The organism is Neobacillus bataviensis (assembly GCF_019969725.1).
On the sequence record NZ_JAHXYW010000009.1, the window covers coordinates 1 to 57671 of the forward strand.

Annotated in this window: 64 protein-coding genes and 2 pseudogenes (1 of these 66 running past the window's edge); 53 read left to right on the forward strand and 13 right to left on the reverse strand. The window is 38.9% G+C overall.

The window, feature by feature from the left end; translation table 11 throughout:
- Positions 1–247 precede the first annotated feature (247 nt).
- The 18 genes and pseudogenes from LC455_RS20505 to eat all read left to right on the forward strand — a co-directional run bounded on the left by LC455_RS20505 (position 248) and on the right by eat (position 15349).
- A complete protein-coding gene (locus LC455_RS20505) occupies positions 248–733 on the forward strand; it encodes a DinB family protein (RefSeq protein ID WP_223593535.1) in 486 nt (161 codons plus the stop codon).
- A 267-nt stretch (positions 734–1000) separates the two neighbouring features.
- Positions 1001–1255: an SMI1/KNR4 family protein gene (locus LC455_RS20510; RefSeq protein WP_223593537.1), complete on the forward strand. Its 255-nt coding sequence runs from the start codon at positions 1001–1003 to the stop codon at positions 1253–1255.
- Positions 1218–1520 (forward strand): annotated as a pseudogene (locus LC455_RS20515) (SDR family NAD(P)-dependent oxidoreductase); the annotation flags it as partial. The gene LC455_RS20510 and the pseudogene LC455_RS20515, both read left to right, overlap by 38 nt.
- A gap of 243 nt (positions 1521–1763) precedes the next feature.
- Positions 1764–3197 carry a sensor histidine kinase gene (locus LC455_RS20520; protein WP_223593539.1) on the forward strand — a complete coding sequence of 478 codons (1434 nt, stop codon included), beginning with the start codon at positions 1764–1766 and terminating at the stop codon, positions 3195–3197.
- A gap of 3 nt (positions 3198–3200) precedes the next feature.
- On the forward strand, positions 3201–3773 hold the full coding sequence (locus tag LC455_RS20525; RefSeq protein WP_223593541.1) for an ANTAR domain-containing response regulator: 573 nt from the start codon (positions 3201–3203) through the stop codon (positions 3771–3773).
- 103 nt (positions 3774–3876) lie between these two features.
- Positions 3877–4218 (forward strand): ethanolamine utilization microcompartment protein EutS, encoded by a 342-nt coding sequence (gene eutS, locus LC455_RS20530; protein WP_223593543.1) that lies wholly within the window; start codon positions 3877–3879, stop codon positions 4216–4218.
- A gap of 39 nt (positions 4219–4257) precedes the next feature.
- Positions 4258–4758, forward strand: a complete 501-nt coding sequence (locus LC455_RS20535; RefSeq protein WP_223593545.1) for a EutP/PduV family microcompartment system protein — start codon at positions 4258–4260, stop codon at positions 4756–4758.
- Positions 4759–4894: 136 nt separating this feature from the next.
- On the forward strand, positions 4895–6340 hold the full coding sequence (locus LC455_RS20540) for an ethanolamine ammonia-lyase reactivating factor EutA (RefSeq protein ID WP_223593546.1): 1446 nt from the start codon (positions 4895–4897) through the stop codon (positions 6338–6340).
- A gap of 17 nt (positions 6341–6357) precedes the next feature.
- Positions 6358–7722 (forward strand): ethanolamine ammonia-lyase subunit EutB, encoded by a 1365-nt coding sequence (locus LC455_RS20545; protein WP_223593548.1) that lies wholly within the window; start codon positions 6358–6360, stop codon positions 7720–7722.
- Positions 7723–7734: 12 nt separating this feature from the next.
- Positions 7735–8706 carry an ethanolamine ammonia-lyase subunit EutC gene (gene eutC, locus LC455_RS20550; RefSeq protein ID WP_223593549.1) on the forward strand — a complete coding sequence of 324 codons (972 nt, stop codon included), beginning with the start codon at positions 7735–7737 and terminating at the stop codon, positions 8704–8706.
- Positions 8707–8721: 15 nt separating this feature from the next.
- Entirely contained in the window at positions 8722–9375 is a 654-nt protein-coding gene (eutL, locus tag LC455_RS20555) for an ethanolamine utilization microcompartment protein EutL (protein ID WP_223593551.1), read from the forward strand.
- 105 nt (positions 9376–9480) lie between these two features.
- On the forward strand, positions 9481–11004 hold the full coding sequence (locus LC455_RS20560; protein WP_223593552.1) for an aldehyde dehydrogenase family protein: 1524 nt from the start codon (positions 9481–9483) through the stop codon (positions 11002–11004).
- Positions 11005–11019: 15 nt separating this feature from the next.
- A complete protein-coding gene (locus LC455_RS20565) occupies positions 11020–11313 on the forward strand; it encodes a BMC domain-containing protein (protein WP_223593553.1) in 294 nt (97 codons plus the stop codon).
- Positions 11314–11332: 19 nt separating this feature from the next.
- Complete coding sequence (locus LC455_RS20570; protein WP_223593554.1) at positions 11333–12187, forward strand: phosphate propanoyltransferase; 855 nt, start codon at positions 11333–11335, stop codon at positions 12185–12187.
- A gap of 17 nt (positions 12188–12204) precedes the next feature.
- Positions 12205–12480, forward strand: a complete 276-nt coding sequence (locus LC455_RS20575; protein WP_223593556.1) for a EutN/CcmL family microcompartment protein — start codon at positions 12205–12207, stop codon at positions 12478–12480.
- 3 nt (positions 12481–12483) lie between these two features.
- Positions 12484–12837, forward strand: coding sequence for a BMC domain-containing protein (locus tag LC455_RS20580; protein WP_223593558.1), 354 nt, complete (start codon positions 12484–12486; stop codon positions 12835–12837).
- A 25-nt stretch (positions 12838–12862) separates the two neighbouring features.
- A complete protein-coding gene (gene mdh / locus LC455_RS20585) occupies positions 12863–13807 on the forward strand; it encodes a malate dehydrogenase (RefSeq protein ID WP_223593560.1) in 945 nt (314 codons plus the stop codon).
- Positions 13808–13945: 138 nt separating this feature from the next.
- A complete protein-coding gene (eat, locus tag LC455_RS20590; protein WP_223593562.1) occupies positions 13946–15349 on the forward strand; it encodes an ethanolamine permease in 1404 nt (467 codons plus the stop codon).
- Positions 15350–15512: 163 nt separating this feature from the next.
- Here the strand turns inward: eat and LC455_RS20595 are convergent, their stop codons facing one another.
- From LC455_RS20595 to LC455_RS20610, 4 genes are all read right to left on the reverse strand, one after another.
- On the reverse strand, positions 15513–16691 hold the full coding sequence (locus LC455_RS20595; RefSeq protein ID WP_223593564.1) for an agmatinase family protein: 1179 nt from the start codon (positions 16689–16691) through the stop codon (positions 15513–15515).
- A 42-nt stretch (positions 16692–16733) separates the two neighbouring features.
- Entirely contained in the window at positions 16734–17477 is a 744-nt protein-coding gene (locus LC455_RS20600; RefSeq protein ID WP_223593566.1) for a hypothetical protein, read from the reverse strand.
- Between the two features lies 1 nt (position 17478).
- Complete coding sequence (locus LC455_RS20605; RefSeq protein ID WP_223593567.1) at positions 17479–18318, reverse strand: ATP-binding cassette domain-containing protein; 840 nt, start codon at positions 18316–18318, stop codon at positions 17479–17481.
- An 82-nt stretch (positions 18319–18400) separates the two neighbouring features.
- Positions 18401–19789, reverse strand: a complete 1389-nt coding sequence (locus tag LC455_RS20610; protein ID WP_223593568.1) for an APC family permease — start codon at positions 19787–19789, stop codon at positions 18401–18403.
- Between the two features lie 284 nt (positions 19790–20073).
- On the opposite strand from LC455_RS20610, the gene LC455_RS20615 reads away from it, so the two are divergent.
- The 11 genes and pseudogenes from LC455_RS20615 (at position 20074) to LC455_RS20665 (ending at position 29919) form a co-directional block, all read left to right on the forward strand.
- Positions 20074–20904, forward strand: a complete 831-nt coding sequence (locus tag LC455_RS20615; protein ID WP_223593569.1) for a MerR family transcriptional regulator — start codon at positions 20074–20076, stop codon at positions 20902–20904.
- Between the two features lie 187 nt (positions 20905–21091).
- Complete coding sequence (locus LC455_RS20620; RefSeq protein ID WP_223593570.1) at positions 21092–22459, forward strand: dipeptidase; 1368 nt, start codon at positions 21092–21094, stop codon at positions 22457–22459.
- 340 nt (positions 22460–22799) lie between these two features.
- A complete protein-coding gene (locus LC455_RS20625) occupies positions 22800–24293 on the forward strand; it encodes a spore germination protein (RefSeq protein WP_223593571.1) in 1494 nt (497 codons plus the stop codon).
- Positions 24280–25380 (forward strand): Ger(x)C family spore germination protein, encoded by a 1101-nt coding sequence (locus LC455_RS20630; RefSeq protein ID WP_223593572.1) that lies wholly within the window; start codon positions 24280–24282, stop codon positions 25378–25380. The genes LC455_RS20625 and LC455_RS20630 overlap by 14 nt, the downstream gene beginning before the upstream one ends.
- An 11-nt stretch (positions 25381–25391) precedes the next feature.
- Positions 25392–26501 (forward strand): GerAB/ArcD/ProY family transporter, encoded by a 1110-nt coding sequence (locus LC455_RS20635; protein ID WP_223593573.1) that lies wholly within the window; start codon positions 25392–25394, stop codon positions 26499–26501.
- Between the two features lie 82 nt (positions 26502–26583).
- A complete protein-coding gene (locus tag LC455_RS20640) occupies positions 26584–27144 on the forward strand; it encodes a TetR/AcrR family transcriptional regulator (protein WP_223593575.1) in 561 nt (186 codons plus the stop codon).
- 101 nt (positions 27145–27245) lie between these two features.
- Positions 27246–27986, forward strand: a complete 741-nt coding sequence (locus tag LC455_RS20645) for a 3-oxoacyl-ACP reductase family protein (protein WP_223593576.1) — start codon at positions 27246–27248, stop codon at positions 27984–27986.
- Positions 27987–28057: 71 nt separating this feature from the next.
- Positions 28058–28294, forward strand: coding sequence for a hypothetical protein (locus LC455_RS20650; RefSeq protein ID WP_223593578.1), 237 nt, complete (start codon positions 28058–28060; stop codon positions 28292–28294).
- A pseudogene (locus LC455_RS20655) lies at positions 28294–28482 on the forward strand (uracil-DNA glycosylase family protein); the annotation flags it as partial. The gene LC455_RS20650 and the pseudogene LC455_RS20655, both read left to right, overlap by 1 nt.
- Positions 28479–28640, forward strand: a complete 162-nt coding sequence (locus LC455_RS20660) for a hypothetical protein (RefSeq protein WP_223593580.1) — start codon at positions 28479–28481, stop codon at positions 28638–28640. The pseudogene LC455_RS20655 and the gene LC455_RS20660, both read left to right, overlap by 4 nt.
- A gap of 229 nt (positions 28641–28869) precedes the next feature.
- On the forward strand, positions 28870–29919 hold the full coding sequence (locus tag LC455_RS20665; RefSeq protein ID WP_223593581.1) for a phosphotransferase family protein: 1050 nt from the start codon (positions 28870–28872) through the stop codon (positions 29917–29919).
- 97 nt (positions 29920–30016) lie between these two features.
- On the opposite strand, the gene LC455_RS20670 is transcribed toward LC455_RS20665, so the two are convergent.
- Complete coding sequence (locus tag LC455_RS20670) at positions 30017–30778, reverse strand: SDR family NAD(P)-dependent oxidoreductase (protein WP_223593582.1); 762 nt, start codon at positions 30776–30778, stop codon at positions 30017–30019.
- 137 nt (positions 30779–30915) lie between these two features.
- Between LC455_RS20670 and LC455_RS20675 the strand changes: the two genes are divergently transcribed.
- Both LC455_RS20675 and LC455_RS31500 read left to right on the forward strand, forming a co-directional pair.
- Complete coding sequence (locus LC455_RS20675; RefSeq protein ID WP_223593583.1) at positions 30916–31500, forward strand: uracil-DNA glycosylase; 585 nt, start codon at positions 30916–30918, stop codon at positions 31498–31500.
- Positions 31501–31593: 93 nt separating this feature from the next.
- A complete protein-coding gene (locus LC455_RS31500; protein WP_263297860.1) occupies positions 31594–31728 on the forward strand; it encodes a hypothetical protein in 135 nt (44 codons plus the stop codon).
- 212 nt (positions 31729–31940) lie between these two features.
- Here the strand turns inward: LC455_RS31500 and LC455_RS20680 are convergent, their stop codons facing one another.
- Positions 31941–32318 (reverse strand): hypothetical protein, encoded by a 378-nt coding sequence (locus LC455_RS20680; protein ID WP_223593584.1) that lies wholly within the window; start codon positions 32316–32318, stop codon positions 31941–31943.
- A gap of 27 nt (positions 32319–32345) precedes the next feature.
- Positions 32346–32549, reverse strand: coding sequence for a hypothetical protein (locus tag LC455_RS20685; RefSeq protein WP_223593585.1), 204 nt, complete (start codon positions 32547–32549; stop codon positions 32346–32348).
- Positions 32550–32716: 167 nt separating this feature from the next.
- On the opposite strand from LC455_RS20685, the gene LC455_RS20690 reads away from it, so the two are divergent.
- Positions 32717–32995, forward strand: coding sequence for a hypothetical protein (locus LC455_RS20690; RefSeq protein WP_223593587.1), 279 nt, complete (start codon positions 32717–32719; stop codon positions 32993–32995).
- Between the two features lie 192 nt (positions 32996–33187).
- On the opposite strand, the gene LC455_RS20695 is transcribed toward LC455_RS20690, so the two are convergent.
- From LC455_RS20695 to purF, 4 genes are all read right to left on the reverse strand, one after another.
- Positions 33188–33670, reverse strand: a complete 483-nt coding sequence (locus tag LC455_RS20695; RefSeq protein ID WP_223593589.1) for a CBO0543 family protein — start codon at positions 33668–33670, stop codon at positions 33188–33190.
- Positions 33671–34037: 367 nt separating this feature from the next.
- Positions 34038–34166 (reverse strand): YjcZ family sporulation protein, encoded by a 129-nt coding sequence (locus LC455_RS20700; protein ID WP_317851464.1) that lies wholly within the window; start codon positions 34164–34166, stop codon positions 34038–34040.
- Between the two features lie 725 nt (positions 34167–34891).
- On the reverse strand, positions 34892–35041 hold the full coding sequence (locus tag LC455_RS20705; RefSeq protein ID WP_223593592.1) for a hypothetical protein: 150 nt from the start codon (positions 35039–35041) through the stop codon (positions 34892–34894).
- A gap of 138 nt (positions 35042–35179) precedes the next feature.
- A complete protein-coding gene (gene purF, locus LC455_RS20710; RefSeq protein ID WP_223593594.1) occupies positions 35180–36559 on the reverse strand; it encodes an amidophosphoribosyltransferase in 1380 nt (459 codons plus the stop codon).
- Positions 36560–36739: 180 nt separating this feature from the next.
- Here purF and purK point away from each other — a divergent pair, with 180 nt between their 5' ends.
- The 15 genes from purK to LC455_RS20785 all read left to right on the forward strand — a co-directional run bounded on the left by purK (position 36740) and on the right by LC455_RS20785 (position 50974).
- The gene (purK, locus tag LC455_RS20715; protein ID WP_223593595.1) at positions 36740–37867 is read left to right on the forward strand and encodes a 5-(carboxyamino)imidazole ribonucleotide synthase; all 1128 of its coding nucleotides are present in this window, start codon (positions 36740–36742) and stop codon (positions 37865–37867) included.
- Between the two features lie 72 nt (positions 37868–37939).
- Complete coding sequence (gene purC, locus LC455_RS20720) at positions 37940–38659, forward strand: phosphoribosylaminoimidazolesuccinocarboxamide synthase (RefSeq protein WP_223593596.1); 720 nt, start codon at positions 37940–37942, stop codon at positions 38657–38659.
- The gene (purS, locus tag LC455_RS20725; RefSeq protein WP_223593597.1) at positions 38652–38906 is read left to right on the forward strand and encodes a phosphoribosylformylglycinamidine synthase subunit PurS; all 255 of its coding nucleotides are present in this window, start codon (positions 38652–38654) and stop codon (positions 38904–38906) included. Before purC ends, purS begins: the two co-directional genes overlap by 8 nt.
- A 12-nt stretch (positions 38907–38918) precedes the next feature.
- On the forward strand, positions 38919–39602 hold the full coding sequence (purQ, locus tag LC455_RS20730) for a phosphoribosylformylglycinamidine synthase subunit PurQ (RefSeq protein ID WP_223593598.1): 684 nt from the start codon (positions 38919–38921) through the stop codon (positions 39600–39602).
- A complete protein-coding gene (purL, locus tag LC455_RS20735) occupies positions 39589–41877 on the forward strand; it encodes a phosphoribosylformylglycinamidine synthase subunit PurL (protein WP_223593599.1) in 2289 nt (762 codons plus the stop codon). The genes purQ and purL overlap by 14 nt, the downstream gene beginning before the upstream one ends.
- A 13-nt stretch (positions 41878–41890) precedes the next feature.
- Positions 41891–42925 (forward strand): phosphoribosylformylglycinamidine cyclo-ligase, encoded by a 1035-nt coding sequence (purM, locus tag LC455_RS20740; RefSeq protein WP_223593600.1) that lies wholly within the window; start codon positions 41891–41893, stop codon positions 42923–42925.
- Between the two features lie 2 nt (positions 42926–42927).
- On the forward strand, positions 42928–43518 hold the full coding sequence (gene purN / locus LC455_RS20745) for a phosphoribosylglycinamide formyltransferase (RefSeq protein ID WP_223593601.1): 591 nt from the start codon (positions 42928–42930) through the stop codon (positions 43516–43518).
- Between the two features lie 63 nt (positions 43519–43581).
- Positions 43582–44841 carry a phosphoribosylamine--glycine ligase gene (gene purD / locus LC455_RS20750; protein WP_223593602.1) on the forward strand — a complete coding sequence of 420 codons (1260 nt, stop codon included), beginning with the start codon at positions 43582–43584 and terminating at the stop codon, positions 44839–44841.
- Between the two features lie 401 nt (positions 44842–45242).
- Positions 45243–45674: a hypothetical protein gene (locus LC455_RS20755; protein ID WP_223593604.1), complete on the forward strand. Its 432-nt coding sequence runs from the start codon at positions 45243–45245 to the stop codon at positions 45672–45674.
- 219 nt (positions 45675–45893) lie between these two features.
- A complete protein-coding gene (locus tag LC455_RS20760) occupies positions 45894–46607 on the forward strand; it encodes a conserved phage C-terminal domain-containing protein (RefSeq protein WP_223593606.1) in 714 nt (237 codons plus the stop codon).
- Positions 46600–46938: a replicative helicase loader/inhibitor gene (locus tag LC455_RS20765; protein WP_223593608.1), complete on the forward strand. Its 339-nt coding sequence runs from the start codon at positions 46600–46602 to the stop codon at positions 46936–46938. Before LC455_RS20760 ends, LC455_RS20765 begins: the two co-directional genes overlap by 8 nt.
- Complete coding sequence (dnaB, locus tag LC455_RS20770) at positions 46938–48254, forward strand: replicative DNA helicase (protein WP_223593609.1); 1317 nt, start codon at positions 46938–46940, stop codon at positions 48252–48254. Before LC455_RS20765 ends, dnaB begins: the two co-directional genes overlap by 1 nt.
- Entirely contained in the window at positions 48251–48841 is a 591-nt protein-coding gene (locus LC455_RS20775; protein WP_223593611.1) for a thermonuclease family protein, read from the forward strand. Before dnaB ends, LC455_RS20775 begins: the two co-directional genes overlap by 4 nt.
- An 845-nt stretch (positions 48842–49686) precedes the next feature.
- Positions 49687–49884, forward strand: a complete 198-nt coding sequence (locus LC455_RS20780; RefSeq protein ID WP_223593613.1) for a hypothetical protein — start codon at positions 49687–49689, stop codon at positions 49882–49884.
- Between the two features lie 520 nt (positions 49885–50404).
- Entirely contained in the window at positions 50405–50974 is a 570-nt protein-coding gene (locus LC455_RS20785; protein WP_223593614.1) for a competence protein ComK, read from the forward strand.
- 317 nt (positions 50975–51291) lie between these two features.
- On the opposite strand, the gene LC455_RS20790 is transcribed toward LC455_RS20785, so the two are convergent.
- Positions 51292–51843, reverse strand: a complete 552-nt coding sequence (locus LC455_RS20790; RefSeq protein ID WP_223593616.1) for a site-specific integrase — start codon at positions 51841–51843, stop codon at positions 51292–51294.
- Between the two features lie 340 nt (positions 51844–52183).
- Between LC455_RS20790 and LC455_RS20795 the strand changes: the two genes are divergently transcribed.
- Together LC455_RS20795 and LC455_RS20800 are read left to right on the forward strand one after the other, a co-directional pair.
- The gene (locus LC455_RS20795; protein ID WP_223593618.1) at positions 52184–53302 is read left to right on the forward strand and encodes a DNA cytosine methyltransferase; all 1119 of its coding nucleotides are present in this window, start codon (positions 52184–52186) and stop codon (positions 53300–53302) included.
- Entirely contained in the window at positions 53289–54398 is a 1110-nt protein-coding gene (locus LC455_RS20800; RefSeq protein WP_223593620.1) for a DNA cytosine methyltransferase, read from the forward strand. The genes LC455_RS20795 and LC455_RS20800 overlap by 14 nt, the downstream gene beginning before the upstream one ends.
- A gap of 455 nt (positions 54399–54853) precedes the next feature.
- On the opposite strand, the gene LC455_RS20805 is transcribed toward LC455_RS20800, so the two are convergent.
- On the reverse strand, positions 54854–55249 hold the full coding sequence (locus LC455_RS20805) for a hypothetical protein (protein ID WP_223593621.1): 396 nt from the start codon (positions 55247–55249) through the stop codon (positions 54854–54856).
- A 327-nt stretch (positions 55250–55576) separates the two neighbouring features.
- Between LC455_RS20805 and LC455_RS20810 the strand changes: the two genes are divergently transcribed.
- From LC455_RS20810 to LC455_RS20825, 4 genes are all read left to right on the forward strand, one after another.
- Entirely contained in the window at positions 55577–56230 is a 654-nt protein-coding gene (locus tag LC455_RS20810; RefSeq protein WP_223593623.1) for a hypothetical protein, read from the forward strand.
- A gap of 30 nt (positions 56231–56260) precedes the next feature.
- Positions 56261–56836 (forward strand): competence protein CoiA family protein, encoded by a 576-nt coding sequence (locus tag LC455_RS20815; RefSeq protein WP_223593625.1) that lies wholly within the window; start codon positions 56261–56263, stop codon positions 56834–56836.
- Positions 56837–57141: 305 nt separating this feature from the next.
- Positions 57142–57375: a hypothetical protein gene (locus LC455_RS20820; protein WP_223593626.1), complete on the forward strand. Its 234-nt coding sequence runs from the start codon at positions 57142–57144 to the stop codon at positions 57373–57375.
- Positions 57376–57418: 43 nt separating this feature from the next.
- Positions 57419–57671, forward strand: the 5' portion of a protein-coding gene (locus LC455_RS20825; RefSeq protein ID WP_223593627.1) for a hypothetical protein. 95 nt of this gene lie beyond the right edge of the window; 253 of the gene's 348 nt are visible here — the first part of the coding sequence; it begins with the start codon at positions 57419–57421; the stop codon falls past the right edge of the window.

Below are 57671 nucleotides of genomic sequence, written 5' to 3' on the forward strand. Positions count from 1 at the left end.
ATGCATAACACTTTTAGCATTAATAAAACTGCTGAATATACATTGATTGTTATTCAACTATCGGGTGCTAGAGTTTAAGAACGGGGATGGCTGCGGCGATCCCTTTTTTATTGCACTAACGGGGCAGTTTAGTTGAACAAAGAATTTATACTATGTTTGTTGAAATAGTCATATTAAATAAGGTTTTTTAACATTCCTAAAGTATATTTTATCGGTTAATTTATTTTCTTATTGCGGAGGGGTTTTATTGCAAACACTTTTTAGATATAACTGGATGGTAAGAGAAGACTGGTATCGTTGGTGTGAAGAGTTAAGTGAAGAAGAGCTTTTGCAAAACCGAACGGGTGGAATGGGAAGTATATTACATACACTTTTCCATATTGTTGATGTTGAGTGGAGCTGGATACGTCTCTTACAGGGTAAGACTGACTTTCAGGAGAGTTTCAATAATTATAAAAGCTTGAACAAGGTTCGAAAATTGGACGCAGAATTTCATTTAGAAGTGGAGAACTTTGTGAACAACTGGGATGCTAGTATGGAAAATCAATTATTTTACGATACCCTTCCAGATGGAAGAATTGTAACAGATACTTGGGGTGAAATTATGAGACATGCCATTGCTCACGAAATTCACCATATTGGACAATTATCAATTTGGGAAAGAGAATTGGGAAGAAAACCTGTTTCTGCAAACCTTATCGGACGGGGTCTTTCTTCGCATTCGGAAAAATAATTCAAATAGATATTAATTTATTCAGTTACTGTTCATTAACGGTGCGATGCTCTAAAGTGGCATCGCCTTTTCCATTGTCTACTGACGGGACTGTTTTGTGGAGCAAAAAGTGTTTGTGAAGCATTGTACTTAAACAAACGGGTGCAAGAGTTTAACAAAGGGGCTGCGGCGGCAGGCTCTTTTCTTGTTCCACTAACGGGGCAGGTTACTTGAAGAAGGAATAGTGATAAAATAAATCTAAAAATGGAGTAGTATGGAGGAGAATAAATGTCGATAAATAAAGCATTAGAAATTATAGAAGCTAATTTAGAAGAAGCTGACTTTATTGGTGAAATCGATGAACAAACAATTATTGATGCAGAAAATAAATTAAAGGTGAAATTCCCTAAAAGTTATAGGGAGTTTTTAAAGCAGTATGGTTTGGGAGATATTTTTGGACAAGAAATATATGGTCTAGGAACAGAGGAAACAGGAATCCCGAATATGGTTTGTAAGTGCCTTTACCGAAGGGCTTGCACATGAATTAAAAGAGAAAGGTGCAAGCATGCAAGCAAAAGTATTAGCTCCTGCTGCAACTGAAACTGAATTTGCAAAAGTATCGAATGATTTAGAAGAAAATGTTAAGTTTGAAGGACTTCTTCCTAAATACCATACAGCCAAAGAAATGGCTGGATTTATGCTTGATCTTTACGATAGCGAAAAAGTAGTTGGAATTGTAGATGGTCTTACTTATGAATTTCAATTAAAAGATCCAATTTATCCTTATGCAGTAAGAATGAGAAGCTAATAAGGTTGATTTATTAGCTTTTTTCAAAAATTTTTTTAATATTATCTTCATAATTATAGTATATAAAAACGTTTTTTACTAATTGTAATATCCTATCAAAAAGAGGTTCTTCCATTAGGGGAACCTTTCTTTTATTTGTTCAACAAACGGGTAAAAGAGTTGAAAAAAACAGAAGATTGACACTAATATAAATGATATATAAAATATTTTTATATATCGGAATATTAAGATTGGGGCTAAGACATGTTTAAAACTAAGATGAACACCGTTGAAACTCTATGTCAGCTTCACACAGACCTTTCGGAACAAGACATTCAAAAGATCCAAGAAGTGGTTCAAAACCTGCAATTAATTGCCGATTTAAATCAAGCAAATGTATTTGTCGATTGTCAAACAAGAGAAAAAAAGCATGCTATTGTGGTGGCAGAGGCAGCACCTGCAACGGCCAATTCTGTCTATAAAAATTCGGTAGTCGGAAAGTTTGCCTACGAAACGTTTGAGCCTGCTGTATTTTATGCGTATCGGACGGGTAAGCCACTTTTTCTCAATCATGCCTTAACCCAGGAAGGGAAAAAAGTCGAACAAAGCGTTGTGCCGATTGTTGGAATCCATAACAGTGTGATTGGCGCGTTGATCATGGAGAAAGACAACAGTGATAAGCTCCAAAATCAAAACAAACTGAAAGCGTTAACAGAAGCGAATGAGACGCTTAGCGAACTCTTATTGGGAATGGCTGAAAATCGTCCTTTTATCCCGGAAGTGATTGAGGAAGCTCTATTCATCATTGACGAGGATTTACGGATTCAATATTCAAATCCGGCTGCGATGAATCTTGTTTTAGAAATGTGTTCGGAGGAATGTAAAAGCGGCAATCTTTTTACTTCCTATTTTCCTAACCTTGCAGAAATATGCAGGCAGCCGGATGAACTTGTGGTCCAAGAAATCATCATTCAAAATAAAGTCTTTCAAATGAAAAAAATTGCTCTTGTTCAGCATGAGAAAAATAGCGGATCATTTATCATTTTTCGTGACTTAACAGAGTTGCGCGAAAAAGAGAGGGAGCTTACCGTAAAGACCGTTGCTATCCGGGAAATCCATCATCGCGTAAAAAATAACTTGCAAACGGTAGCGAGTCTTCTTCGGCTGCAGATGCGAAGAGGGGTCCCCGAAGAAAGCAAGTTTCATTTTATCAAGAGCCTTAACCGAATTTTAAGTATTGCCTCTGTCTATGAAATCATCTTATCTAATTCTGAAAATCAGGATGATGTAGAACTTGTTAGTTTAATAGAAAAAATCGGGAATATGCTGGTCTTTAGTGAAGATCATGAAGGAAAATTGATTTCGATCAACTATTCCGGCCCAAAGATGCTTATTAAATCGAATCTAGCTGTTTCCGTTGCTCTGGTTATCAATGAATTAATCCAAAATTGTGTGAAGCATGCATTTGCGAAGATGACTGAGGGCCAAATTGATGTAGTCATCCAGGAGGAGGCTTCTGCAGTAAGAGTCCTCGTAATAGATAATGGAATAGGCTATACTCCTTCCATGAAGCCGTCATTAGGACTTGATATCGTTAAAATGATGGTTGAACACGATTTATCGGGCCATTTTTTCATTGAAGGAACAAGGGAAGGAACGGAAGCAATCGTAGAATTTCCCTTTGTGAGGGAGGTTTAAAGAATGAAAAAGCGAATTATTGTAGTGGAAGATGAGTCCCTCGTCCGATTGGATGTTTCCCTCATGTTAAAGGATGCGGGCTACGATGTTGTGGCGGAAGCAGCTGATGGCGAGAAAGCAATTGAATTGGCCTACAGCCTTAAGCCTGACTTAATGATCATGGATATTAAAATGCCGAAGCTGAACGGTTTAAAGGCCAGTGAGATTATTACCAACAAATTCAATATCCCGATTTTGCTGTTAACGGCCTATAGTCAAAAGGAATATATAGAAAAAGCGAAGCAGGCAAATATTTTAGGGTATCTTGTAAAGCCAATTTCGGAGGCTAACTTGATTCCGGCGGTTGAAATTGCTTTGAAGCAGGCTGAAAATGCGATCCTTTACAAAGAAAAAGTAGAAGAAATGAATCGGGAACTGAAAAACCGAAAGCTCGTAGAAAAAGCAAAAGGAATATTAATGAAACAATTGAATTTACCTGAAGAAATAGCTTACAATAAGATGAGAGACCTCAGCATGAAAAAACAAATGCCATTGGAAAAAGTGGCAAAGTACATTATTTTGAAGTACTCAAGTTAGTTTACAAGTGAATAGCTGAAGCAATGATGCTTAGTAGATTTTATTTTTTCTGAAAATAAAATCTATTAGGCATTTTTTTATTAATTTGAGAGGCGGGTTTGTCGTGAACGAAGAGAAAAAGCGGTTTATACAGGAGTTTGTCCCAGGGAAACAGGTCACTTTAAGCCATATTATCGCAAATCCGGATCAGGATATGTTTGAAAAACTGGGGATCCAGGAGGCTGGGGCATTAGGGATTTTGACGCTGACCCCAAGTGAGACGGTGATTATTGCCGGAGATTTAGCCACCAAATCGGCTAATGTCAAGTTAGGATTTTTGGATCGCTTTACTGGAAGTCTTGTGATTGTGGGCAATGTTTCTGAGGTAGAAATGGCAATGCAAGAAATCAACCGTTTTTTGCAGGGTACGCTGAAATATACCCCGGCCGAGATCACGAAGTCATAGAATAGAAAAAAGAATTTTTCGGGGAAAGGAGGAAAACTGATGATGAAAAAGAACCGAGCCATGCTGATCGGTTCCATTGGGGCGGGAAAATCGACGTTAACGAATGCATTGCTTAGCCGGGAAGTGCCTGCTGTAAAAACGCAGTCCCTGATTTATTATGATTGGATTGTAGATACACCAGGAGAATATTGTGAAAACCCATTCTACTATAAAAATATCATGGCAACGGCATTAGAGGTGACCCATGTCCTGTATTTACAGGATGCGACAAAGAAGAAAATGATTTTCCCGCCTGGATTCAGCAGCGGAATCAATAAAATCCCCATTGGGGTCGTGACAAAAAGTGATTCAGACCAGGCTGACGTTGAACTAGCCATTTCTTTTTTAAAAAAGGTAATCGTAACCAAAGGTCCGATTGTCATTACCTCATCTCTAGAAAATGAAGGAATAGAAGAGATTCGGAATCTAGTAAACTTCCGTTCAACACAGGAAATAAAGCACTATCTTGAAGGAAATCCATCCCCATTTGTTATTTTTTAAATGAAAACCTTTACAATATCCAGAAAATAATTTATATTATGAATACAAATGAATTTAATGGCAATGGCGCCTCTTTTAAACTATCTAATTTTGGATAGTTTACTAGGGGCGCTTTTTGTTTTTTGGGGGAGTTGAGATGAAGTTCAAAGGCCCGCAAAAAGAAGAAATGATCAGTGCGGGAATCGATATAGGTACAAGTACTACAAAGCTGGTAATCAGCCGGTTCACATTAATGAATATGGCTGGCGGGGCACATGTGCCGCGAATTGAAATTATTGACAAACAGGTCATCCATCGCAGCCCGATTTACCGGACACCACTGCTTTCACCAACCACGATTGATATTGAAAAAATTGAAGACCTTGTCAGAAAGGAATATCAGGAAGCAGGTATTGAGCCGAAGGATATTCAAACGGGGGCAGTGATTATTACGGGTGAAACAGCCACAAAGTCAAATGCAGAAGTCATGCTGCATCAGCTGTCTGACCAGGCTGGGGAGTTTCTAGTTGCAACAGCTGGTCCTGACTTAGAAGGAATGATTGCCGCTAAGGGATCGGGCGCCTATGAATATTCGAAAGATACGGGGAAGGTTATTGCCAATATCGATATCGGCGGGGGTACCGCCAATGTGGCCGTCTATAAATCTGGCAGACTTTGTGGAACATGTACGCTTCATGTAGGCGGCAGATTAATGGAGTTTAATGATAACAAAATCCAGAATATTTCTCCGCCTGTTAAGAATTTACTGCGACAATGGGATTCATGGATGGTGGAGGGGCAAACCATAAATCCATCAGCGATAAAACAAGTAACCGATTTTATGGCAGATGTCATTGCACGGATGTTAAATAAGGCACTCACAAACGAGGATCTAACGTTGCTGCTAGGTCATGAACCAAACTGGGTGGAAGATATTGAAGCAATTATGTTCTCTGGCGGGATAAGTGAATGCATTTATCGGCATGAGACCGGAACCATACTGACAGACGGGTACGATGATATCGGGTTGATGTTAGCCGCCTCCTTAACGGAAAGCTCAAGTCTTGCTGGGTGGACTTGGGTAAAGCCGCAGGAAACGGTTCGGGCCACAGTGCTGGGTGCCGGAATGCAAACGACTGAAATCAGCGGCGCAACGATTGAAGCTGATCATCGTAAATTGCCGATGAAAAACTTGCCGGTTTATCAGATTCAATTCGAGGGTGATTTTGAAACAGAAATAAACCAATTATCTAAGCGGATTGAGGAAGCACTCGATCTCTATGACCCGCAGCGTGAGGGACAGAATTTTGCGGTTTATTTTTCAGAACTGCCTTACTTAAGATTCCGTGAAATCGAGGAATTTGCTGAATCCATCCTCAATGCAATGAAACAAAAACCGAATCAAGCGCAAGCCTTGGTCCTTGTGCTTGACCGGGATTATGCAAAAGTTCTCGGGCAAACACTCAAGCGAAAGGCTCCGGTGCAATCCATCATTTGTATTGATCAAATTAAAGTAGAAAATGGGGACTATTTGGATATAGGCCAAGTGCTCGAATCCGATGTTGTTCCTGTCATCATAAAAACATTAACATTCCAGAAATGACGAAAGGGGGCATTCTTATGAGATTAAAGTCCACCTATTTAGGTGCCGTCTATCAATTTTCCTCACTAAAGGATTTATTGGCGAAAGCTAATGAAGAAAAATCCGGCGACCGCTTAGCAGGGATTGCTGCTGAGACCGTTCAGGAACGAATTGCAGCAAAACAAGTGTTAAGCTATTTAACACTAAAAGATATTAGGGAAAATCCTTTGCTATCTCCTGAAGAGGATGAGGTTACAAGGATTATCGAGAGTCAGATCAACGAACCCGTCTATCAATCGATTAAAAATTGGTCTGTTTCGGAGCTTCGCGAGTATATCCTGAACGATACAACAACCGGTGAAGACTTGAAACGCCTCAGCCGAGGTCTGAATAGTGAAATGATTGCAGCGGTGGCAAAGATCATGTCCAACCTCGATTTAGTCCATGCCGCCGATAAGATTGAAGTTTTAACCAAATGCAATATTACGATTGGTCAAAAAGGAGTCTTAGCCTCTAGATTGCAGCCAAACCATCCGACGGATAATGTCGAGGGAATGATGGCCTCAATGAAAGAGGGGCTTGCCTATGGGATTGGAGATGCCGTAATTGGAATAAACCCGGTAGATGACTCCGTTGAAAGTGTCAAACGGTTATTGCATGCGACACATGACTTTATTCAAAAATGGGAAATTCCAACGCAAAACTGTGTGCTTGCCCATGTGACGGCTCAAATGAAAGCAGTCCAGCAGGGGGCTCCGGCAGATATGATTTTCCAGAGTATTGCCGGAACCGAAGCGGCGAATCGTTCTTTCGGGATTACAGCTTCCTTATTGGAGGAAGCCAATGAAATGGCGAAAATATACGGTACAGGAACGGGTCCACAACGCTTGTATTTTGAGACAGGTCAAGGATCGGAATTATCCGCCGAAGCTCATTATGGTATCGACCAAATGACATTGGAATCCCGGAATTATGGCTTTGCCCGCTACTATGACCCGTATATTGTCAATACTGTTGTCGGCTTTATCGGCCCAGAGTATTTATACAACAACAAACAAGTGATTCGAGCCGGTCTTGAAGATCATTTTATGGGAAAAATGCATGGCATTCCAATGGGCGTTGATATTTGCTATACGAACCATATTAAAGCAGACCAGAATGACATTGAAGATCTTGGCGTGCTGCTTTCCGCGGCAGGGGTGAATTTTATTATCGCTGCGCCAATGGGTGATGATTGTATGCTCAATTACCAGAGCTTAAGTTATCACGATGTTGCGACATTAAGACAGACGCTGAATAAACGGCCGGCACCATCATTTGAAGCATGGCTGGAGAAAATGGGGATTTTTGAAAACGGGAAATTAAGTAAATATGCAGGCGACCCGACGATTTTTTCGCGATAGGAGGTGTAAGGAGTGAATCCTGAGTTAGTGGAACAAATCACCAAAATGGTGGTTGAAAAATTGCAGACGAAGACCTCTGCTGGCGATGCGGTGGTGGAAGAAGGTAAGAAAATAACGAATGATGATCCACCGGCAAAAGTGGAAGTGAAATTTTGGAACCACCGGACGAATCATGTTGAAACTGAATGCAATCAAAGACCGGGCTGCGTGGTGTCAGTCCATGAACAAGAAATACTTCTTGAACCAAAGCCGCCTGTTGGACTTGAAAATCCGTTTAATAAGGAAGAGCTGGATCTTTTAATTAGCAAAACACCGGCAAGAATTGGCGTCGGCCGTGCGGGATTAAGGCCTAAAACGGACACTTGGCTGAAGTTTCGCTTTGACCATGCGGCGGCAGTCGATGCCGTTTATGGTGATGTCGATCCGAAAATACTTGAAAGCTTATCCTTATTAAAAGTGAACACGAAGGTTTCCGATAAAGAGGTCTATGTCCGACGTCCTGACTTCGGCCGAAAGCTCTCTGATGAGGCAAAACAATTAATTGATCAAAAATGTAAAAAGTCTCCGACTGTTCAAATTATTGTTTCTGACGGCTTAAGTTCGAAAGCGGTCGAGGAAAATTTAGAGGATGTCTATTTATCTCTTAATCAATCGCTTCAAAGCTTAGGGCTCGATGTCGGAACACCATTTTTTATCGAAAAAGGCCGGGTCGCGGCAATGGATGATGTTGGGGAGATCCTAACACCGAAAGTGATTGTTTACTTGATTGGTGAACGTCCAGGTCTCGTGAGTGCGGAATCGTTAAGTGCGTATCTCTGTTACGAACCACGCCAAGGCACCATTGAGGCCGACCGGATGGTAATCTCCAATATTCATAAGGGTGGCATTCCACCGGTGGAGGCCGGCGCCTATATCGGAACGGTCGTGCAAAAAATATTAAAATATGAAGCTAGCGGTGTTTCGCTGGTACAAAAAGAACAATAAGGGGAGGGTTAATAAATGGCATTAGAACGAATTCATGCAGAAATCTTGGCTGTTCGGATTATTCCAAATGTTGACCCTGCTTTATCCGCACAGTTTCAGTTAAAGCCCCATCAAAGGAGTTTAGCGATTTTTACCTCCACGATTGACGATGTCGGCTATACAGCTCTTGATGAAGCAACGAAACGCGCTGATGTTGATGTTGTCTATGCAAAGTCCTTCTACGCAGGTTCCGCGCATGCCTCAGGGCCATTATCTGGGGAAATGATTGGCGTGTTGGCAGGTCCAAGTCCAGATGAAGTGAAAAGTGGGATGGATGCGGTGATTCAAACCGCAGAAAATGAAGCGTATTTTGAAGCCATAAATGACGAAAAAAGCCATGCATTGTATGCCCATGTGGTGGCAAGAACCGGTTCTTATCTATCAGCTGAGGCAGGGATTAATCAAGGAGAAGCACTAGCCTATTTGATTGCTCCGCCGCTTGAGGCAGTGTATGGAATTGATGCGGCGTTAAAGGCTGCGGATGTAGAGCTGGTGAAGTTTTTTGGACCGCCTTCGGAAACAAACTTTGGAGGAGGGCTATTGACCGGGTCGCAATCGGCATGCCAAGCGGCAGCAGATGCTTTTCGTGATGTCATTATCGAGATTGCGAGAAATCCACGGCAGTATTAATTATTGGAGATTAGTGTAGTTTCCAAATAATATCCAGCGAATGTCGTAAGTCTCGAAAAATTGTTAGTAAGTGGTAAAAAAACAAGAGAGAAAGGAGTGTCCCTGTTGCCATTTGATTTAGATCTACAATCCATTCAGGAAATGCGGGATGCACTTCAGAAAGCAAAAGAAGCACAGCAAAAGTACTTGGCGTTTTCTCAAGAAAAAGTCGACGAAATTGTAAAACGGGCTGCCGAAGCGGCTGCTGCCAAATCACTTGAATTAGCCCAGATGGCGGTCGAAGAAACCGGGATGGGTGTGGTCGAACATAAAAAAATGAAAAATGACGTCGGTTCACTTGCTGTCTATGAATCTATAAAAAACGAAAAGACAGTTGGAATCATTAACGAGGACCGTAAAAAGAGAATCGTGGAAGTCGCCTCACCTTTTGGGGTGATTGCAGGGATCATTCCAACGACAAATCCAACTTCAAGTGCGATTTTTAAAGCATTAATCGCCTTAAAAACAAGAAACGGAATCGTATTTAGTCCGCATCCGCGGGCAGTGAAATGCTCAGTCGCCGCTTTAAAGATTTGTTTGGAGGCAGCCGTTGAAGCGGGAGCGCCGGATGGAATTATCGGCTGGATCTCGAAACCAACTATGGCAGCAACCACTGAATTAATGCGTCATCGTGATATTGATTTGATTTTAGCAACTGGCGGAAAAGATTTAGTCCGTGCTGCCTACAGTTCAGGTAAGCCTGCATATGGGGTCGGCCCTGGAAACGTTCCCGTCTATATCGAAAAAACCGCAAATATCCAAAAAGCGGTCAAAATGATTGTCCAAAGCAAAACGTTTGATAACGGAACGATTTGTGCAACGGAACAGGCCATTGTGGTTGACAAGAATGTGAAAGAAATGGCCGTAAGGGAGTTTAAAAAGAATGGTGCCTATTTCTTAAATAAGCAGGAGAAATCACTTTTAGAAAAGGTGATCTCACCATTGCCAGGTCATCTGAATCCGGCAATTGTAGGTCAAAGTGCTGTCAAGATTGGGGAATTAGCAGGTATTTCCGTTCCAGTCGACACAACGATATTAATTGCAGAAGAAACGCGGATAGGGAAGGACGTTCCTTTCTCCATTGAAAAACTGTCGCCGATCTTTCCAATTTATACAGCAGAAAGCTATGAAAGTGCAAAAGAGCTTTGTGTGAAAATCTTAAATTTAGGCGGGATGGGACATAGCTTATCGCTTCACACCGATGATGACAAGGTTGCCCGTGAATTTGCGTTAGAAATGCCAGTATCACGACTGATGGTGAATACACTTTCTTCCATTGGTGCAGTTGGTGCCACAACGGAATTGATGCCATCGCTGACTCTTGGCTGTGGATCATTTGGCGGTAATATTACATCAGACAATCTAACGGCCCGCCATTTAATAAATATCAAAAGAATGGCCTATGGAACAAAAGAGGTAGACGTTCCAAAACCATCCAGCAAAAGCCCTGCTCCACAATGGATTGCAAGCAACCAAGTAGACGAGATTGTAAATCAGGTTTTAAACAATGTGAATGGAGCGGGCCAGCTTGATTCACAGGTAATTTCTGAATTGGTAAATCAAGTATTAAAAAAATATCAAATGAATTAATAGGAGGAATTTACAATGGCTAGAGAATTAACAGCATTAGGAATGGTGGAAACAAAAGGTTTGGTAGCATCCGTGGAAGCGGCAGATGCAATGGTAAAGGCAGCAAACGTACATTTAATCGGTAAAGTACATGTTGGCGGCGGGCTTGTAACGGTTCTTGTCCGCGGAGATGTAGGTGCGGTTAAAGCGGCAACTGAGGCAGGTGCGGCGGCAGCAGAACGTGTTGGTGAACTATTATCAGTTCATGTCATCCCACGTCCGCACAACGAATTGGAGAGCATTTTACCAAAATTAGAAGCGGAAGTGTAAGAAGTAAGGAGCCAATTCGATGAATGAACAAGCCATTCGAACGGTAGTTGAAGAAGTGATTCAGCAATTGTTAAAAAAGGACTCCCGAAAAAATACAATCCCGATGGCTGTCTCTGCACGCCATTGCCACTTAAGCCAAGCTGATTTAGAAACGCTATTTGGCAAAGGGTATGAGTTAACGAAAAAAGCGGACTTGTCTCAGCCCGGTCAATTTGCGGCCAATGAAACGGTGGTCATTGTCGGACCAAGAGGAAGCATTGAAAAAGTGCGAATCCTCGGTCCGGCCCGCTCTTTAACACAGGTGGAAGTCAGCAGAACGGACGCAGTAAAGCTTGGGGTGAATCCGCCCGTAAGGGAATCGGGCAATATTGCTGGTTCTGCACCGATTACTCTCGTAGGGCCCAAAGGAAGTATTTTCAAAAATGAAGGACTGATCATTGCCCAGGCTCATATTCATATGCACCCAGAGGATGCCGCTTATTTTGCCGTAGAAAATGGTGAGTATGTACGAATCCGAACAGAAGGGGAACGACCGGTTTCGTTTGAAAAAGTTCTTATAAGGGTTTCACCGAGATATCGGCTTGAGATGCATATCGATACCGATGAAGCCAATGCCGGATTCATTACAAGCGGTCAGGCGGGTTTCCTTGTCAAGGATGGGGAGCCTTTCGTAAAACCCCAGCCTGTGACCAATCAGGTATTACCTGAACTAAAAGAACCAAAAGCAGTAAATTTTCAAAAAAATCTCTTAACCAAAAGAGATGTGCAGGCATGGCAGTACGAGAAGATTACGGTTCACAAAGGCACCATTGTGACGCCATTGGCACGGGATGCTGCAAGAGAATTGAAAAAAACCATCCAGGTTATGGATTAGTTTAAGGGGATGATTTTTTGTTAGTTGGAACGGTGATTGGAAAGGTGTGGGCGACAAGGAAGGAAGAAAATCTAACAGGATTAAAATATTTATTTGTCCAGCCAGAGCTTCCATCCGGTTCTCCTATCCTTTCACCGTTTATTGCGGTGGACCGGATTGGTGCAGGAGTGGGAGATAAAGTGATGGTCACAAGGGGAAGTGCGGCGGCAAATATTATCGGTGACCAGAGACTGCCGATTGATGCTGTCATTATCGGAATTATCGATTCGATTGATGTAGAAGGAGGTGCGTAAACGATGTCAAAAGCCTTAGGAATGATTGAAACAAGAGGGCTGATTGCTTCGATCGTTGCCGCAGATGCAATGGTCAAAGCAGCAGATGTACGTTTAGTTAAAAAAGAAAACGTGGATGCCGGACTCATTTCGATTTTAGTAGAAGGAGATGTCGGGGCTGTTCAGGCAGCGGTCGATGCCGGCAAGTATGCAGCTCAGAGTGTCGGGGTGCTGGTAACTGCGCATGTTATCCCGCGTCCGGATGAGGGAGTAGGGCAAATGTTGGCGCAGACGCTGAAAAAGAGTGAAGAGAAACCAAAGCCTGTAAAAAGAGGTCAAAGAGCAAAACAAGAAGAGCCACCAGCACAAACGGAATAATTTTTAAAAGATTGGAGGAGGAAACATGGCTTTCAAACGTAAAAAAATTGCCGTGGTCGGTGCAGGGTTTACTGGTGCAACAGCAGCGCTGATGATTGCCCAAAAAGAATTAGGAGATGTCGTTCTTGTTGATATCCCGTCTCAAAACGATCCGACCAAAGGGAAGGCACTGGATATGCTAGAAGCCAGTCCTGTCCAAGGCTTTGATGCAAATATAACCGGTACCTCAGATTATGCGGATATACAGGATGCTGATTTGGTGTTAATCACGGCAGGGCTGCCGCGGAAACCTGGGATGAGCCGGGATGATTTGGTTTCTACCAATGCTAAGATTATTGAGCAAGTCTCGGAAAATATTAAAAAATATGCCCCGAATAGCTATATTATCGTTTTAAGTAATCCCGTAGATGCGATGACCTATGTTTGTTATAAAACAACAGGGTTTCCTAAAAATAGGGTTATCGGTCAGTCCGGTGTCTTGGATACAGCGCGTTTCAATACGTTTGTTGCCCAGGAATTGAATGTGTCAGTGGAAGATATTTCGGGTTTTGTCCTTGGCGGGCATGGGGATGATATGGTCCCATTGGTTCGATTCTCTTATGCCGGCGGAATCCCGCTTGATAAAATTCTCCCGCCTCACCGAATTGAAGCGATTGTGGAAAGAACGCGTAAAGGCGGCGGCGAGATTGTCAGTTTGCTAGGTCAAGGCAGTGCCTACTACGCCCCGGCAGCTTCGATGGTCCAAATGGCTGAAGCCATATTAAAGGACAAAAAACGAATCTTGCCATGTATTGCCTATCTGGAAGGGGAATATGGCTATCAGGATTTATATCTAGGGGTTCCAACAATCCTCGGCGGCGATGGGATTGAAACGGTCATTGAAATTGCGTTAACCCCTGAAGAAAAAACAGCCCTGGATCAATCAGCCCAATCTGTTCGCAATGTCATGTCGATTTTGAAGACACTGTAATATTTGGTTAATATAACCTGTGAATCCCTCTACAATTCTATATTAAACTAGTAACACCGAGTTTGGGAAATAGTCTTGTAGGGGATATGGTTATCGTTTAATATTTCCAGGAGATTTACTTTGAAAGGGGAAGGGTTTATGGAGCAGGGAAACAACCATTTACAGAAAGCGCTTAAACCAATTCATCTCTGGGGTATTGCCGTAGGGATGGTTATTTCCGGCCAATATTTTGGCTGGAACTACGGTTTTGAATCAGGCGGCACCATTGGCCTCGGCATTGCCGCACTGATTATTATTGTCTTTTATACAACCTTTATCTTTAGTTATTCAGAGCTTTCAACTTCCATCCCTCATGCAGGCGGGCCGTCTGCCTATGCCCGAAAGGCAATGGGGCCGTTTATGGGTTTTATAACCGGTTTAGCCTGTTTATTTGAATTCGTATTTGCCCCTCCAGCGATTGCGGTTTCGGTTGGCGCGTATATCAATTTTTTAATCCCAAGCATTAATGCCGTTTATGCAACGGTCGGAATGTTTATTTTATTTATTTTGGTCAACCTCATCGGTGTAAAAGGTGCCGCTATCATTGAGTTAGTGGCAACAGTATTGGCACTAATCGGTCTCGCAATTTATTATGTGGCCGGTTTACCTCATGTTCAATCATCCAATATCTTTAATGATATGGCTTTTAGTCATGGCTGGTCCGGTGTTTTGGCAGCGATTCCATTTGCCATTTGGTTCTTCCTTGCGATTGAGGGAGGAGCGATGGCAGCAGAAGAGGTGCGCGACCCGAAGAAGGATATTCCAAAAGGCTTTATTTCCGGTATTTTAACGCTTGGTGTGGCAACGATTTTAACCTTAGTCGTAACGGCAGGACTTGGCGGCGGTACAGGTAAACCAGCGGATTATCCACTTCCTCAGGCATTGGCAAGTATTTATGGAGAAGGCAGCTTTATCCCAAAATCCGTTGCCATTATCGGTTTATTTGGTCTAATTGCCAGCTTGCATGGTATTATTATAGGCTATTCTCGTCAAACGTTTGCCCTAGCTCGTGCAGGGTACCTGCCTAAGTTTTTGTCAAATCTTTCGAAACGCGGGGTGCCGCATTGGGGCTTGATTGTTCCTGGAGCGATTGGCGTGATCGCAGCAGGCTCAGCAAACTTTGCAAATGCGTTGATTATCCTATCCGTTTTTGGTGCGATTACGATGTACTGCTTAAGTATGGTTTCGTTGTTTGTGCTGCGGAAAAAGGAGCCGAATTTGGAAAGACCATTTAAGGTGAGCTATCCTGTGGTACCGGCGATTGCATTAGTATTGGGTGTTTTCTCTTTCTTCTGCGTGGTAAAATACAGCGTGTTAACGACAACTCTACCATTGTTTGGATTACAGCTGCCTTTGGCGGGTGTGATTCTGACGATTTTTGGTGTGTCGATTGTCTACTATTTCTTAGTAGGCTCCAAGAAACTTCGTCCAATGTCGGAGGAGTTTGTTTCAATTGAGGATGTTACTTCTGCAGAAACAGGTACAGAGGAGAAAATAGGATAACGTTCATTAGAAAAAGATGTCCATTGGGGTGGGGCATCTTTTTTGTATTCCACAGGGACGGTTCTCATGGCAACGATGTTAGAGTAGTTTAGACCATAAGAACCGTCCCCTTGGCTTACTTTAGCTTTTATAAAAAATAGGGTTTAGCGATATTTTTATTCAATCATCGCAGGATGGTTTTTTCAGAATATAAATTTCTTTTCCCTATTTTCCCATTTGCCACCATTGTACCCAAGACATCCAAAACAGCTCGAGCTGCCAACAGTGAGGTTTTGTCACTAATATCATATGGAGGTGATACTTCCACAACTTCCATCGCGCACACGCCTTCTTTAGCGACAAGCTGTAAAAATTTCAATGCTTCGCGTGGCAGGAAACCGCCTGGTTCAGGTGTACCCGTTCCAGGAGCAAAACCAGGATCGAGACTATCGATATCAAAACTTAAATATACGGCTTTGGCATTCTTCCAGGCCGTTTCCAAAGCAATTTCAGCTGCTTTCTCAATACCCATCGTTTCCACATCTGTCATGGTTAAAATAGTAGTATTTCTTTTTCCAGCATTGGAATAGCCTTCACGTGGGCTAATCCATCCACCCTGACCCACTTGTACGAGATTTGAAGCAGGTGCATTCGGAATATTCGTGGCATGGAACCAAGGTGTACCATGCATTCTTTCATCCATATCCTTTTCACCCATGTCGACATGTCGATCTAAATGGATGATTCCAACGTTCCCGTCCACATTTTCGGCAATGGCACGCAAACACGGATAACCGATAGCGTGATCTCCACCAAAAATGATGGGCATGGTTCCGGAAGAAAATACGTGTGATACGGCTTTAGTGATTTGATCAAAGCTTTTTTCAATATTGGCGATGGTAAATACATCACCGATATCCACCATATCTAGTGACTCTTTTAAATCAACACCTAATTCAAAAGAGAAGGAAGTAAATAAACTAGAAATGCGACGAATCGCCTGCGGGCCAAATCTGGTTCCAGAGCGGTAAGTGGTTCCAATATCAAAAGGAACTCCCATAAAGGCCACGTCATATTTTCCAACTTCACGAACGTCTTCTAAATAAGGGACTTTGAGAAAAGTATTAATGCCGGAATAGGGTGGTAATGATCCTCTAGAAAAACAGGATATCGTTCTATCTCCAATGGATTCAGCAGCTTCCAATCCAAATTCTAGTCCTCGTTTGATTTCTTCCTCTGCTTTCACTCTTGGAACTTCCTTTTCTTTTTGGGCGGCAATGACACCTAAAAGATCGTTTTTTGTTTCAGAGTCCAATCCTGTGCTCGGTTTGTATTTAAGTCCATGATTATCAAAAAATCCCATTTTATTTTCCTCCTAGTAAAGTATTAAATGATTTACATCCGGTTAAAAAATAGCCGGAAGAAATGAAGATTCACCAAAGACATAGAGGATTCCCATGCCTAAACTGTATATCGCTGTAGCAAATGCGAAGCTTCGAAAGGCCATTTTATTCTTGAGAATGCGTGTAAACCCGAAAAAACAAGCCAGGGCCAACAGGGTATGAGAAATCAACAAGCCGACGACAAACGCTAGGACCACGATGATCCCATGATCCAAATGACCGACGCTCGAAGCAGCGGTAAACAGCATCAATTGGGTAGGAGTTTCAGCGCCAATACCGTGAGCGATTCCGATGGCGAAAGAACCGGTACGGGAAACATTGATATTGATGCTGGAATCAAAACCTCGGTATTTCCCGAAATAACGACCGGTAAGTAGCGCAAACAAATTATAAAAACCTGTAAATAGGATTCTCCATCTACTAACCATGATCATTTCTTGGCTGTTTTTATAAAGAGAAAGCAATAAAAAGGAGGCCAAAATAATAAGTGTTACTCCAACAACCGGTTCCATCACGTTATCAACCCAAGAGGGTAGTGTGCTCCCGAACAGTACCGCCATTCCTCCAAGCACAATAATGACGACTTCATGACCCATTGCGTACCAAAAAGCCAAAATAAATCCCTTTTTCTGGTTTTTCTCACCACCTACCAAATCTGTGATGGCTGCGATGTGGTCCCAATCAATTCCATGCCGTAATCCCAAGAATACGGAAAGTAATATAAGGCCAAAGATTGCATGATCCACTTTAAAACCTCCCTGTGAAATGTTCATTTTGGACAAATTCTCTAAGTATTGTTGTAGCTTCATCGACTGTTCGAGGTATAGTACGAAATTTGTGTCTAGGAAGGTTCATAAAGGGAAGTGACAGCATTGGCAATCGCAAACGCGCTTTTTCCATTAGTTTTTCATCCAGAACCAAAGAAGGTGACCCTTCTGCCAACAGACAGCCTTCGCTTAGAAGAAACAGATGATCCGCCCAGTTAGCTGCAAAATCGACATCGTGAGTCAGAACGATTACTGTTTTTCCAATAATGTGTAATCCTTCTAAAAGAGCGTTTATGCTCCTATAACCATCTGGGTCCAAGCCGCTAATCGGTTCATCTAAAATCAAAACCTCAGTTTGGGTAACGAGTGCTCGAGCAATACCTAATCTTTTTTTTTGACTCTTGTTTAAATAACTTAAGGTTTGATACTTCGATTCAAGCATGCCAGCCATCCCTAGAGCCGTCTCTGCCATTTTTATTTTCTCTGCTTTTGGCAGTGATTTATTGATGATTCCAGCGGTTACATATTCCCAAACGGTTCGAACAAAAAGGGATGAGCGTAAATCTTGTTCTACAAAACCGATACGTTCACGGAGGAATTTCTTCGATTTTGATGGTATAGCTTCACCAAACAATCGAATGGATCCGCTCTTTGATAGTGATAAACCACTTAACTGATGGGCGAGTGTTGTTTTTCCTGAGCGGCTACTCCCCAAAACCACTACTTTACTATTAAATGGCACAGCTCCGGATATATCCGAAAGGCCTCTGTCGCCATTGGGAAAAACATAGGATAGATTATGAAACTCCAATGCATACATTCTAGGTAACACCATCCTATATAGGAAAAGATCCTTTACTTATTTGTAATACTAAATGTCTCATTAACTACTAAACCCAAAATTATGAATCGGTAGAAATACTTTTCTCCTTACCTTCCACTAACAGGTAATCATCATTCACATCATCAAAATGTAACTTTCGAAGCCGCTGACGAAAGAATTTTGTTAAGAAAAGCAGATAGACAAATCCGATTGCCATCCAACTGATTCCTAAAATGAGCGCATGTATATTCAAATAGGACCATAGCCACATGATGAATCCTGCACCAATAAGCGGAAAAATAAGATAATGAATGGTTTCAGCGAATGAACGCTTACGATTCCTCACATAATAGTGTGCGATGACTGAAAGATTTACAAAGGTGAACGCAATCAAGGCTCCGAAATTAATAAACGTAATCGCTGTATCCAGGCTTAGTACAATTCCAAATAAGGAAATTAAACTAACAACTAGAATACTATTGGATGGCGTTCTAAATCGTGGATGAATAAAGCCGAATATTTTTTTCGGTAAAACCGAATCTCGGCCCATTACATATAACACGCGAGAAACACTCGTAACGGAAGAAACCCCCGAAGTAAAGTTCCCGATAATCATGACAGTAATGAATAAAGAGCTAAATAAATTTCCACCGATCATTTTGACAAGTTCGAGTGCTGCAGAATCAGTGTTTTTGAAATGAAATCCTGGAAAGACAATCTGTGCCAAATAGGATGAACCGATGTAAATAATACCCATGATAAGCATCATCAAAAAGATTGCTTTTGGAATCGTTTTCTCCGGATGAATGGTTTCCTCCGACAATGTTGTGACGGAATCGAAACCTAGAAAACTAAAGCAGAGAAGTGATGCCCCGGCGAAGATGACTGAGACTGAAACATTTGAGTTAACAAAGGGATTTATGGATACAAGTGTACCTGTACCCATGCCCCCCAAGACACTTTTGATGGTTAAGATAGCAAAAACGACAATAAAAAGGACTTGAGCGATAACAAAAATTTTGCTTGTATTTGCGGAGAAGTTAATACCGATTAAACTTATGATGGTTATACCAATATTTAGGATGATAATCCAAAATGAAAACGGAATGTGTGGAAATTCTGCGCTTAAAAAAACAGCGGACATCAGGCAGGTAATCATCGGCGTTAACAGATAATCTAACAAAATGGTCCATCCGATCATGAAACCGGTTTCAGAATTCATCGACCTTTGAGTATAGGTGTACGCCGATCCTGCGATTGGATGAGCCTTTGCCATCTTTCCATAGCTGACTGCGGTAAAGAGAATTGCCATAAAAGCAATCACATAAGCACCTGCAAGTACGCCTTTTGAGCTCTCTGCTGCAATTCCATAAGTATTAAAAAATACCATAGGATTATTCCAGGCTAAACCTAAAAAAACAACTTGTAACAATGTAAGAGATCTTCTAAGCGTTGCTTTTTCAGTCAAATTCATTCCTCCCTCGCAATACTCGCTTAATTCTGTTTGGGCGTTTGCCCGTAATCATGTTTCTTCTCTTCTTTCCTTGGTTGAATGAACATAATATCTTTTCGATAGCGTTCGTTTTCTAATAGGAAAACAAATCTACCAAATTTCACCTCCTTTAAATTTACTATTCAGATAAATCTGAACTTAATGTATCATTATGGTAAAGCTTTGTGTTACACAAAGGTCAATAGGTTTTGTAATGGCATTTTTTATATTTTTTTGTTTCTTTAAAGGGTGGTGTTTGTATGAAAGAAAGGTTAACGATCAGTGAAATGGCCAAGTTACGAGGGGTGACGACAGAGACCCTTCGTCATTATGATCGGATTGATTTGTTTAAACCGAACTATGTTGATTCTCAAACTGGTTACCGATATTATTCTATTTTTCAGTACGAGATACTAGGGACGATTAAAGAGCTTCGTCAAATCGGGATGAGTACCGAGGAAATTAAACAGTATTTCAATCAGCGAAATTTTAAGAAATCAAGGGATATTCTGAAAGCTAAACATGTCGAACTTGTTTCTAGACTAAAAGAATTATCTGAGCTTGAGGAAAATATTCAAGAAAAAATAGCGTATTTGGACAGTGTTTTAAGCGAAGAGTCATTTCATGAGATTACCCTTCGTGAAATAAAAAGCCGAAAGTTATTTACGTTAAATGAACATATCAATACGAATTTGGAACTTTGTTACAGTATTATAAGATTAGAGACCATGCTGACAGAGAAAGCTCCGATTCTTGCCAGTAATCGTTTGGGCATCATTATCAAGGAAGCAGACCTTAATGACCGACGTTTTGAGGATCCCTCTGTTATTTTTGTCGTAGCCAAAAACAATGAACAAATTCCAGAAAAGTACTTGAAAATTATTCCTGAAGGGTTATTTGCATGTATCCGTTATAATGGGGAGTTGTTAAGGAATCGGAGTAAAAGTTTGAATAAAATATTTGCATATCTGGACGAAAAGGGTTACCGGGTCATGGGGGATGCACTTCAAATCATGCATGTGGATATTACGGTAACGGATAATCCACATGAAGTCATGTTTGAAATACAAGTCCCGATTCAAAAAGCTTGAAATTTCCGTGTCTAAAAACCCATTTTCCAGCTATAGCGGGGTATTATAAGAGGTGAGGTGAAGAATTCGAGTCGGGTCCTTATTTTTTATTTGTCGTGACAGGTATTGGCCAAGTTGTATTACTTGAAGCCAATCATGGCTTTAGATATAAAATTAGAATAGGAAATAAATTAGAAAAGGTGAGAACATGAGTCAATTATCCGAGTTGTTATCCAAGCAACATAATCAAAATATCGAGGAATTAAAAGAATGGCTCCGGATTCCAAGCATCAGTTCCTTATCGGAGCATAAAGAGGACATTCAAAAAGCAGCTTCATGGATTGCCAATGAATTAGAAGCCATTGGAATGGAACATGTTGAAATAGTCCAGACAAAAGGTCATCCGATTATCTATGCGGACTGGCTTCATCAGGAAAACGCCCCAACAGTTTTAGTGTACGGCCATTATGACGTTCAACCGGTTGACCCTGTTCATTTATGGGAAACGCCTCCGTTTGAACCAACGATCCGTGATGAAAAGATTTATGCAAGAGGGGCAACCGATGACAAAGGTCAGACATTCTTACATATCAAAGCAGTCGAAACACTATTGAAATTAGAAGGTAAATTACCGGTAAACGTGAAATTTTGCATCGAAGGAGAAGAAGAAATCGGAAGTCCTCATCTTCCGCCGTATTTATCCGAAAATAAAGAGAAATTATCGTGTGATGTAGTCGTTATTTCTGATTCTGATATGTGGGACAGAGGCGTCCCTGCCATCACCTATTCTTTAAGAGGTCTTTGTGCACTGGAGCTTTCCCTTAAAACCGCTAATTCTGATTTGCACTCGGGCATGTTCGGCGGGGGAGTCCAGAATGCCAACCATTTATTGGTACAGCTGCTTTCGACCCTTCATGATGCAAACGGAAAAGTAAATGTGGATCATTTTTATGATGATGTCGTGGAACTCTCTGAATTTGAAAAGGAACAGATTAAAGCGTTAGGATTTGATGAAGAAAAATTGAAAAAATCTTTAGGATTAACAGATTTAACGGGAGGGGAAAACAATTTTCCTTACCCTGAAAAAATCAGTTCCCGGCCAACATTAGAAATAAACGGATTATGGGGCGGATTTCAGGGCGAAGGAACAAAAACAGTCATCCCGAACGAAGCCCATGCCAAAATCACCTGCCGTCTTGTCCACAATCAAAACCCTGAAAAAATTCAGGAATTGATCAAAAAGCATCTTGAGGACCATGCACCAAAGGGATGTACAGTGAAAGTGTCTCTTGGCGATACGGGGAATCCATTCTTAACGCCGATCGACAGTCCGATGATTCAAAAAGCGGCTGAAGCTTATGAAACCGTATATGGGAAATCGCCGGTTTACAAAAGAGAAGGTGGTTCGATTCCTATTGTATCGGATTTTAACCAATCCCTACAGGCTCCTGTTGTCTTAATGGGATTCGGTTTGCCAGATGAAAATCTTCATGCTCCAAACGAACACTTTAATTTGGAAAACTTTGATAAAGGTATCTTAACCATTTGTACCTTTTTAAAACTTCTTAAAAAGTAAAATAGGGCTTGTCACAACTACTAATGCGGTATTGTTGGCATGTTCATTTTATAATTATTATTGGAGCCAGGTAAAATCCGCATGTTGGATAGCACCCGGCTTTTTTCTTTTGTGGATTTCCTCTACCACTTTAAATCCAGAGGGACGGTTCTCGTGGTCAAATGATTTTAAATTTCAGACCACAGGAACCGTCCCCATGGCTTTTTTTATTTCACGAAAATGGCAATTACCAATGCATTGAAATCTCAAACCTTGGGAAAATAAGCCATATGATAATTACTATCTTTACGCTAAATAATCAAACTAAGGGAAATTCCTAAAAGATAGTTGGTGAGAAGAGATGCCTTTAAAGGACGCAAAACGGGCAGATAGTCATAAGACGATTCAAGAGGTTTATCAGCAGGCAAAGAAGTCAAGCGATTTTTTTCAATTTTCTCCCTTTCAGAGGGAGGATTCACTGCTTATCAGTTATTACAAATCTATGGTAGATGCTAAAGCGATAAATGAGCATTTACTTCCAGTAATTAAAGAGAATGGTAAAAAAGTTAAGTCGCTCCAAGAATTGGAACAAATCATCCCCTTTGAAGAGATTGAATATTCAAAAGACCCAAACGACATTGAAAAAAAGCTAATTAAGGGATATATCACAATTCAATTAAAAGATCTTAGAGAGTTGCTTATCATAAATATTCAAAACGAGGAACTTGGATATAGAAAAAACAATGAAACCGAAAATGAATTTAGTGTTATTGGCCCGAAAATCGGTTTTATCGAAAACATCAATGTCAATATCCATTTGCTAAGAAAAAAAATTGCAGTTCCGGAATTAGTTTTTGAAGAAATGAAACTGGGCACTCTATCGAAAACAGAAATAGCTGTTGCCTATATTGAAGGGGTAACAAACCCGCAATATGTCGAAACTGTCAGGCAACGTATAAAGGATATTGACTTTGATGTCATCTTTGACAGTTCACAAATTGAACAGATTTTTTCGGATAATTCTAACTCTCCATTTCCGCTATTTTTATCAACTGAGAGAATCGATCGAGTCGTATATGCCATGATATCAGGGCAAGTTGCTATATTTGCGAACGGTTCACCATATATAGTGACAGGACCATCTACTTTATTAGATTTTTTTATATCACCCGAAGATTACTATCTGACATGGATATTAGGTTCTTTTTTTAGGATTATTAGAATTTTAGGTGTTATTTTTTCCATGTTTTCTACTTCGTTATATGTAGCCATACTGACCTTTCACTATGAGGTAATACCAGGAGATTTGCTTCAACCATTAATTAGCTCGAGGGCACATGTTCCATTTCCTCCCTTCTTGGAAGCAATATTCCTAGAAATAACAATTGAACTATTACGTGAGGCAGGAGCAAGGCTCCCTACGAAGATTGGACAGACGCTGGGAATAGTTGGGGGCATTGTCATTGGACAAGCTTCGGTTGAAGCAGCTTTAACGAGTAATATCCTACTGATTATTGTCTCATTATCCGCTCTGGCTTCCTTTACCACTCCTATATTTAAGATGTCTAATGCAATCCGTCTTCTGAGGTTCCCGTTAATTATACTAGCAGCTTTATTTGGCGGATTTGGCATTGCAATTGGATTTGTGCTTCTTCTTAGTCACCTATTAAAATTAACGTCATTAGGGAACCCCTATATGGTTCCTCTTTATCCTTTTAGATTAAATAGCTTCAGAGATAGTTTTATTCGTTCTTCCTACAAGAACACAACCAATCGGAGTCCTTTTTTAAGACCTCTTTCTCTTGTCAGATATAAACCTAAAGAAAATAAGGATGATTCTAATGAATGGGCCTAAAGGAAAATTGCTTTTGACTTCCTTTTCTGTTTTATTAACTTTATCTGCTTGTAATAATCCTAATAATAAGACAATTGATGATATACAAATTCCTGCTGTTTTAGGATTAGATAAAGGAAAGGATCGTTATATAGGAACCGTACTTTATACTGACTATACAAAAGAGGAGGAGCAGGGAGAAGCTACAACCTTAACAGGTAAAGGAATGAATACAAGGACAATCCTGAAAGAGATCGATGAGCAGTCTTCAAAACCTGTTGAAATCGGAAAATTAAGTTTATTGGTATTCGGCAAGGAATTAGCCGAAGATGGGATCGCCTATTTTGTAAAGACCATTTGCAGGGACCCGTTAATTGGCAGCAATATGTTTGTGGCTGTTACCGACGGTAAATCAGGTGAGTTATTAAAAAATAATAACAGCAACAGTAGTGACCATATCGTTAACCTAATTGAGCATAGATATGAGAAGGATGAATTACCTCTACCGAATATGCATAGTTTTTTATTTGATTATTATGGTGAAGGAAGAGATAATGCCATTCCTCTTTTAAGGGTAAACTCCAGGGGCAAAATAACCACTGAGGGATTAGCGGTATTTAAAAAAGATAAACAAATTACAGCACTCAATAAAAAAGAGACGTTCATATATAAATTACTAAGAGGGGAAATGATGAGGGGAGAAAGTGTATTTAACATCAAGAATGAAGGAAAAGAAGGAACAATTGTCTTTACCGTTTTATACGGGGAGAATAGAAAACGATTCAAAAGTAATCCATCGGTACCAAAGGTTCACTTTCATATGGATTTACAAGGTATGGTGAAGGATTACCCAACTTGGTTAGACCTAAGAAGAGATAAAAAAAAATATTTGTTAAAAAAACAATTGGAAGAACAAGTGGAACAAGAATGTAAAAAGCTTCTTCATAAACTGACGGCCAATAAAGTAGATCCACTTGGTATAGGTGATTTGGTAAGAGCCAACTCTAGAGATTGGAATGAGAAAGAATTTTATGAAAAGATATATCCAAATGTTCAATATGATATTGACCTAAATATCGAATTAACTCGGGCAGGGATAGGGGAGTAAGGTGATGGATTATGAGCAAGGAATTAAAGGAAAGTATAACAGTCTCTCCCTTTTTTTTATTTTTTCTCATCCACGGGACCCAAACGGGTGTGGGATTACTTGGATTTCAAACCAAGTTATTTAGTGGTGCGGGACAAGATGCATGGGTATCAGTCCTTTTAGTGGGAGTGGCTTTCCATGTTATTGGAGTGTTAATGTATTTTTTATTAAAGCATGCAAAAAACGGAGATATCATATCACTGCACAAGGAATTGTATGGCAGATGGATGGGGAATATATTAAATCTTCTACTATATTGTTACTGCATAGTAATCGTTTCGATTGTAATCAGGTCTTACTTAGAAGTGTTGATGACATGGGTATTTCCAAGTACGCCTTTATGGATATTATCTTTCATTCTTTTACTTGTTATTGTCAATATTGTTAAAGGCGGGTTTCGGGTTATTACAGGAATATGCTTTTGGGGAGTAATCTTACCTTCGTTTTTATTCTTTTCACTGTATTATCTTATTCAGTACGCTCATTGGTCCAACTTATTACCGCTATTCAACCATGGGATACATGATTATTTTGTTTCCGCAAAGGAAAGTATGCTGAGCTTTCTTGGTCCAGAATTTTTGCTTATATACTATCCATATATAAAAAATAATATGAAATCGCAAAAATGGTTTCACTTTGCCGTAGGCTACACGACCTTGGTTTATGTTCTAGTAACCCTGTTTACATTTGTATACTTTAGTCATGGGCAGCTATTACATACGGTTTGGCCCACTTTAATTATGTCCAAAATTATTCGTCTTCCGTTTATTGAACGGTTTGAATATGTTTATATTTTTACTTGGGTTTTGGTCTTTTTACCGACTTGTTGTATCGCGGTTTGGGGTGGAGTTCGAGTACTAAAAGAATCTATTGGGATTAAGCCGAATATAACCTTGTGGGTTTCGATCATTCTTATTGAAATGATTGTTACACTCTGCAAAGATACGATTGATGTCAACAGAGTTGAGTCCATAACCATTATTTTTAGTTCCATTTTTCTTTTTATTTACTTACCCGTATTAAGTATTTGGGTTTTTATAAAAAACAAATTAAAGAAAACGAATAAAGAGATCGAAACCTAGTTTAATAATTTTCGGAATGGGCGTTCCAAAATAATTGTATTTTCCTTTTTTATAAGTTATCCTACTTACAGGGGTGAATGTTTTGGCTAGAAAAAAAGAATTTGATATCAGTCAAGCAGCCTATAAAGCTGCTGATGTTTTTCGAAAGAAAGGGTTTGAGGGGACCTCTATGCAAGATTTAGTAGACGTCTTAAATCTTAGCAGAAGTAGTATCTATGAGACTTTTGGCAATAAAAAAGAACTGTACCTAGTCGCATTAGACCACTATACCAATGAAGTAGATGAGATGACTTCGGTATTGTATGAAGATGGGCCGCCTAGGATGGTATTGGATAAGTTTTTTGATAAAATCATTGAGCATAACGAAAAAGAAAGTTGCTTCATGGTTCAAGCATCACTCGAAATGATGACTCATCTGGATGTCATGGACCGAGTAAGCAGGAATAACCTAAAAAGAGAAAAAGCATTTCTATACCTGCTAGAGCGTGCGCTTTCGGATGGTGTATTAACTGAGAATCAAGATTTATCTATTCTTTCAAAATACTTGGTTAATGTAACCAATGGTCTTTCGGTTACAAGTAGAACAACAGATAAACCAGCGCTTCATCAAATTGTAAAAATGTCCCTTTACTTTTTAAAATAATCATTTGACTGACTTTCAGAGCGAATTTTTTTTACCCTTATTCGGAACGTTCATTCCGAAATGTATTTTAATAAAATAAGTTTAATTTAGGAGAGGATATAATGGAGTCAAATCTAAATAAAGTTGCTTTAATCACAGGCGGTTCACGTGGAATTGGTGCGTCAATTGTCCGGAGACTGGCTAAAGATGGTATCGCTGTTGCATTCACATACGCAAATTCAAGCAAGAGAGCGGAGGAATTAGTGAATGAAATTCAAAGGAGTGGAGGAACGGCATTTGCCATACATGCAAATGCTGAAAATGTAAATGCAACAAAAGAAGCAGTAGAGAAGACAATAGAAGAATTTGGTCGAATCAATATTCTTATTAATAATGCCGGTATATTTGAGCAAAAGATGTATGACCAATTTACAGTTGAAGAGTTTGACAGAATGGTGGCTGTCAATGTGCGTTCGGTTTTTGAAGGAGTTCAAGCAGCTGCACCTCAAATGAGTGAGGGTGACAGAATCATTACAATCGGAAGTGTAAATGCCGATGTAACAGGCTTTCCAGGCTTAAGTCTTTATGCCATGACAAAGGCAGCTGTAGCGGGTATGACGAGAGGATTAGCAAGGGACCTTTCCCCAAAAGGAATCACCGTTAACAATATCCAGCCTGGACCTGTTGATACGGATATGAATCCAGCAGATGGTTCCAATGCAGTATTACTTAAAGAAATTATCGCAATAGGAAGGTACGGTAAAGCCACTGAAATAGCTGATCTCGTTGCCTTTTTAGCTTCAGAACAAGCAGGATATATAACAGGTGCATCCATCGATATTAATGGTGGATTTATGATTTGATTGTCCAATTTAAAAACGAGCTCCAATGGATATTCTAATAAAAGCGCGTAAAAAGTCGGGGAGGTATCATTTTGTCTGCTTTTGTTCCTAAATTATGGCCAGAAGAAGACGTTCCAGCATATGCGAAAGAGTGCAAAGATTGTGGTCTTTATCAGCATGGAACAAGGATGGTTTGGGGAGAAGGAAACCCAAAAGCCCCGATTATGATTTTATTGGATAATCCAGGTGCGCGTGAAGACTGTGAAGGCACCCGTTTGTTTGCGGAACAAGGCAAACCTTACAGCAGGCAGCAAATGAGGTTGGTTTAACAAGTGAAGACCTTTATATCACCTATATTTTAAAAAGAAAACCCACTCGGGCTTATGAAAAGGGAACCGTAAGAACCATTTGCATGAACCATTTGGAGGACCAGCTCCAAGAGAAGAAGCCTAAAGTCGTTTTTTGCATGGGAAACGTTGCAGTTCAATCTTTCTTTCAAACCAGGAAGTGGATGTGAAATCATTGCGCGGCACAGTCCAACAGGTAAGGGGGATTCCAACCTTAGCGGCCTATCATCCATTAGCGGTTCGGCGTCGTCCCAATTTATGGTCATACTTTATAGAAGACTGGCAAGACCTCGCCAATGTATATAATCAAACAAAAGGACCTAATTAAAGTATGGGACATCTGAACAGAAAGCTAAATATGGACCTGGAGATTCAGTGAATGGCCAATCGGGTAAAAAAATAAATGAAAGAGTGGTAATTGAATAATAAGGAAGGGGCAGCGGTAAAACCGTTGTCTTTTTTTGTGTGCAAAAGAATATCACATATTTCTCCAAAAATGTCCAATTTACATAAATCAAGCTAGTATAATGGATTGTAAGGAGGGAGAAGCAGACTCTATGAATAAGGTCAATCCATCTATTAAGCATGAATCCATTAATTGGGAACGTTTAGAGACGCTCGTACGAGAAACGATTCCTGGCATTCCGAGTGACCCCATGAGGATCACCAAATTTTCCGAAGGTTATTCTAATCACACGTACCTGCTCTCGTTTGGGAACTGGGAATCCGTGTTAAGGAGGCCCCCATTTGGTGAAATTCCTGCTAAAGCCCATGATATTAAACGAGAGTATTCCATTCTATCCAGACTGCATAATGTTTACCCGCTTGCCCCAAAACCCTATTTATACATCGATGACCCTGCCATTATGGAGAGACATTTTTATCTGATGGAAAAAAAGCAAGGGGTAGTAATCAATCAAAGTATTCCTGAGATCTATGGTTCCTCTGAGTTGATTGGACCTTCCATTTCAAACAGTATTATTAATAGCTTAGTAGAGCTTCAACAGGTAGATTATAAAAAAGTGAATTTAATGGATATCGGGAAGCCGGAAGGATTTCTGGAAAGGCAGGTTCATAGCTGGATTAAACGCTACCGTCTGGTCAAAACGGATGAAATAGCCGGCGTGGCGGAACTGGAGGCCTGGCTGTTAAAGAATATGCCGACAACCGCCGATACAACGATTGTTCATAATGACTTTAAACTCAACAACCTTGTTCTGGATCCGATTGACCCTGGTGTGATCAAAGGAGTTCTTGACTGGGAAATGGCCACCATCGGCGACCCGATGAGTGATATCGGAGCCCTGTTATCCTACTGGGGGGAAGCAAGCGATCCCGACATGGGCATTTCGGTGGTAACAAACCAACCCGGCTTCTTCTCAAGAAGGGAATTGGCCGAACGATATGCTAGGGTGAGCGGTCGTGATATCACAGATATCGAATATTATGTAGCATTTAGCTTTTACAAGCTAGCCATTATTTTGCAGCAGCTTTACTACCGCTGGAAAAAAGGAGAGACAGACGACGCTCGGTTTTCGGTTATGAATATTCCCATTGCCAATTTATTTGATTTGGCCGATTTAACGCGGAGGAAAAAAATATTGTAAAAGAGTGGAGACAGAAGACCAAAACGAAAATCGGAATAGTCTTCTGTCTATTTTATGTTCAGCGCATTTCCTGGTAAAAAACCAAGGGAAAGCCGACTTAAAAATTCATTTTGGATTGTCCGCCATCGACGTTTATGCTGGCCCCGACAATCCAGAAAGCTTTTTCTGAGGCAAGGAAGGCTGCAACATTCGCAATTTCTTCGGGGGTGCCAAAGCGGCCTGCAGGAATGTCCCTTTTTACGAATTCTTTGATTTCCTCTGGATTCTCATTCATCCGCCTTATCCAATTGCCAGTCTCGTGCAAAATGCTTCCAGGAGCAATGCTGTTGACTCTAATTCCATGAGGAATGACTTCGTCGGCCAAAGACTTTGTAAAGCTGATGAGCGCAGATTTGGCATTATTGTAGGTAACTTTTCCGCCACTTTCCCTGCCATAAACGGACGTAATATTAATGATGGAACCCGAACTCTGATTTTTCATGTGTTCAACGGCTAATTTACTTAAATGAACCGCGGAAAAATAATTCAGCTCCATTGCCTGATAGAAGAGATCCATATCGGTTTCCATCACTTTGCCCCCATTACTGCCACCAGCATTATTGATGAGGACATCGATCGACCGGTACTGCTCGATAAACGTGTGAATCAATAGTTCCCGTTCCTCTGCATTAGTAAGATCGGCTTGATAAATGGATATCTTTCCTCCAAGTTCTGTTTTTGCCTGTTCCAAAAAATCAAGGTCACGGGCTGTAATCGTGACATTGGCACCTTCCTCGACAAACACTTTTGCAATGGCTTTCCCGATTCCTTTCGACCCTCCGGTAATGAGTACATTTTTATCTCTTAATTGCAAATCCATTTAAAAGAACTCCTTTATGTAGAAATAAGATTATCACCTGGAATCATGATTGGGTTTATTATCCCAAAAAATCTCAAATAATACGAGTACAAGGGTGTTTAGCTTTGCTGTCAATAATAAAGCTGGGAGGTGTAATTTTGTCTACTTTTGTTCCGAATCTATGGCCAGAAGAAGCCGTTCCAACATTTGCGAAAGAGTGCAAAGATTGCGGGCTTTATCAACATGGAACAAGAATGGTTTGGGGAGAAGGAAACCCAAATGCCCCAATTATGATCTTACTGGATAATCCGGGTGCACGCGAAGACTGTGATGGCAGCCCGTTTGTTTGCGGAACTAGGCAAACCTTACAGCAGGCAGCATATGAGGTAGGTTTAACAGCTGATGATCTTTATATCACCTATATTTTAAAAAGGAAACCAACTCGGGCTTATGAAAAGGAAAACGTAAGAACGATTTGCATAAACCACTTGGAGGACCAACTACAAGCGAAGAATCCTAAAGTAGTTTTTTGCATGGGAAACATCGCGGTTCAATCGTTCTTTCAAAACAAAGATGTTGATGTGAAATCATTGCGCGGCACAATCCAACAGGTGAGAGGGATCCCAACCTTAGTGGCCTATCACCCATTAGCTGTTCGGCGTCGTCCCAATTTATGGTCCTATTTTGTAAAAGACTGGCATGATCTTGCCAATTTATACAATCAAACAAAGGACACTATTTAATTAAAGGTTAGCTATTTAGTTTGTATATTTCTTATATCTCTACTAAATAATATGAAAGCTAGTCCGATGTATTATGATTTAGGAGATGATGGAATGAAAACAAAGGATAATTTTTTAGAAGGTGCCAAAGTAACCCAAGATAATGCAGTATATGGAGCATCTGATAAGAAAGCTAATTTTGGGCCAGGGGATTCAGTGAATGGTCAATCCGGTAAGAAAAAGAAATGAAAGAAGTAACAGCCAATATTCCATGGCTGTTACTTTTTTATGTATTGGTCCTACTATACTTTTCACTTTTCCAACCTTTCTTACTTAGGCTCAGCTTGCAATACATAGCTGCCCGCTTTAAAGCCGCCTTTATACGTGTAATGAATATCCTTGACAATAACAGACTTAGTGTAGTCTTTTGCAAATACTTTTTCATCAGAAATACCTAGTTGCTACAGCACCTTATTTCTTTCTCCAAAACTTAAGGAATCATCTACCGTACCGATTAATAAAAGAAAAGCAAATTTGAAATTATCCATCTCTGTGAGATAAGCCGTATCGTTCGCAGCCAAATTTGCTTGTGTAACAATTTTGTCTTCATTCAATACAAGAAAAATCATAATGTTATTCGATAAGGCAATAACCTTTTTTCCATCATCCGTTACATCTTCGTTGATAATTTTTAATGTAGTCTTATTTCCCATTTGCTTTAAAGCATCATTGATCCGAGCTTTATACTCATCATATGTAAAACCTAATGAGGGTTTTTCACTGCTGCATCCAATTAATAGCAAAGGGATTAACAGATATGCCAGTAAGAATTTTTTCATTCTTTTTTAGCCTCCATAGTCATAATGCTAGATTTCTTCAATCTTAAATTCGACACCAGCAGTCTTTAATGCGGCTATAAAGTGTTCGAAGTCCGACTGTGATATCTCCGTTGCAGAATCAAACAGATTACCATCTGTTGAGACAATAACGGTACCTACTTGAAGATTGATAATAGTGTTATTAGGTCGTAAATCAATTAAATCATTTTGGATTTCGTTAAGTGTGGCCACAAATGAATCCTCCTTTAATATTTACATGTCAGTTTTATGTTCACGAGGAAATTCTCTCAACAACAGTTCTTAGCTTCTACAAATATGGGGATAAAAGATACACAAGTTATTCGAAAAAAGGTTAAAGTAAGGAAGATTTGACAAATCATGTAGAAGGAGGATTTGAAATGAAATTTACTATTCGTATTTTCTTCAGGGAAAACTTTAATAATTCAATATTTGAAAGAGAGCTAAAAAAATCCTTAGAGGAAATTAGTGTATCTGTTACAAGTATTCATTTTAATCAATTTGAAGAAAAATACATACATAATAAAAGGAATATTATTGAGATAAATGTTGAAGTTAAAGGGGAATATATCGATTACAGAACCGTTTTTGGTTGTGTATTTTTAGTATTAGATGAACTTTCTTTAAATTTATCTGGATTAGATATAAATGAAGAATAGGCATCCCTAAGTGCTTTTGTAATTCTAAATTTTCCCCAATAAAAAAAATTTTTTTAAGGAGGAAATGGATGATTTATATCCACATTTCAGACTGAAGTGCTGACTATTTTGTCAATAAAATCATTTCTTTTAAAGCACTTGACTGATATCGTGCATTTAAATTAATAAAAGGGGCAGTTTAACTGCCCCTTTTTATTCATGTAATTTAGTTTTAAAAAACCAGTTGTGAAAAGCTTGTGTTAAGTAATCAGTTATCCAAATTGTTATAAAACTCCAATACCAAGTCCATTTTTTATATTTAATTAATTTTGTATATTTCACTGCAATTATTTCGAAGATGACTATTACAGAAGTACTAATAAAGCAATGCAGGATTTTTAAAAGGTTAGATTTATTTTTGGGATAGGACAAACTAAATAAAGCGCACAGTCCAGGATATATAAAGTATTCAAATGAAAAAGTAGGTTTATATGCTTTTTTGAAAAATAAGCGAGATGGATAGGAAATTAAGTTTTTTTCTACCACTAGTAATCCAAAAATCCATGTTAGTGCTTGTTTAAATAAAAATACAACTAGTGTTTCACGAATTTTATTTTTTGGTGTAAATTTTATTAATAATAATGACACAATTATCCAGGATGAAATTTCGATAGTTTTCTCTACTTTGTATTTCATTAATAAACCTCCTTTAATAAATAGTTTTTACTTTTAGGATTGATTAATTCAATTTTTTTTTAAGGTAAAATTATAATACGATGAAGCCTCCATGGTAATATTGCTAGTTTTCTTCAATCTTAAATTCGACACCAGCAGTCTTTAATTCAGCTATAAAGCGGTCGAAGTCCGACTGTAATATCTCTGTTGCAGAATCAACCAGATTACCAAGGCGTTAGTGCTATTCATAGGGGGCGTTTTCCATGCAGATATCAGATGAAATAGAATCAATTTACTTCTCAGTAGGATAAATAATTTTTGGAAACAAAAAAAGACTCCTTAACTGGAGCCTTTTTCCTATTCAATGCATCTTACCATGTCCCATTTATTAGATGAAAGACGCGCCCACAATGATAAGAAGAATGAACAATACAACAATTAAAACAAAAGTACCGCCGCCATAAAAGCCACCGTAGCCATAACCGCCGCATCCGAAGCCGTATCCAAACACATATATCACCACCTATTGGTTTATACGAAGAGAAACTCTCTCTATAATATATTTCTTAAGAGGAAAATCGATTGGACAATCATCATGGTAACAAGACAAAATCAGCGTTATTTTTAATGAAAAGAAGAAACGTTTGCAATACATGCAAACGTCTCTTCGGAGGTAACTATCTATGTTTTTGGCTTGGCGGTAATAATAATATATGTCATATAAATAATATGGAATGGACAAGTGCTGATTTTAAGTAAATTAAGTTGAACAATTTTAATATAACTTAATAAATAAAAATGATCTCAAACAAACCGTAAAATTGCGATGATGTAGATGAACATTACGATTGAACTTCATTACAAAGCAGAAAGTAAACCATCACCACATGGTTCATTACAATTCAAAGGATGGAATCCTAAAAAGGTGGCTTATCACTAGTGGAAACGGATCATTAAGGATTGTCTTTCCATGCAAATCTAGAGAATGTTATTGTTGAAGGGGATAGGGATATAACCGAGTTAGTCGTGGAATTGGAAAAGCAGGAATTTAGAAATTGTGAAGACAAATGGAATTAACCTTTCTAGTTGCCGCAGCAGCATTACTGAATGGCTGGAAAGATTTAGTATTAAGTTATGAAATAAAAAACAGCAAGGAAAGTCTCCAAATACCTGAAAAATGAAAGATATTTACTCTTTGATTTTTCCATCATAATTGAGCCCTGCTGTTTTTAAAAGAACTCTTTATTCTTCCATGAACAACCTTGCATAATATAAAGATTCTTCATCTAAGTCATGTTGACTTTTTAAACTTTTAACATCTTCTTTTTGATGGTCATTTACAATTTGAAAACTTCCTGAAACATTTGGAGCCTTATCGTTCTTTTTCTTCATAACTTCTCCTTTCCTGTAATTTAATATTAGAATTCAACCATTAGTGTTTATTATTTACGATTGAGTGTATTGGTACGAATCGTTAATCCATTAATACGATGTTTCCTTAAAATGTTAATTAAAAATTACCGAAGTTGTTCATTTCAAATACATTTTCGTTGGGTAAGCCCCGTTAAAACAGGCTATACAACGACTGCTTGAATCTGCAAGATTTACATCAACTGCCTCTAATAACCCCTCTGTGCTTAAAAAGGCCAATGAATCTGCTCCGATAACTTGTCCCATTGCTTGTTCATGTTCGTGTTTGTTTGCAAAAAGTTCCTCTTTGGTTGGCATATCGACGCCATAAAAACAAGGGTTTTTCACCATTGGTGAAGTGATTCTTACATGCACTTCCTTTGCACCTGCCTGGCGGATCAATTGAACAATTCGTTGGCTTGTGGTTCCACGAACAATAGAATCGTCAACAAGTACGACTCTTTTATCCTTAAGTATTTCATGAACGGCACTTAATTTAAGACGGACGGCTAAATCACGTAATTCTTGAGTTGGTTCTATGAAGGAGCGGCCCGCATAAGGGTTTTTGATGATTCCCATTTCATAGGGAATTCCTGATTGCTGTGCATAGCCCATAGCCGCAGGAACACTCGATTCTGGAACAGCAACCACAACATCAGCTTGTGTTGGGTGTTCTTTAGCTAAAATTTGACCTAATTCTTTCCTGATGGCTAAAACACTTCTTCCATGAATCACACTATCAGGACGGGCAAAATAAACAAATTCAAAGGAACAAAGGGAAATCTCTCCTTTTTCAGCAAATCTTCCGGTTTTTATTCCCTTTTCGTCTACAAGAATCCACTCTCCTGGTTCAACATCTCTCCAAAACTTAGCATCCACTGCATTTAAAGCACACGTTTCAGAAGCCGCGATGATGGATTCACCAATTTTTCCAAGGCTAAGGGGCCGTAACCCATGACGATCTAAGGCAATTAGCATTTGTTTATCTGTCATGATAAGCAAAGCGAATGAACCGTCGAGCCGCTTAAGAACATCAGGCCCAGCTTCATTAAAATATTTTTTACTGGATCGTGCTATTAAGTGAGCAATCATTTCTGTATCAGTTGTTGTCTGAAAGATGGCTCCTTGTTGTTGGAGAACTTTCCGTTCGATATTAGCATTCACAAGGTTCCCGTTATGGGCAACGGCCAAATCGCCCTCACTATATTTAAAGACAAGGGGCTGAGCGTTTTGCAGTAAACTTGCACCAGAAGTGGAATACCTTACATGCCCAATGGCCATATTTCCACTAAGCCCATCAAGGATTTGTCGGGAAAATACTTGGGTTACCAAACCCATTCCCCTGTGATGCCTAAATGTTTCCCCATCACTTGTGACGATGCCGGCACTCTCCTGTCCGCGATGCTGAAGGGCATGAAGTCCGTAATAAGTTAAATCCGCCGCTTTCGGGTGATTAAACACCCCAAATACTCCGCATTTCTCCCGCATTTCTATATCCATTTGTATAAACCTCCCCATTGAACATCATTTCCTTATTTTTGTCGAGTATTAAATTTCTATCCTACTAATTTACTGTAATGCTAAAAGGAAAATTTTTTGGTTAATTAGAGTGGAAAACAGGAGAACATAAAATGATTAAAACGTTGGAGAAACTACGGATGTAAAAAGGAGGATAACACTGTGGAAGTAATTAAACCCGGCTCAACAATAGGTATTTTAGGGGGAGGACAGCTGGGCAGAATGATTTCACTTGCTGGGAGAAATATGGGATACCGCTTCATTACTTTGGATCCGACACCCGATTCACCTTGTGGACAGGTGGCTGATTTTCAAATCACGGCTCCGTTTTCAGAGTTAAAGGCTGCCAAAGAATTAGCGGATTCCTCAGATGTTATTACTTACGAATTTGAGAATGTTGACTCTAATGTAGCCTCCATCTTAGAAACAACATCGTTTGTCCCACAAGGCAGCACGCTTCTTAAGATAACTCAAAATCGAATTCGTGAAAAAACCACCTTACATTCCTGCGATGTGCCTGTTACCCCTTTCATGGTTATAGAAACTGAAAATGACATTACCACGGCAATAGATTGTCTTGGACTTCCTTATGTAATGAAAACAGCAACTGGAGGATACGATGGGAAAGGGCAATGGGTGATAAGAAACCAGGATCAGATTTCCATTGCCATTGAGGCTTGGAATAAAGCTGGTGTAGACATGATCATTGAACAATTTATTCCGTTTAGCAAAGAATTATCGGTGATTGTTGCCCGAAATGCACATGGTCAAATGAAAACCTTTCCAGTAGCTGAAAATGTACATACAAATAATATCCTTCATCAGTCAATTGTGCCAGCAAGAATCACAGATGAACAACGAAAGACGGCAGAAAGAGTCGCATTGAGAATCGCAGAATCCTTCCAAGTTGTGGGATTAATTGCCATTGAAATGTTCCTTACAAATGAAGGTGAAATTATCGTAAATGAGCTTGCACCTAGACCCCATAATTCCGGTCATTATTCAATGGATGCTTGTATTACATCACAATTTGAACAGCATATTCGGGCAATATGTGGACTGCCTTTAGGAGATACTACCCTTTTGAGTCCGATTATAATGGTGAATATTTTAGGCCAGCATTTAAGTAAAGTGTTAGATAAAATGGATCAGCTTCCTCCAACAGCCAAATTACATTTATACGGAAAAAAGGAAAGCTCAAAAAATAGAAAAATGGGCCATATCAATTTTTTGGGTCCAACTTTCGAGCAATTGAACCAGCAAATAAATGAACTTCAAATTTGGACATAAAGGATGAAAAGAGTGTTTTATTAGGGCTTTTGAGTCCTGATAATACCGTAAAGAGTGAAGGAGTAAAAATGAATGGAAAAATTAGAACAGCTTTATGAGGGTAAAGCGAAGAAAGTGTTCAAAACATCTGAGCCAGGAAAGTATTGGATTGAATATAAAGATGATGCCACCGCCTTTAATGGGGAGAAAAAAGCTCAAATTGCTGGAAAAGGACGGCTAAATAACGAGATTAGTACCATTTTTCTTAGTTTATTGAAGGAAAAAGGAGTGCACAATCATTTTATTAAAAAAATCTCAGCTACGGAACAAATCGTACAGCAAGTAAAGATTATCCCTATTGAGGTTGTGGTTCGAAATATAGCCGCAGGATCACTTGCCAAAAGGCTGGGATGGGAGGAAGGAAAGGAATTGCCGCAGCCAATAGTGGAATTCTACTACAAAGATGATGAGCTGGGAGACCCTTTCATTAACAATGATCATATAGGCATTCTTGGACTAGCCAATGAGACGGAATTGGTTGAACTTCGAGAACAAGCCCTAAAAATCAATGAGATATTAAAAGAATTTGTTTTAAACAAAGGTATTATTTTAGTTGATTTTAAATTAGAGTTTGGGAAAACGCCTGCTGGCGATGTGATTTTGGCGGATGAAATCTCTCCGGATACCTGTCGATTCTGGGATTCCGAAACAAAGCAAAAGTTAGATAAAGATCGGTTTAGACGGGATTTAGGGAACGTCGAGGAGGCTTATCAAGAAATACTAAGTAGAATTGGGGGTAGTGTCAATGTTTAAAGCTACGGTATATGTAACATTAAGGGAGAGTGTTTTAGATCCACAAGGAAATGCTGTTCACGAGTCGCTGCATTCTCTTGGCTATGACGAGGTCGGAGATGTTCGAATTGGGAAATACATGGAGCTTGAAATGAATAGTGAGGATCAAAAGACGGCAGAAGAGCGAGTAAGGGATATGTGTGAAAAATTGTTAGCGAACACTGTCATCGAATACTATAGATTTGAAGTTAAAAAGGTAGAAGGATAGGAGGGGAAGAAGTTGAACTTTGCTGTACTGGTTTTTCCAGGGTCAAACTGCGATATAGATATGTATAAAGCTGTTTCAGATACGATTGAACAGCCTGTAGAGTATGTATGGCATAGGGAAACGGACCTGGCAAAATATGATGCAATCCTGATTCCAGGAGGGTTTTCTTATGGAGATTATTTGCGTCCAGGGGCAGTGGCGAGCTTATCCCCCGTAATGGATCAAGTAAAAATAGCGGCGGAAAAAGGCAAATTGGTTCTTGGGGTCTGCAATGGTTTTCAGATTCTAACGGAGGCTGGGTTATTGCCAGGTGCGTTAAAAAGGAATCAACGTTTAAAGTTTTATTGTGACACCATTGATTTACATGTGGAAAACAACAAAACTCCGTTCACATTAGAATATCAAGAAAGCGAAACCATTCGTATTCCCATTGCCCATGGGGATGGAAATTATTATTGCGACGAAGAGACACTGAAGCATTTAGAACAGAATAATCAAATCGTCTTCAGGTATAAAGGAAACAATCCAAATGGTTCCATTTCTGAAATTGCCGGGGTGATCAATGAAAGAGGAAATGTTTTAGGTTTAATGCCCCACCCAGAACGCGCCGTTCATAAATGGCTTGGGTCGGATGATGGAAGGCGGATGTTCTCTTCTATTTTAAGTTACTGGAGGCAACAAAATGGTACAGAATAATGAGCCAACTCCTGAGCAAATCATTGAGCAAAAAATCTATCGGGAAATGGGATTGACTGATGAAGAATTTGATAAAGTAATCGATATTCTCGGGAGGAGACCAAATTATACAGAAACGGGCATATTTAGTGTGATGTGGTCCGAGCACTGCAGCTATAAAAATTCGAAGGTAGTCCTTAAACGGTTTCCCACCTCTGGTCCTCACGTACTGCAAGGTCCGGGTGAAGGAGCCGGGATTGTTGATATTGGAGATAATCAAGCAGTCGTGTTTAAAATTGAAAGCCACAATCATCCATCGGCCATTGAGCCCTATCAAGGTGCTGCTACGGGGGTTGGCGGTATCATTCGAGATGTTTTTTCAATGGGTGCCCGCCCGATTGCTTTATTGAACTCGCTCCGTTTTGGCGAACTGGACAATCCAAAAACCAAATACATTTTTGAAAATGTGGTCGCGGGTATTGCTGGCTACGGTAACTGTATGGGCATTCCTACGGTTGCCGGAGAGATCTACTTTGATTCTTCTTATGAAGGAAATCCCTTGGTCAATGCCATGTGTGTTGGCTTAATCAACCATGATCAAATTCAGAAAGGGGTAGCCAAAGGGATTGGCAATCCTGTTATTTATGTTGGTGCAGCAACCGGAAGAGATGGGATACATGGAGCTACATTCGCCTCAGAAGAGTTGAGTGAAAATTCCGAAGCGAAACGACCAGCCGTTCAGGTGGGAGACCCTTTTATGGAAAAATTGTTATTGGAGGCCACACTTGAACTTATTGCCTCTGGTCATGTGGTGGGGATTCAGGATATGGGGGCGGCAGGATTAACCAGCTCAAGCTCTGAAATGGCCAGTAAAGCGGGAAATGGCATTGAATTGAACCTTGACCTTGTTCCACAACGTGAAAAAGGAATGAGTGCTTATGAAATGATGCTCTCAGAGTCCCAAGAAAGAATGCTGGTTGTCGCGAAAAAAGGAAAAGAAGAGGAAGTAAAAAAGATTTTTGACAAATGGGGACTGCATTCTTCTGTTATTGGCCGAGTAACAGATGATAACCTACTTCGATTAATTCATAAAGGGGAGGTCGTTGCGGAAATTCCAGCAGACAAGCTGGCGGATGATGCTCCGGTATATTGTAAGCCATCTAAAGAAGCTCCTTATTATGAACAATACTCCTCTGTAGATCCAGCTGCAGTCATTGAAGAACCTAACGACTATAATTCCGTCTTAAAGCAGCTGTTAGCTTCGCCTACGATTGCTAGTAAGGAGTGGGTATATCAACAATATGACTTTATGGTTAGAACAAATACAGCGGTCATACCAGGATCGGATGCAGCTGTTGTGGCAATCCGTGGAACACGAAAAGCATTGGCGATGACAACGGATTGCAACGGAAGGTATGTTTACCTTGATCCATTCGTTGGTGGAGCCATTGCTGTAGCCGAAGCAGCTCGTAATGTCGTATGTTCCGGTGCAGAGCCTTTAGCCATAACCGATAACTTAAATTTTGGGAATCCAGAAAAACCAGAAATCTTCTGGCAGTTTGAAAAGGCTGCAGATGGAATTAGTGAAGCGTGCCGTCAGTTAAATACACCGGTCATTGGCGGAAACGTCAGTCTTTATAACGAGACAAAAGGAGAAGCTATTTTTCCAACTCCAACGATTGGCATGGTCGGGTTAATTAAAGATATCAATCATATTACGACTCAGGAATTTAAAAAAGAGGGAGACGTAATCTTTTTAATTGGGGAAACCAAAGGAGAAATTGGCGGCTCGGAATACCAAAAAATAATAACAGGAAAAATCGAAGGGCGTCCACCGAAAATAAACCTTGAGTTGGAAAAGAATATCCAAGCTTTTACCCTCAAGGTGATTCAAGAAGGATTAGTCCAATCAGCTCATGATACGGCAGAAGGCGGTTTAGCAGTTGCGATAGCGGAGTGTTGTATTGGTGGGAAGATGGGATCAGAAATTCAATTAACTGACGAACTTCGAGCAGATTTTAGCCTTTTTAGTGAATCTCAATCAAGAATTATTCTTTCCTTGTCAGCAGAACAGGCGGAAAGGATAAAGGAAATGGCCAAACAAGTAGAGATACCAATAAAAGAAATCGGTAAAGTGAAAGGTAAGGAACTGTCAATTACACATAATGGAAGAATGGTCATCTCGGAGCCGATTGCTGCATTGGAAGCAGCCTGGCGGAATGCAATTCCAGACATTATGCGTTCAGGATTATTAAAAAAGTTCAACATGCAGGAAATCTCTGCAAGTTTACCGTAAAGGAGAGAAGCAAATGAGTGATGCGTACCGTCAAGCTGGAGTCGATATTGATGCGGGGAATGAAGCAGTTGAACGAATGAAAAAACATGTAAAAAAGACCTTTCGTCCAGAAGTGTTAACCGGATTAGGGGGTTTTGGAGCTCTCTTTAAGCCAGACCTAACGGCGATGGAAGAGCCCGTTTTTGTTTCCGGTACGGATGGAGTAGGGACCAAATTGAAAATTGCCTTTGCCATGGACAAGCACGACACCATTGGAATCGATGCTGTTGCCATGTGTGTAAATGATGTCATCGTCCAAGGGGCCGAACCCCTTTTTTTTCTAGACTATTTAGCCTGCGGTAAGATCATTCCCGAAAAAATTGAAGCCATCGTGAAAGGGATCGCAGATGGCTGTGTGCTGGCCGGGTGTGCATTAATTGGCGGCGAGACCGCCGAGATGCCGGGAATGTACCAGGACGAGGAATATGACATTGCTGGATTCACAGTAGGTGTGGTGGATCAAAAACATGTTATTGATGGAACCAAAGTAAAAGAAGGCCAGGTCCTAATTGGTTTAGCTTCAAGTGGTGTACATAGCAATGGGTTTTCGCTTGTCAGAAAGGTTCTATTGGAGGATGCTCAGCTCGAATTAGGTGACTATGTGCATGAATTAGAATCTGAATTGGGTAACGTGTTACTAGAACCAACCAAAATTTATGTGAAATCCGTCCTTTCAACCATACGGAAATATAATGTCTCTGGTCTGGTACATGTAACAGGTGGAGGCTTTTACGATAACATTCCACGGATTCTTCCAAAAGGCTTACAAGTTGTAATTAATGGTGAATCATGGAAGGTCCCGAAAATTTTTTCCTTTATCCAAAATGTAGGCAAAATTTCTGATTATGATATGTTTCGGACTTTTAATATGGGCATTGGCATGATTTTAGTCGTAGATTCTGCAGACTCCCAGGCCATTATCGAGCACCTGCAATCGTTGGGTGAAGAGGCGTATGTAATTGGTACAGTGCAAAAAGGAACCGAAGACGTCGTATTCAAGAAGGAGTAAGTATGAAGATTGCCGTTTTTGCTTCTGGTACGGGTTCTAATTTTGCAGCAATTCTAGAATCCATCAAATCAAAAAAAATCACGAACGTTGAAGTGGTTTTACTAGTTAGCGACCGCCCTGAAGCCCTTGCTGTTCAGAAAGCTAAGGATGAACGGATTCCTGTGCATACTTTTAGGGCCAAGGACTATCCAAACAAACAAGCCTTTGAAGAAGAGATTGTAGAAAAATTAAGACAAAGATATGTCGATTTTATCGTATTGGCTGGATACATGAGACTGCTGGGTCCTGTTTTACTACAAGCCTATGATAGAAAAATCATCAATGTCCATCCGTCCTTATTACCAGCCTTCGCAGGAAAAGATGCCATAGGCCAAGCACTCGATTATGGGGTAAAGGTGACAGGTGTGACGGTCCATTATGTGGATGAGGGAATGGATACAGGTCCCATTATCGCCCAGCGAGTTGTTTTTGTCGATTCAGATGAGACAAAAGATTCATTAGCAAAAAAGATTCAAGGGCAGGAGCACCAATTATTACCAGAAGTGATCCAAATGCTTGTGAATAGTGAGGCAGTAAAAGGAAGCAGCAAATAAGAATGGAATCACTATGGTGTTTACAGGCATAAGACATTTTAAACACTAGGAGGGATTAGCGGAATGAAGGTGTTAGTCGTAGGGGGAGGCGGCCGTGAGCATGCCATTGTTTGGAAATTGTCTAAAAGTCCTAAGATTAAGCAAATTTATTGTGCTCCTGGTAATCCAGGAATCGCAGAATTAGCGAAATGCGTATCTATTTCTGTTTCTGAGATTGAAAAATTAGCTGATTTTGCAAAAAATGAACAAATAGATTTTACTTTTGTGGGACCAGAGGAGCCACTTTCAAAGGGGATTGTCAATTATTTTAAACAACAGGGATTAGCGATTTTTGGCCCTACAAAAGAAGCAGCACTGATTGAGGGAAGCAAGGCATTCGCAAAAGAATTAATGATGAAGTATCATATTCCCACAGCAAAATATGCTGCTTTTACAAACTACGATGAAGCTTTAGCCTATGTTCGCAGTGAAGGAGCACCAATCGTCATAAAAGCAGATGGCTTAGCTGCAGGAAAAGGGGTTATTGTAGCAAAAAAACTGGATGAAGCAGAGGAAGCCCTAAATAGTATGATGAAAGAAGTCACATTTGGTTCGGCTGGAGCAAGAGTGGTCGTTGAGGAGTTTCTGGAGGGCGAAGAAATGACCTTGCTCGCATTTGTAAATGGGACCACTGTAAAGCCAATGATTCCGGCCCAAGATCATAAGCCTGTTTATGATGGTGACAAGGGACCTAACACTGGTGGAATGGGAACTTATGCTCCATTACCTCATATTGATTCATTAATGGTTGAGCGGATCGTCCAAGAAATAGTCCAACCAACAGTAAGAGGGATGGCTTTAGAAGGCTGTCCTTTTGAGGGGATTCTTTATACGGGTTTGATGCTGACGAAGGAAGGTCCAAAGGTGATTGAATATAATGCACGCTTTGGTGATCCGGAAACACAAGTAGTTCTACCACTTTTAGAAACGGATTTACTTGATATCTTATTGGCAAGCCTCTCAGGTGAATTGGAAAATCTAGAGGTGAAATGGAAAAACAAGTCAGCAGTTTGCGTGATTATGTCTTCTGCCGGCTATCCAGGCCCATACAAAAAAGGCCAAGTAATTAATGGATTGGATCAGGTTTCTTATCCGGCAATAGTTTTTCATGCTGGAACCTCTGAACAGCAAGGCGAGATCCTAACCAATGGCGGACGTGTTCTTGGGATCACTGCTATTGGTGACACTTTGAAAGAAGCGAGGAAATTGGCATACCAGTCTGTAGAAAAGATATCTTTTACAGGTGCTCATTACCGAACAGATATAAGTTCTAGGGCTTTCTAATATTTCAATAGGACTTCCCAATTTGGATGTCCTATTTTTTTGTGAACATTTTTTAACAATTTGAATATATCGACCACTTGACTTTGATGATTTTATGAATTGAATAATCCAATTTCAGTGGCAATTTTACCAGATGGTTTAGCCAACCTGTCCCCCTTTACCGGTCAATCTGACCAGATAACATACGGTCAAATTGACCAAAGCAATACCATAGATTACTACAAAGATTACTACAAAAAGAGATATATAGTCCTTTCCTTAAATTTATCAATCCCATTCAATTTAGCCCATGTCCTTTTGAGTCATTCATTAATATATAAAGGTTGAAAGAGTTAGGTGTTCAAAGGAGGGCTTTGAACATCCGAAATAAATAGTAAATCAAGGGATTGGAGAGGTATACAATGACTGAATCACACGGGAATGAAATTTCGGTAGAGGACATTAAAGCGTGGATCCACGGCATTGGTTTAAAGGAGGCCTTTATGTTGTATCAGCTGCATAAATTACTAGAAAACAAATCAAAAATGATAAAAGGAGAGAAATGGGTAAACATCACCTATGATGAGCTGCATGAGGAGCTGTGTATATGGTCAAAGAGCACGATTAAAAGATTGATTCATGGACTCGAAGACCATGGGTACATCGTTTCTGCCAATTGGAATGAATCAAAACTAAATAAGTCGAAATGGTATACAATAAACTATCAAAAGCTTAAGAAGCTTGATCCTATTACCTTTCAGAAGATGATGCCTGGAAGGGGATCGGGTGACAAAAATACAGCTGTCAATTTAGCCGAAACATGGTGCAAACATTTCAAACTTAACGAAGCATAAATCTTTATTTTTAAAAAATAACAGTCAATAAAAACTGCAGCATGATTGATTCATGCTGCTGTTTTTTTGTTTCATAAATCAATTATTTTGAATCCTCCCTTATTACTATTTAAAAAATTTTCTCCACAAGCCTGTCCATTTTTTCCTTTTATATCTATATAAACGATGAGAGGAAATTGAGCCTTTCGACGGACCAATTTAATGAAAGGTAGGAGTTCAATGAGCAGATTATTAATGAATGAAGTACCCATTATGATTCTCCCATCGTTAGCAGTGAAGCTTGGATTGAATGAAGCGGCTATATTACAACAGATTCATTATTGGGTAGAGTCCAGTCAACATGTAATCGGGGGACGAAAATGGATTTACAATACATACAAGGATTGGCAGAAACAGTTCCCCTTCTGGTCAGAAAGAACGATCAGAAGGGCCATTCGTACACTGGAGGACCGGGAGCTGTTGATTTCAGGAAACTTTAATCAAATGCAGATTGATAAGACCAAATGGTACACAATTAACTATGAGCGATTGGGAGAGTTAGAGGAAATCAAGCCTAAACAATTAGTGCCCCTTAGCCAGGAAGAAGAACCTATAGAAACGACTCTAGTAAACACTGAAATACAAGGAATGACTTCAAACGACAAAGCTCCTGTTCTCGAAATCATTCAATATTTCAATGAAAAAACAAAAGCCGACTACAAGCCAGGCACGAATAAAACACAGGAACTCATTCGAGCTAGAGTCAGAGAAGGCTTCACACTGGAGGATTTTAAAAAAGTCATAGACTTAAAAACAGTGGACTGGCTGGAGGACCCGCGGATGTGCAAATACCTTCGTCCAGCGACATTATTTGGCACCAAATTTGAATCGTATTTAAACCAGAAATCTACCAAAAAAACACTGAGCGAGGAGGATTTTGATTTACATGATTAAGCGTGAAACATTTGAATTATTAAAGCAGATTGCCGTTTTTTATGATCAGTTTGTGGTAAATCAAGAGAAAGTGAATCTATGGCATGAAGCACTGAAAGGCTATTCGTTTGATGAAGTGCATCAAAACTTACTTTCCTTTGTAGTGGAATCAACATTTCCTCCGAAACTGGCTGACCTGGTGAAAAAATCACCTCCGATGAATATGACTCCAAGCCAGGAAGAAACGATGAAATGGATTATCCGAAAGCCGCCACTAGCATCCGAGGAAGTGGTCGAACGTCATTTAGCAGAAATGAGAAAGATTTTAGGGATTGTCAGGGGTGAAGGGTGATGGACTATTTAGAGCCAAATAACCAGAGTGCAGAAGAGGCATTTGTGGGGGCATTCTTTTTAGATGAAACATTAATTAAAGAGTGCATGGTACTTCCGGAGCAGCTGTACTCTTGGCAACTTAGGAAGATTTATTCAGCCATCCGCAGTTTAGATGAAAAAGGAAAGCCAATAGATGTTATAACCTTAGTTGAAGAAATTGGAATTCCGACTCTTCAAACGATCGGCGGAGTCAGTTATCTCAACCAATTAGCGGGGAGTGTTCCAACCACAGCCAACTTTCATTTTTATGAAAAATTGGTCAGGGAATACGATCAAAAAAGAAAGACGATTCAAATTGCCAGTAAAATCATCGAGCAGGCAAAGTCATCAGAAATCAGCAAGACATTAAACGATGGCATCCAAGAACTGATGGAGATTGGGGATGATCCTAATGACGGCGAGAGCAGTGATATCCGATCAGCACTTGTCGAATTATATGGTGAATGCGAAAAGGATCATGGCGAAATGGTGGGCATACCTTCCGGCTTTAGCTACTTGGACAAGATGACCTGCGGTTTTCAAAAATCCGATTTAATCATTTTAGGTGCCCGCCCTAGTATCGGAAAGACGGCATTTGCCTTGAATGTCGCTGTGCATGCGGCCATACACGATGTTAGCCTGTTTTTTTCTTTGGAAATGCCAAAAATACAGCTGATGAAACGGATTGTGTGCCTATCGGGAAAAATAAACAGCATCAAAATGAAAAACCCGCAAAAAGAATTTGAAGACCAAGATTGGGAGCAATTTTCCGAAACGATTGGGAAGATGTCTAATATAAACCTGCATATTTTTGACCGTGCAGGAATGAATGTTTCCTATATTTGGTCAAAGGTACGGAAAATGCGAAAACAATACGGTGAGCAAAAAAGGATGCTGGTAGTCATAGACTATCTCCAGCTCATTAAAGGAAATCCGGTACATAAGCAAAATCGTCAGGCGGAAATTAGTGAAATCAGCCGGGCACTTAAAACCATGGCGCGTGAACTAAATGTGGTCGTCATCGCTCTTTCGCAATTGAGCCGCGGAGTTGAAAGTCGCGAGGACAAACGGCCGATTCTCTCGGACCTGAGGGAAAGCGGTCAAATCGAACAGGATGCCGATTTGATAGCCTTCCTATACCGGGATGATTACTATACGAGGGATACCAAGCAAAAAGACAGAATGGAAATTATACTTGCCAAGCATCGGAATGGTCCAACCGGAACAGTAGAACTTGGGTTCAATAAGCAATATGGACAGTTTGTGGATTTGGAAAGTTATGTGGTAAATGGATGAGGAAGAAGATAGTGATCGTTTTGTTAATCACAGTAGCAGCATCACTTGCACTTCCTACACCACATACCCAGAAAGAAGAAAAATACCAGGAGATTAGCATTCTGACGAAAGAAGTAGAAGATAATGCCGGCAGTCCATCGATACAGGAACCAATCATTTTAGTTAGAACAATCGATGGTGATACCATCAAGGTGAAATATCAAGGAAAAACCGAAAAAATTCGATATCTATTAATTGATACTCCGGAAATGAAAAGGAATGGAAAGTGTCTCCACCCATATGCGTTGGAAGCTTTTCAAAGGAATGACCAGCTGGTTAAAATCGGCAACTTAACGATGGAGCTAGAACAAGGGAATTTTAGGGATGCATACGGACGGCTGCTGGCTTATGTTTATGTGGATGGAAAATCGGTTCAAGAGACACTGCTGAAGGAAGGATATGCCCGAGTGGCCTATGTCATTAACCCTCCTTATAAATTTTTAGCAAAATATAAGGATGAAGAAAGATTGGCGAAATCCAGCAAAATAAACATATGGAGTCATCCAAATTATGTAACAAAATGGGGATTTAATGGGTGTGTGCAATAGATAATGATTTTCTAGCAGTATATTGATTTAAAGCCGTGAATTGCTTTTGGATTCTTCCATAAGCCCATGGCTTTTTTATTTATGAATTTTACTTAAAAATCCAATGGTGATATAAGGTACTTTCCAAAAATGAATTCTTCGTGAACGAAAAATGTCAATTTCGTTCACAATTGTTTAATTTTATTTATAGAGTAATTTTTGTTAAAAACTAGGTTAATCGGTGGGGGGTTTTTTTGAAATTTTGATCAAATAATCATGAAAGAATTGCTTTTAATAAAATGAAAATATTAGTTTACTACTATAATGAAATTCCGTCAAGGTTCTGCTAAAAATGGGGCAAGTAATAATTCCGTGAGTAAAGTTTGATAAATGAAGAACTATAAATTCCAATTTACTTTTTTATATGGAAAAAATTATAATGTTTTTGGAAGGGTTGTTGAAGATTGTCGAATTATGACTTTAAAACGTATATAGAAGGAATTGGCAATATAAATACGCTTTTCTACATTGAAAGCGCTGTTTGAAGTAGACCCGGAAGTACAGCGAAAGTTAGAATTCAGGATTTAGAAAGACTGCTTTTCACCGACATTAAAACCGAGAGGAAAGAGGCTCACATTGGATTAATTATCCAATATGATTACAGTGACACCTATACGGAATTAACTAGAAAAGTAGTATTGAACCATCAACATCAATTTAAAATTGTACATGAATTATCACGACTTACAAACCATAACCCATCCAACACTTACTATCAAGAGAAAATGCCGTCTTACCTTATTTGGAGGTAACTTATCAGCTAAAAAAGGCGAAGCAACTTCAGTACATACCAACTGGATGAAGTAATGCCCATTTCACTGGTATTCTTTGAAACGTGGAAAAAGTTATTCCCACAAGAAATGGCCAATCGCAGGAAGTATGTATCCAGCTTAACGGGTTTTCAAATTGCCTTATCCTTAACTATTTTTAAACTAACCAAATACCGCCCGATTCCCCATCTAGAAGCTATCCAACAGCTTAGAAATTTAAAAAATTATTGTTAATGGAAACATGATGATCTGCTATTCTCCGATCTACATAATCATGCAGCCAGAAGAATAACGCAACATTCATCAACCACCTCTATTCAAAGGATTTACATGAAATTTTATTTATTATTAAAAAAGAAAGGATTGCGAATAAAGGTTTTGAAAAAAAATAGTTTTGAAGAATGAAAGCTAAAACTGACAACTCGAATGAGGCAGTTAAAAAAATTTTGATTTCAATAGTACAAATCCCATTTGGAATGAGTTCAAGGGCACAACAAGGGCTGGCTATTACTATTTAGCAAATGACAAAGAGAATATCTAAAAGCTAGTCAAATGGCTGCAGCTCCAAGGGAGGTGAGGAGAATGTGAGAAATATTAATAAAAAAGCCCATAGGTGATCATGTCCTGGCAGACGGCACCCATGAGTTTTGACAAGTTGGGGTAAACCAACTTTATGTTAGTATACCCTTTTTCGAGTAAAAATCAAAGTTTTAAAAACAAATTATTGATAACTTTAACGAAAGGGGTTAACAAAATGGAACTTAAATATAATTATTTAATTAATGAGAAAACAGTTCTATTTTATGGAGTAATTCACAAAAATGGGGAATTATTCACGTTTGTTATTGATGGTGACGACATGTTTTTAGTGGCAATGCCGCCGGTCAAGCTAATTGATAAGTCTCTTATGAGTTATGGATCCAATTTAAAGGGAGCACTTAAAAGCTCTCAACTTTTACTTGGAAAAAAGAGAAAAATGTATCCAATTAAAATAGATGCTTCTTTAAATATATGGCTATTTCCAACAAAATCGTACAAAAAGGAAAATTGTGTTTGGTTTGCACTCAATCACGTAAGAAACACACAGCCGAGAGGCGTTAAATTAACAAAGGTCTTCTTAAGCAACAGACATACAATAGAAATTGTGATGAAGGAATCTGCTTTTCGCAATAAATGCCGTCAAACAGAGGAACTTAAGGGTATGATTACACATAATACAAAAAACTCTGTAAATATATTAACTGAACCAAAAAAAGGATTTATGATTGTAGAAAAAAAAGGCACTTACAAATGCAAAACATTGGGAAGAACAGAAATAATGTAAAGGGAACGAATTTAATTAATGTGAAATACTTGTAACAGAAAAAAGAGAGTTAGTATCTTGAATATTAAAAATAATTTCAGCTGGATATCTTCAATTTGACTGAAGTTTTGCTTTGATAAATCCTCTCTATACATAAGTACTGGTGGTCTCGACAGTCTTCAAAACTGCTTGAGACCTGCGTGCCAGGTCTGGTGGGTTCGATTCCCACACAGTCCCACTAACCCTTGCATATCAAGGGATAGAGTCTTTTCACTAATGAAGCAGAAAGCCTCGAATTTATCCTTTTTCTCACATTGGGTGCCAAATGGGTACTGTGACTATTCGTTATCATCTTCGTCGTCAAAAACCTCAACCGCCTGTTCCTGAAGAGAAGGAATCACATGACTATATATATCTAATGTAATCCCAATGGTAGAGTGGCCTAAACGTTCACTGACAATTTTGGGATGTACATTTTTTTGCAGCAAAATGGAAGCGTGAGAATGTCTTAGGTCGTGAAAACGAGATTCCTTTAATCCAGCTCGTTTAAGCGCAATTTTATAAGCCTTGTGTAATTCGCGAGGGTTAAGATAATGACCATTTGAATTAAAAAACACTAAATCATTGGGATTAAAGTGATCTCCTAAATGATTTTTTAACTCTTGATAACGTTTATAGTGGCATTTTAAAAAATCCAAAAGCTTTTTCCCAATGACAATTCTTCGGTCTTTTCTACTCTTTGTTAGGTCCTTGATTCGTACATTGCCCTCTTTATCCACATAAGCGGACTTGGTAATCGTCATTCGTCGATTATCAAGGTCGATATCTGTCCACTTCAAAGCACGCAACTCACCTAAACGAGCTCCAGTATGGCCTGCCGTGTAAATCACTGGGTAATTGACGTAATTATATTATGTATTTTGGCTGCCTGAAGGCAATAAGGCAGAAGGATAAAAATTAAAGAGCTAAAATATGCAAGATTTTTGGACCTCTTGTATATTTCGGCTTTTTTTATTTAATAGAGATTGTTTATACAGAAATCTGTTTTATAAACAGGAACGTATGTGCTATAATGAGTGTAAGCAATTGATAGCATAATTAATGACGATATTTATCGTTTGCTCTGGTTAAATATTCTTTAATTAAAAACTAGTTCCTAGTCGATGTAAAAGTGATATAATATTACTTTGTCTAACCGTTAAAAATAGGAATCCACAAGGTGGTTTTAACATGTCGTACAAAGTGTTTGATTTTTTCGCAGGTTGTGGAGGATTCTCAAAGGGCTTTGAATTAGCAGGTTACGATATTGTAGTTGCTAATGATATTTGGGAACCAGCGAAAATTACTTATGAATATAATCATAGAAATACTCATTTTATCTTAAAAAATATAGAAGAGCTTGAATCAAGAGAGATTGCCAACCTATATAATGGTAATCCTGATGTTATCATTGGTGGTCCACCATGTCAGGGGTTTTCTCTTGCAGGGCTAAGATTGATTGATGATGATAGAAATAAGCTTTATCGTGAATTCGTCCGTATGGTAAATGAATTTCAGCCCAAAATGTTTGTTATGGAAAATGTCCCGGGGCTGGTAAAGAGAGCGAAAGGCTATTTTGTAGAACAAATTCTGCAGGATTTTAGGGAAATAGGATACCATGTTGAATATGCTATTTTGAAGGCTTCAGATTATGGTATTCCACAAATTAGACAGAGGGTATTTTTTATTGGTAGTCGAAATAATAAGTTCCCAATATTTTTCCCACCTCAAACTCATTTTGATCCAAAAGGTAAATTAGATTTATTTAATATAAATTCCATGCAAGAGCATGTTACTTTAGGACAAGCAATATCAGATTTGCCCTTACTTGACGACCCAACGGATATGGGTGAAGAGATTCAAAATTACATTAGAGAACCAGAGAATGATTATCAAAGACTGATGAGAATAAACTCTAACTATGTGTACAATCATATTGCTACAAATCATTCACAGAAGACTAGAGATATTATTCACTTAGTTCCTGAAGGAAAGAATTTTAAATCTTTACCGGAAGAACTAAGAGGAACCAGAAAATTCAATATTGCTTGGACAAGACTCGATAGTAAAGAGCCTTCATATACAGTTGATACGGGCCATCGTCATCATTTTCATCCATGGACCGATCGAATACCTACTGTTAGAGAGAGTGCAAGAATCCAATCATTTGATGATTCATTTATTTTCCAAGGTACAAAAACAAGTCAGTATACCCAAGTTGGTAATGCTGTGCCACCATTATTAGCTCGTGCAGTTGCTCAGGCTCTTACTGCATCACTTGAAAAGGAAGAGATATATGTCACAAATTAAAGTTGTTTCATTATTCAGTGGTGGAGGGTTAATGGATTATGGTTTTGTTAGAGCAGGATATAATGTAATATGGGCAAACGATATTGAACCTGCTGCTGTAAAGGCATATAAGACTAATATCGGTGACCATATACACCTTGCGGATATTTCACGAATGAGAACTTCAGAAATACCTGATGCTGATGTTATTATTGGAGGATTCCCTTGCCAACCATTTTCTTTTTCTGGTGCAAACGAAGGGGTAAATGATGATAATGGGAAATTGGCTTATCAATTTTATAGGATGATAAAAGAAAAAAATCCTTATGCTTTTGTTGCGGAGAATGTAAAAGGTATTACAACACGTACTCACAAAGAGTTTTTTGTTAAATTTGTTAATATGCTATCTTTGCTTGGATATAGTGTGAAATATGAAACTCTGGATGCCTCTAAATATGGAGTGCCACAAAGTAGGGAAAGAGTATTTATCATAGGAATTAGATCTGATCTAAATACTACTTTTAACTTTCAAGATATAGAAAAGGCGCCTCGTGTTACGTTAAATATAGCTCTTAAAAATGTAGAGGGTTTGCCAAACCACGAGAATACTCTTAAATATTTTTCTCCTAGAGCTCTATACGGTGGGCTTAAAAGAGGTGGTAAGGGTGGCACCTATGGGATGAGGATTCAAGAGTGGCATAGTACTAGTAATACACTTAGATCCCATATTGCAAAAGATGGTATTGATTTTATACACCCGGAGTGTGGCCTTTCAAACAAAGTATTAAGTTATCTTTACGCAAAGAAAGAAGATAAATCTGTTTCTGATTTACAATATATGGCGAATGAAATTTATGAAAATTTTAACCCTAGAAGACTTTCAGTTAGAGAGTGTCTTAGAATTCAAAGTGTCCCGGATGAATATTATTTTATTGACGACAGTACTCCACTTGAAAAGGCAATCAACCCTGATTTAGAAATTCCTATTACAGGCCAATACAAGATAGTCGGAAACGGAGTGCCGACCTTATTAGCTGAAAAGGTAGCAAGGACGTTGAGTCAGAAAATTAAACACATAATACTTGAAAAGAAAAGTGAACGGGTACCTGTAAAATAAAATTTTCTTCTAGTCAAAAATAAATCAATATAAAAGCAATGCATCTTTGTGATATGCATTGCTTTATTTTTTATATGAAAAAAACTATATGAAATTGAGTTTCTCTTAATTAGAATTTTGTTCTAAATTTTTTACTTTATTAACTTTCTTTCCAAAATCATAAGGTTGACTATAGTAAATCTTACCACATTGTAAACACTCTACATCACATAGACGACCGTAATTTATTTTATCTTTTGTTTTTCTGGATATTTTTCAATTCGTATTACTGACAGTATTCCACCACAATTACACTTCAAAAAAATCATCCTAACGATTTTTATTTACATATCTTTGGAAAAGGTTGATTAATAATGAAAAAATCATCCTAGAAGGTAATTTCTAGGATGATTTTTTTAGCAAAGTGGAATCCCTTTATGGTTCCACAGTGCCGCGCCTTTAATTTATATTTTAACTCAAAATTGCTGGCTCCGTTTGGGTAATAAAACTAGCAATTCCTCCATGCTTTTAGTGGAATAGTAATCAAGGAAAATTGATATTTCCTTGTTAGACCACTTGTTGAAGGTTAAACCAAAGCTGTGTGCCTTAGCCATGATTTGATCTTTTGTAAATAAACCTTCAAATTCATGGGTGGTTTCATTTAGGCCCATTCCCTCATTGATACATTCTCTCAGTTTCAAGAAGTTTTCCTCACTCGAGACAATTCGGCGAGTTAACTTCATTCGATTGGCTTTAATAATGACCGAGTTTCTTGTTTTATTTAAACGTTTGCAAATTTCTTCAATATCAATTTCTCGGTAATTATTTACCAAAAAATTGATATCATCAGAAGACCAACGATTCCCAGTCACATTTCTTCATTCCTTTCATTTAATAATAGTCATGCAGATACCTACAGTATGTCCCCATTCAAGAAGGATTTCAAGCGCACAGGCTTGAAATACAGAGGAGTCAAAAAAGGCGTGATTAAGGTCACTGAATTGTACCATCCTTGACATAGTATCATACACATCCTCACCCCATTAACATTTGTACTTTTAACATTTCTTCAATTAAAATAGAAAATCCTTCTTCACATAAGGGCCGTCAGCAGAAAAAGGATTTAAATAAATTATAGTTTTATATCATTTTAAACGCTTATAATTAAAATAGGAAAATAATAAATTAGGAGAATCAACATGAGGTTTTCAGATGCATTCAATGGCATGGATAAATTCTTACATAATAACTTAAATACAATTACTTGTAATAAAATTTTTCAAATCAAAAAAGACTTCTACGATATTGTAGAAACATTAAGTGGGAGTACAGCAAACCTAACAGGTATTACTGAGTTATTAGTGTTTCGGTTTCTATATCATGCACTTGGGATGACAGGAAACGTAATAGAAAAATCAGTTCATAATAAACACGACAGCTTATCAATAGGGAAAAGATTCATTGGAAGTAATGGAAAAATACAGGAGCCCGATATAGTTATAGAAAACCATAACGTAATCAAATATCTATTCTCAATTAAAAATCTAATGAGCACAGTAAACCCAACAAATAATGAAAAGGAAAGTCCTTTGGTCCAGGAACTAATAAACATAAATGGTGTTTGTACCACAGCCATCCAAGATATTTTCAGAATAAATAATATTAGACATGGACCAAACAGTAAATTTAAATCTATAACTGTTATATTTTCTGATGTACCTAAAAGGCACCAAAAAGCGATTGATTTAATTCACGATAAATTCAATTGGCACAGATTCTTAATACTTGAAAACAACAATAATTTATTCCTTGATGAACTAAAAGAAAAGCTAGGTTTTACAAGTTGTAAATAAATATAAAGAGATCGGAGAAAGGTGAACCATATGGGAGTAAAATTACATTGTGCTTATGACGACACTGGAGACCTTGTTTTTATTAAAGACAGGATAGAAAAAAATCGGTTATTTTATTGCCCGTATTGTAAAGAGGAAGTATTCTCGAAAAAGGGAACTATTCGGGAACATCATTTCTCCCATAAGCCAGATACAGAGCGTTCAGCTAACTTCGAAACCATTCTGCACTTTGAATCTAAACACTATTTGGCAAAAAAAATAAATGAAAATGATGGTGAAGGAATTGAACTACCTTTTGATTTAGGAGAATATATACCTGCCTTAGAACTCCTGAAAAAAAGGGCGGGCATATCAGACCAAACCACCATTTCCTTAAGCGAAATCAAATCATTCTATGATGTAACGAGCGCTTTAACTGAAACTGTTATACCAGGCAGCCAATTTATTGCTGATATTTTAGGTTTTATTAAAGAAGATAACAAGAATTTGGCCATTGAAGTTTTTGTAAGCCATGAATCAGATAATGGAAAAATCAAGTTTTTTAAACTTAAACATTTCCCTTATTTAGAATTAATCCCATTTCATAATGAAAAAGGAGAAATTTAATTTAAAGTACATTCTTACTTTTACCAAGATTTTTTGAGGATGAATTACGGAAAAAAGCAGAAAGGATTTTTGAAGAAGGAGAAATACTAAGAAAAAATTGCTTGCCGTACAACCTTTAAAAAAGGAATTTCAGGAAGAGAATATTTACAATCAACTAATTGAATCTCTAGATTTACACAGCTATACTTCCTCGGAGGTTGCCCATAGAGCTACAGTTAAGCGTAAAGAATTACTGGAACAACTCACTTATAAAAAAACAGCAAAAGGATCTTACCTTATGGGAAGGACATCGAAGGGTTCTTATTTTGTTTCCAGTGAACAAAAATCAACTATATGGAATTATTAATCAATTGCTAACTCAAATTTATATAGCAGCTTTAATTGGCGGTTGGGAGAACTCGAACAAAGAATCAGTAATCGGATTTGAATTTGAGATACCTCAACCATCAGAACTTGACCTAGTTATAAGGGAAGTTTTTCTTGGAAAGCTTGAGGATTATGAAAAGAGGTTTAAAAATAAACTTAGATCTTATTCGTAAGTTTTTGATTATGATTCAAGACGATCTGAAAAGAGGAAACAGCATGGGCGAATTAAAAAAAATAAAAAATAAAGCTAAGGAACAAATCAAACAGATAAAGACCGAACATGATGTAATAGTGAGATTTACAATAGGAGATGAAAAAGGTCCACTTCTAAATTTACTTGAAGATGAGATGGAAGATATGTATGGGGAACGTAAACCAAGGAAATATGCGGGATTAACTGTTGAACTTTATGCCGTCGTTGAACAGTGTTTAAAAGATATTTATTTTCTTTATCATGGAAGAACCTATC

What these genes read in the sequence shown, in the direction of transcription:
- LC455_RS20510 (WP_223593537.1), top strand. Translation starts at nt 1,001, where the DNA reads ATGTCGATAAATAAAGCATTAGAAATTATAGAAGCTAATTTAGAAGAA.
- LC455_RS20520 (WP_223593539.1), top strand. Translation starts at nt 1,764, where the DNA reads ATGTTTAAAACTAAGATGAACACCGTTGAAACTCTATGTCAGCTTCAC.
- LC455_RS20525 (WP_223593541.1), top strand. Translation starts at nt 3,201, where the DNA reads ATGAAAAAGCGAATTATTGTAGTGGAAGATGAGTCCCTCGTCCGATTG.
- LC455_RS20535 (WP_223593545.1), top strand. Translation starts at nt 4,258, where the DNA reads ATGATGAAAAAGAACCGAGCCATGCTGATCGGTTCCATTGGGGCGGGA.
- LC455_RS20540 (WP_223593546.1), top strand. Translation starts at nt 4,895, where the DNA reads ATGAAGTTCAAAGGCCCGCAAAAAGAAGAAATGATCAGTGCGGGAATC.
- LC455_RS20545 (WP_223593548.1), top strand. Translation starts at nt 6,358, where the DNA reads ATGAGATTAAAGTCCACCTATTTAGGTGCCGTCTATCAATTTTCCTCA.
- eutL (WP_223593551.1), top strand. Translation starts at nt 8,722, where the DNA reads ATGGCATTAGAACGAATTCATGCAGAAATCTTGGCTGTTCGGATTATT.
- LC455_RS20565 (WP_223593553.1), top strand. Translation starts at nt 11,020, where the DNA reads ATGGCTAGAGAATTAACAGCATTAGGAATGGTGGAAACAAAAGGTTTG.
- LC455_RS20570 (WP_223593554.1), top strand. Translation starts at nt 11,333, where the DNA reads ATGAATGAACAAGCCATTCGAACGGTAGTTGAAGAAGTGATTCAGCAA.
- LC455_RS20580 (WP_223593558.1), top strand. Translation starts at nt 12,484, where the DNA reads ATGTCAAAAGCCTTAGGAATGATTGAAACAAGAGGGCTGATTGCTTCG.
- mdh (WP_223593560.1), top strand. Translation starts at nt 12,863, where the DNA reads ATGGCTTTCAAACGTAAAAAAATTGCCGTGGTCGGTGCAGGGTTTACT.
- eat (WP_223593562.1), top strand. Translation starts at nt 13,946, where the DNA reads ATGGAGCAGGGAAACAACCATTTACAGAAAGCGCTTAAACCAATTCAT.
- LC455_RS20595 (WP_223593564.1), bottom strand. Translation starts at nt 16,691, where the DNA reads ATGGGATTTTTTGATAATCATGGACTTAAATACAAACCGAGCACAGGA.
- LC455_RS20605 (WP_223593567.1), bottom strand. Translation starts at nt 18,318, where the DNA reads ATGTATGCATTGGAGTTTCATAATCTATCCTATGTTTTTCCCAATGGC.
- LC455_RS20615 (WP_223593569.1), top strand. Translation starts at nt 20,074, where the DNA reads ATGAAAGAAAGGTTAACGATCAGTGAAATGGCCAAGTTACGAGGGGTG.
- LC455_RS20620 (WP_223593570.1), top strand. Translation starts at nt 21,092, where the DNA reads ATGAGTCAATTATCCGAGTTGTTATCCAAGCAACATAATCAAAATATC.
- LC455_RS20625 (WP_223593571.1), top strand. Translation starts at nt 22,800, where the DNA reads ATGCCTTTAAAGGACGCAAAACGGGCAGATAGTCATAAGACGATTCAA.
- LC455_RS20630 (WP_223593572.1), top strand. Translation starts at nt 24,280, where the DNA reads ATGAATGGGCCTAAAGGAAAATTGCTTTTGACTTCCTTTTCTGTTTTA.
- LC455_RS20635 (WP_223593573.1), top strand. Translation starts at nt 25,392, where the DNA reads ATGAGCAAGGAATTAAAGGAAAGTATAACAGTCTCTCCCTTTTTTTTA.
- LC455_RS20645 (WP_223593576.1), top strand. Translation starts at nt 27,246, where the DNA reads ATGGAGTCAAATCTAAATAAAGTTGCTTTAATCACAGGCGGTTCACGT.
- LC455_RS20665 (WP_223593581.1), top strand. Translation starts at nt 28,870, where the DNA reads ATGAATAAGGTCAATCCATCTATTAAGCATGAATCCATTAATTGGGAA.
- LC455_RS20670 (WP_223593582.1), bottom strand. Translation starts at nt 30,778, where the DNA reads ATGGATTTGCAATTAAGAGATAAAAATGTACTCATTACCGGAGGGTCG.
- LC455_RS31500 (WP_263297860.1), top strand. Translation starts at nt 31,594, where the DNA reads ATGAAAACAAAGGATAATTTTTTAGAAGGTGCCAAAGTAACCCAAGAT.
- LC455_RS20680 (WP_223593584.1), bottom strand. Translation starts at nt 32,318, where the DNA reads ATGAAAAAATTCTTACTGGCATATCTGTTAATCCCTTTGCTATTAATT.
- LC455_RS20690 (WP_223593587.1), top strand. Translation starts at nt 32,717, where the DNA reads ATGAAATTTACTATTCGTATTTTCTTCAGGGAAAACTTTAATAATTCA.
- LC455_RS20695 (WP_223593589.1), bottom strand. Translation starts at nt 33,670, where the DNA reads ATGAAATACAAAGTAGAGAAAACTATCGAAATTTCATCCTGGATAATT.
- LC455_RS20705 (WP_223593592.1), bottom strand. Translation starts at nt 35,041, where the DNA reads ATGAAGAAAAAGAACGATAAGGCTCCAAATGTTTCAGGAAGTTTTCAA.
- purF (WP_223593594.1), bottom strand. Translation starts at nt 36,559, where the DNA reads ATGGATATAGAAATGCGGGAGAAATGCGGAGTATTTGGGGTGTTTAAT.
- purC (WP_223593596.1), top strand. Translation starts at nt 37,940, where the DNA reads ATGGAAAAATTAGAACAGCTTTATGAGGGTAAAGCGAAGAAAGTGTTC.
- purS (WP_223593597.1), top strand. Translation starts at nt 38,652, where the DNA reads ATGTTTAAAGCTACGGTATATGTAACATTAAGGGAGAGTGTTTTAGAT.
- purL (WP_223593599.1), top strand. Translation starts at nt 39,589, where the DNA reads ATGGTACAGAATAATGAGCCAACTCCTGAGCAAATCATTGAGCAAAAA.
- purM (WP_223593600.1), top strand. Translation starts at nt 41,891, where the DNA reads ATGAGTGATGCGTACCGTCAAGCTGGAGTCGATATTGATGCGGGGAAT.
- purN (WP_223593601.1), top strand. Translation starts at nt 42,928, where the DNA reads ATGAAGATTGCCGTTTTTGCTTCTGGTACGGGTTCTAATTTTGCAGCA.
- purD (WP_223593602.1), top strand. Translation starts at nt 43,582, where the DNA reads ATGAAGGTGTTAGTCGTAGGGGGAGGCGGCCGTGAGCATGCCATTGTT.
- LC455_RS20755 (WP_223593604.1), top strand. Translation starts at nt 45,243, where the DNA reads ATGACTGAATCACACGGGAATGAAATTTCGGTAGAGGACATTAAAGCG.
- LC455_RS20760 (WP_223593606.1), top strand. Translation starts at nt 45,894, where the DNA reads ATGAGCAGATTATTAATGAATGAAGTACCCATTATGATTCTCCCATCG.
- LC455_RS20765 (WP_223593608.1), top strand. Translation starts at nt 46,600, where the DNA reads ATGATTAAGCGTGAAACATTTGAATTATTAAAGCAGATTGCCGTTTTT.
- dnaB (WP_223593609.1), top strand. Translation starts at nt 46,938, where the DNA reads ATGGACTATTTAGAGCCAAATAACCAGAGTGCAGAAGAGGCATTTGTG.
- LC455_RS20775 (WP_223593611.1), top strand. Translation starts at nt 48,251, where the DNA reads ATGAGGAAGAAGATAGTGATCGTTTTGTTAATCACAGTAGCAGCATCA.
- LC455_RS20780 (WP_223593613.1), top strand. Translation starts at nt 49,687, where the DNA reads ATGCCCATTTCACTGGTATTCTTTGAAACGTGGAAAAAGTTATTCCCA.
- LC455_RS20785 (WP_223593614.1), top strand. Translation starts at nt 50,405, where the DNA reads ATGGAACTTAAATATAATTATTTAATTAATGAGAAAACAGTTCTATTT.
- LC455_RS20795 (WP_223593618.1), top strand. Translation starts at nt 52,184, where the DNA reads ATGTCGTACAAAGTGTTTGATTTTTTCGCAGGTTGTGGAGGATTCTCA.
- LC455_RS20800 (WP_223593620.1), top strand. Translation starts at nt 53,289, where the DNA reads ATGTCACAAATTAAAGTTGTTTCATTATTCAGTGGTGGAGGGTTAATG.
- LC455_RS20810 (WP_223593623.1), top strand. Translation starts at nt 55,577, where the DNA reads ATGAGGTTTTCAGATGCATTCAATGGCATGGATAAATTCTTACATAAT.
- LC455_RS20815 (WP_223593625.1), top strand. Translation starts at nt 56,261, where the DNA reads ATGGGAGTAAAATTACATTGTGCTTATGACGACACTGGAGACCTTGTT.